The organism is Mycolicibacterium vulneris (assembly GCF_002104765.1).
In the GTDB taxonomy this organism is placed as follows: domain Bacteria; phylum Actinomycetota; class Actinomycetes; order Mycobacteriales; family Mycobacteriaceae; genus Mycobacterium; species Mycobacterium vulneris.
On the sequence record NZ_NCXM01000043.1, the window covers coordinates 1 to 40,773 of the forward strand.

Annotated in this window: 37 protein-coding genes and 1 tRNA gene; 12 read left to right on the forward strand and 26 right to left on the reverse strand. The window is 66.2% G+C overall.

The window, feature by feature from the left end; translation table 11 throughout:
- The 7 genes from B8W69_RS27105 to B8W69_RS30790 form a co-directional block, all read right to left on the reverse strand.
- On the reverse strand, nt 1–560 hold a 560-nt coding region (locus B8W69_RS27105), incomplete at its 3' end, for a hypothetical protein (RefSeq protein ID WP_181447499.1).
- Entirely contained in the window at nt 557–1,480 is a 924-nt protein-coding gene (locus B8W69_RS27110; RefSeq protein WP_085292777.1) for a vWA domain-containing protein, read from the reverse strand. The genes B8W69_RS27110 and B8W69_RS27105, both read right to left, overlap by 4 nt.
- Nucleotides 1,477–2,454, reverse strand: coding sequence for a hypothetical protein (locus tag B8W69_RS27115; RefSeq protein ID WP_085292778.1), 978 nt, complete (start codon nt 2,452–2,454; stop codon nt 1,477–1,479). Before B8W69_RS27115 ends, B8W69_RS27110 begins: the two co-directional genes overlap by 4 nt.
- A complete protein-coding gene (locus B8W69_RS27120; protein ID WP_085292779.1) occupies nt 2,445–2,918 on the reverse strand; it encodes a hypothetical protein in 474 nt (157 codons plus the stop codon). The genes B8W69_RS27115 and B8W69_RS27120 overlap by 10 nt, the downstream gene beginning before the upstream one ends.
- Complete coding sequence (locus tag B8W69_RS27125; protein WP_085292780.1) at nt 2,908–3,774, reverse strand: DUF58 domain-containing protein; 867 nt, start codon at nt 3,772–3,774, stop codon at nt 2,908–2,910. The genes B8W69_RS27120 and B8W69_RS27125 overlap by 11 nt, the downstream gene beginning before the upstream one ends.
- An 8-nt stretch (nt 3,775–3,782) precedes the next feature.
- Nucleotides 3,783–4,784: an AAA family ATPase gene (locus B8W69_RS27130; RefSeq protein ID WP_085292781.1), complete on the reverse strand. Its 1,002-nt coding sequence runs from the start codon at nt 4,782–4,784 to the stop codon at nt 3,783–3,785.
- A 97-nt stretch (nt 4,785–4,881) separates the two neighbouring features.
- Nucleotides 4,882–6,261 (reverse strand): hypothetical protein, encoded by a 1,380-nt coding sequence (locus tag B8W69_RS30790; RefSeq protein WP_165762708.1) that lies wholly within the window; start codon nt 6,259–6,261, stop codon nt 4,882–4,884.
- A gap of 238 nt (nt 6,262–6,499) precedes the next feature.
- Between B8W69_RS30790 and B8W69_RS27145 the strand changes: the two genes are divergently transcribed.
- Entirely contained in the window at nt 6,500–7,312 is an 813-nt protein-coding gene (locus B8W69_RS27145) for a TylF/MycF/NovP-related O-methyltransferase (RefSeq protein WP_133058034.1), read from the forward strand.
- Nucleotides 7,313–7,330: 18 nt separating this feature from the next.
- Here the strand turns inward: B8W69_RS27145 and B8W69_RS27150 are convergent, their stop codons facing one another.
- A complete protein-coding gene (locus tag B8W69_RS27150) occupies nt 7,331–9,883 on the reverse strand; it encodes an excinuclease ABC subunit UvrA (RefSeq protein ID WP_085292810.1) in 2,553 nt (850 codons plus the stop codon).
- A 123-nt stretch (nt 9,884–10,006) separates the two neighbouring features.
- Here B8W69_RS27150 and B8W69_RS27155 point away from each other — a divergent pair, with 123 nt between their 5' ends.
- Complete coding sequence (locus tag B8W69_RS27155) at nt 10,007–11,170, forward strand: alpha/beta fold hydrolase (RefSeq protein ID WP_165762709.1); 1,164 nt, start codon at nt 10,007–10,009, stop codon at nt 11,168–11,170.
- Between the two features lie 9 nt (nt 11,171–11,179).
- Here B8W69_RS27155 and B8W69_RS27160 read toward each other — a convergent pair whose 3' ends face one another.
- The 3 genes from B8W69_RS27160 to B8W69_RS27170 form a co-directional block, all read right to left on the reverse strand.
- Nucleotides 11,180–12,430 (reverse strand): fatty acid desaturase family protein, encoded by a 1,251-nt coding sequence (locus tag B8W69_RS27160; protein ID WP_085292786.1) that lies wholly within the window; start codon nt 12,428–12,430, stop codon nt 11,180–11,182.
- Between the two features lie 405 nt (nt 12,431–12,835).
- Complete coding sequence (locus tag B8W69_RS31875; RefSeq protein ID WP_085292787.1) at nt 12,836–14,083, reverse strand: PPE family protein; 1,248 nt, start codon at nt 14,081–14,083, stop codon at nt 12,836–12,838.
- A 578-nt stretch (nt 14,084–14,661) separates the two neighbouring features.
- Nucleotides 14,662–15,684, reverse strand: coding sequence for an ABC transporter substrate-binding protein (locus B8W69_RS27170; RefSeq protein WP_085292788.1), 1,023 nt, complete (start codon nt 15,682–15,684; stop codon nt 14,662–14,664).
- Between the two features lie 202 nt (nt 15,685–15,886).
- Here B8W69_RS27170 and B8W69_RS27175 point away from each other — a divergent pair, with 202 nt between their 5' ends.
- Nucleotides 15,887–16,147, forward strand: a complete 261-nt coding sequence (locus B8W69_RS27175) for a DUF1918 domain-containing protein (protein ID WP_085292789.1) — start codon at nt 15,887–15,889, stop codon at nt 16,145–16,147.
- Nucleotides 16,148–16,358: 211 nt separating this feature from the next.
- Here the strand turns inward: B8W69_RS27175 and B8W69_RS27180 are convergent, their stop codons facing one another.
- Nucleotides 16,359–17,159: an SPFH domain-containing protein gene (locus tag B8W69_RS27180; protein ID WP_085292790.1), complete on the reverse strand. Its 801-nt coding sequence runs from the start codon at nt 17,157–17,159 to the stop codon at nt 16,359–16,361.
- 274 nt (nt 17,160–17,433) lie between these two features.
- Between B8W69_RS27180 and B8W69_RS27185 the strand changes: the two genes are divergently transcribed.
- Entirely contained in the window at nt 17,434–18,981 is a 1,548-nt protein-coding gene (locus tag B8W69_RS27185) for a molybdopterin-dependent oxidoreductase (RefSeq protein WP_439330647.1), read from the forward strand.
- 4 nt (nt 18,982–18,985) lie between these two features.
- Here the strand turns inward: B8W69_RS27185 and B8W69_RS27190 are convergent, their stop codons facing one another.
- A complete protein-coding gene (locus B8W69_RS27190; protein ID WP_085292792.1) occupies nt 18,986–19,186 on the reverse strand; it encodes a hypothetical protein in 201 nt (66 codons plus the stop codon).
- 459 nt (nt 19,187–19,645) lie between these two features.
- Between B8W69_RS27190 and B8W69_RS27195 the strand changes: the two genes are divergently transcribed.
- Together B8W69_RS27195 and cax are read left to right on the forward strand one after the other, a co-directional pair.
- Nucleotides 19,646–20,041, forward strand: a complete 396-nt coding sequence (locus B8W69_RS27195; RefSeq protein WP_085292793.1) for a nitroreductase family deazaflavin-dependent oxidoreductase — start codon at nt 19,646–19,648, stop codon at nt 20,039–20,041.
- Between the two features lie 145 nt (nt 20,042–20,186).
- Nucleotides 20,187–21,344 (forward strand): calcium/proton exchanger, encoded by a 1,158-nt coding sequence (gene cax, locus B8W69_RS27200; protein WP_085292794.1) that lies wholly within the window; start codon nt 20,187–20,189, stop codon nt 21,342–21,344.
- Between the two features lie 83 nt (nt 21,345–21,427).
- On the opposite strand, the gene B8W69_RS27205 is transcribed toward cax, so the two are convergent.
- The 6 genes from B8W69_RS27205 to B8W69_RS27230 all read right to left on the reverse strand — a co-directional run bounded on the left by B8W69_RS27205 (nt 21,428) and on the right by B8W69_RS27230 (nt 27,216).
- A tRNA-Ile gene (locus B8W69_RS27205) sits at nt 21,428–21,501 on the reverse strand.
- 173 nt (nt 21,502–21,674) lie between these two features.
- The gene (locus B8W69_RS27210) at nt 21,675–22,103 is read right to left on the reverse strand and encodes a DUF732 domain-containing protein (protein WP_085292811.1); all 429 of its coding nucleotides are present in this window, start codon (nt 22,101–22,103) and stop codon (nt 21,675–21,677) included.
- 380 nt (nt 22,104–22,483) lie between these two features.
- On the reverse strand, nt 22,484–22,909 hold the full coding sequence (locus B8W69_RS27215; protein WP_085292795.1) for a DUF732 domain-containing protein: 426 nt from the start codon (nt 22,907–22,909) through the stop codon (nt 22,484–22,486).
- A 411-nt stretch (nt 22,910–23,320) separates the two neighbouring features.
- Complete coding sequence (locus B8W69_RS27220; RefSeq protein ID WP_085292796.1) at nt 23,321–24,178, reverse strand: carboxymuconolactone decarboxylase family protein; 858 nt, start codon at nt 24,176–24,178, stop codon at nt 23,321–23,323.
- A 40-nt stretch (nt 24,179–24,218) separates the two neighbouring features.
- Nucleotides 24,219–25,592 carry a metallopeptidase TldD-related protein gene (locus B8W69_RS27225; RefSeq protein ID WP_085292797.1) on the reverse strand — a complete coding sequence of 458 codons (1,374 nt, stop codon included), beginning with the start codon at nt 25,590–25,592 and terminating at the stop codon, nt 24,219–24,221.
- Between the two features lie 103 nt (nt 25,593–25,695).
- On the reverse strand, nt 25,696–27,216 hold the full coding sequence (locus tag B8W69_RS27230; RefSeq protein ID WP_085292812.1) for a TldD/PmbA family protein: 1,521 nt from the start codon (nt 27,214–27,216) through the stop codon (nt 25,696–25,698).
- A gap of 73 nt (nt 27,217–27,289) precedes the next feature.
- Here B8W69_RS27230 and B8W69_RS27235 point away from each other — a divergent pair, with 73 nt between their 5' ends.
- Genes B8W69_RS27235 through B8W69_RS27245 form a run of 3 tightly spaced genes read left to right on the forward strand, consistent with a single transcriptional unit; the run spans nt 27,290 to nt 30,307 of the window.
- Nucleotides 27,290–28,159 carry a carbohydrate ABC transporter permease gene (locus B8W69_RS27235; RefSeq protein ID WP_181447501.1) on the forward strand — a complete coding sequence of 290 codons (870 nt, stop codon included), beginning with the start codon at nt 27,290–27,292 and terminating at the stop codon, nt 28,157–28,159.
- Nucleotides 28,146–28,970: a carbohydrate ABC transporter permease gene (locus tag B8W69_RS27240; RefSeq protein ID WP_085292799.1), complete on the forward strand. Its 825-nt coding sequence runs from the start codon at nt 28,146–28,148 to the stop codon at nt 28,968–28,970. Before B8W69_RS27235 ends, B8W69_RS27240 begins: the two co-directional genes overlap by 14 nt.
- The gene (locus tag B8W69_RS27245; protein ID WP_085292800.1) at nt 28,967–30,307 is read left to right on the forward strand and encodes an extracellular solute-binding protein; all 1,341 of its coding nucleotides are present in this window, start codon (nt 28,967–28,969) and stop codon (nt 30,305–30,307) included. Before B8W69_RS27240 ends, B8W69_RS27245 begins: the two co-directional genes overlap by 4 nt.
- A 7-nt stretch (nt 30,308–30,314) precedes the next feature.
- On the opposite strand, the gene B8W69_RS27250 is transcribed toward B8W69_RS27245, so the two are convergent.
- Genes B8W69_RS27250 through ddaH form a run of 3 tightly spaced genes read right to left on the reverse strand, consistent with a single transcriptional unit; the run spans nt 30,315 to nt 33,908 of the window.
- Entirely contained in the window at nt 30,315–31,769 is a 1,455-nt protein-coding gene (locus tag B8W69_RS27250; protein ID WP_085292801.1) for an amino acid permease, read from the reverse strand.
- A 28-nt stretch (nt 31,770–31,797) separates the two neighbouring features.
- Nucleotides 31,798–33,048, reverse strand: coding sequence for an ornithine--oxo-acid transaminase (gene rocD, locus B8W69_RS27255; RefSeq protein ID WP_085292802.1), 1,251 nt, complete (start codon nt 33,046–33,048; stop codon nt 31,798–31,800).
- Complete coding sequence (gene ddaH, locus B8W69_RS27260) at nt 33,045–33,908, reverse strand: dimethylargininase (RefSeq protein ID WP_085292803.1); 864 nt, start codon at nt 33,906–33,908, stop codon at nt 33,045–33,047. Before ddaH ends, rocD begins: the two co-directional genes overlap by 4 nt.
- A 122-nt stretch (nt 33,909–34,030) precedes the next feature.
- Between ddaH and B8W69_RS27265 the strand changes: the two genes are divergently transcribed.
- On the forward strand, nt 34,031–34,477 hold the full coding sequence (locus B8W69_RS27265) for an Rv2324 family transcriptional regulator (RefSeq protein WP_085292804.1): 447 nt from the start codon (nt 34,031–34,033) through the stop codon (nt 34,475–34,477).
- Nucleotides 34,478–34,487: 10 nt separating this feature from the next.
- Here the strand turns inward: B8W69_RS27265 and B8W69_RS27270 are convergent, their stop codons facing one another.
- From B8W69_RS27270 to B8W69_RS27285, 4 genes are read right to left on the reverse strand one after another with little or no spacing between them, the layout of a single operon-like run.
- Entirely contained in the window at nt 34,488–36,299 is a 1,812-nt protein-coding gene (locus tag B8W69_RS27270; protein ID WP_085292805.1) for a sulfatase-like hydrolase/transferase, read from the reverse strand.
- Nucleotides 36,292–36,756: an SRPBCC family protein gene (locus B8W69_RS27275; RefSeq protein WP_085292806.1), complete on the reverse strand. Its 465-nt coding sequence runs from the start codon at nt 36,754–36,756 to the stop codon at nt 36,292–36,294. The genes B8W69_RS27270 and B8W69_RS27275 overlap by 8 nt, the downstream gene beginning before the upstream one ends.
- Before the next feature lie 28 nt (nt 36,757–36,784).
- Nucleotides 36,785–37,639, reverse strand: a complete 855-nt coding sequence (locus B8W69_RS27280) for a CbiQ family ECF transporter T component (protein WP_085292807.1) — start codon at nt 37,637–37,639, stop codon at nt 36,785–36,787.
- Nucleotides 37,636–39,678 carry an ABC transporter ATP-binding protein gene (locus tag B8W69_RS27285; protein WP_220084576.1) on the reverse strand — a complete coding sequence of 681 codons (2,043 nt, stop codon included), beginning with the start codon at nt 39,676–39,678 and terminating at the stop codon, nt 37,636–37,638. The genes B8W69_RS27280 and B8W69_RS27285 overlap by 4 nt, the downstream gene beginning before the upstream one ends.
- Before the next feature lie 108 nt (nt 39,679–39,786).
- Here B8W69_RS27285 and B8W69_RS27290 point away from each other — a divergent pair, with 108 nt between their 5' ends.
- Entirely contained in the window at nt 39,787–40,275 is a 489-nt protein-coding gene (locus B8W69_RS27290) for a MarR family winged helix-turn-helix transcriptional regulator (protein WP_085292808.1), read from the forward strand.
- A 133-nt stretch (nt 40,276–40,408) separates the two neighbouring features.
- A partial coding sequence (locus B8W69_RS27295) for an FHA domain-containing protein (protein WP_500684407.1) occupies nt 40,409–40,773 on the forward strand: 365 nt, incomplete at its 3' end.

Genomic DNA, 40,773 nt, shown 5'->3' on the forward strand with positions numbered 1-40,773 from the left:
GGCGTTGCCGGGGGCGGGGCGTTGAGCGCAGTCCTCTTGGCCGCCAATCGGTTTGCGGCGTCGTCTCGGATGGCGTGCCGCTGTGGATCCGGGTCGGTGTTGCCGGCGAAGCATGCGTGCGGCGCGGCGTCGACGATGGCCAGCGCGCTCGCGTAGCGCTCGTCGGCGCGTGCGCGATCTCCTGCCGCCGCGGCCCGGTCGCCCTGGGTTTCGCGGACGAGTTCGAGGTTGACGCGCACCGGGCACGAGCCCGCCACGTCGGTTCGGGCCAGCGCGTCGGCGAAGTGCGCGTCGGCATCCTCGAGCCGGCCGTCGAGCACGGCGGCTGCGCCCGCGGCGAACGGCGCCCTCGCCGGTTCCACCACGTTGACCAAGCCGAGGATCGCCGCGTCGGCCGCCATCGCGTCTCCGTCGCGGCTCGCAAAGGCGCCAGCCGCCGAATTGCCGGCCAGCACAACCGACAACAGCTTGACTGCGACCAGCAGCGCGACAGTGACGACCGGCGCCGAGTAGACGAGGAGCCGCCGTCGCAGCCCCAACCGAGCCGGCCTGCGCGTCACGACGCCAGGTCCCGTCGGGCAATGCGGCCGCGCCGGAACTCTCGGACCGACAGGTAGATCTCGGCGAGCAGCAGTCCGGCCGCGAGCAGGGCAGGCAGCCAATACAGCTCGGTCCGGTCGGCGGCATCCCCTTTGCTACCCGGTGTGTCGGGCAGTCCAACCTGGAAGGGCTGACCGAGCTCGCGGTGTACGTACGGGACACCGAGTTGTGCTGCGATTCTGCGTAATTCGGACTCGTCGATCGCGTCGCCGCTGCCGTAACCCAGCACCGCTCCCCCGGCCACCGAACCTCCCATGAGGTTGAAGTCGCCCTGGGGCGTGCGCGAACCCGGTGCACCGAAGCCGAAGTAGAGCACCACGTTCCGCGAACCCGGGTATTGCTGCGTCGCCTGGATCAGCTGATAGCGGAGCACGTTGTCCGCCGCGCCCGCGTTCACGTCGGAAGCCGCGTTCTGCGAGCCGAGGGCCGCGATGGTGGGGCGCAGGCTCCAAACATCCTCGGACAGCGGCCAATCCAGGGCGGCTTTCGAGCCGAAGTCGATGAGCGCGTATCGTGCCGCCGGGTACTGCTTGATCAACGCCGCGATGTCGTCGCCCATGCCCGAGATCCGCGGTTCGCCGTTGCCGTGGTCCTCGGCATTTGCGCCTGCCGAGCGATCGACGACCAGGAACACGTTGAGATTGGCGCCGGCGGCGGCCGTTGCGCCCTGGCCGTTTTCGTTGCCAAGAAGCGCCGGGCGGGTGGTCGCCGCGATGAGCAGCAGCACCGCCGACGTCACGGCACTCCAGCGCAGTACCGCGCGACCCCGCCGGTGTCCCGCCGAGAGCAACACCTGTCGCAGCGCCACCACGCGCGCCAGCAACAGCGCGCCGGCCACGACCGCAAGGATCGGCCACGGCAATACGGGTTGAAACGTCATCGGCGTAACACCAAGAGGGCCACCGACAGCACGGCCGCCGACAACAAGGCGATGACCAGGGGTACCACCGGCGCGTCGCGGAAGTCCGCGGTCACGACCGTGCCGTCGGCACGGCGCGCCGGTGGGGCGTGCGCGCGAATCTCGTTGAGCGCCGCGGTCACCGATTTGGCTCCCGGGGCGACGTACCGGCCGCCGGTCTGGTTGGCGAGCGTGACCAGCGCAGGGCTCGCGGGTGAGACGGCGGTGTCGATCACGTTGACTTGGGCCCCAACCCGCTCGACCAGGGCCCGGAGGCTGCCGTCGGTGAACAGTGCGGGACGCTGCTCCCCCGCGGCGCGAAGATCCGACGGCCCGAGATAGATGACCGAGCGCCGGTGTGTGGCGCGCTGCTCGGCGGTAGGAAAGCCGGAGAGGCACAGCGCAAGAACGTCATTCACGCTTGCGGCGTAGTCGGTATACGGCACCGCAGGGGCGAACGACGCCGATGGCGCCTCGTGGGCGCCGGTATAGTCGCCGAACCGGCCGACGACGTACTGATGGTCGCGCGTCAGCGGCACCAGGCGACGGTTGGCCGACGTCAGGCCGATGCGTTGGGCCGGAGGGGAATTCGTGGTCTGGCGCGCGAAGTAGTCGAGCAGGTCCGCCGTCGACGCGTCGGCCACCGGCTGCCCGACGCACAACATGATGTCCTCGGGGTGGGCGGTGTCGAAATCGTTGGTCGTCACGCTCGGACGGGCCGCGGCCCACGTCGCGGCGCCGAACATGACCGTCAGCACCACCAACGTCACAATCGTCGACAGCGACCGCAACCGCGCTACTTTCGCGTACTCGGGCAACCGGGTCAGTCGTGCGACGTTGGCCAGCGGGCGCAGCTGCCGGCGGGTAGCGGTCATCGACAGTAACGCCGCCAGGGCGACAACTGCGACGAAACAGGTCACTCCGATGAGCGCGACCGGCCACCACCTCAGGTCCATGCGCGGATCAACTCCTGCGCCCGAGCACTCACGTCATCGACGTCGACCTGCGTCTCTGAATTGAACTGCCCGTCATTGAGCCGGGTGAGCAGCGGCGCGGCGGCGGCCAGGTCCCCGTCGGCCACGGCGGCGATCTGCAGATACTGCGCCCGTGTGCCGGTCGCCTGATGCAGAAAACTGCGCAGCGTCCGGCTGATCGCCGCGCACGCCGCCGGAGCCGACATCCGCCCGGCAATGTGCTCGTCGGCGATACCCTGCACGTGGCGGGCGAATTGGTTGCGGATCAGCCAGGCATGCACTCGCCGCACAACCGGGATGCGGCGCAACCGGTCCGACGGCAGTGTCCACACGAAAACACCCGCATACCAACCGAACACGGCAAGGATCAACAGTACAGCCAGCCAAAGCCACGCCGACGAGTACGGCTGCGGACCGAACACATGGCGCAGCAGGTCATCCGGCACGGGCCGCCACCTCGGTCAGGCGAACGAGCTCGCGCCGAATGTCCTTGCTGCCGGCGATAGTCGCGTACGGAATGGCGTGGGCGGTCAGGAACGCATCGAGGCGGTTCCGCCGCCTCTGCTCGGCGCGGCGGTACGCGGTGACCACCCGGGGGCCGAGGTCGGCTCCGTTCAGGACGAAGCGACCGGTGGCGACGTCGTAGCCGTCGGTGTTGTCGGGACCCACCGCGGGCATGTCGGACACCATCGCCCACATGATGTCGTGGCGCCCGGTCAGTCGGGTGAGCACTTCGCTGAGCCGGTCGTCGACCTCCGGTTCGTCGGAAACGACAATGATCAGCATGGCGTGCCGGTAATGCGTTGCGACGTAGTCGAGTTGGGCGGTAACGTCACTGCGACCGGGGCCGGTCGTGGTGTGTTGGTACCAGCGGTGCAGCAGTCCCTCGATGTGCGACTCGCCGCGCCGCTGCGGGATGTTCACGCTGCCGCGACGGTCGCCGTAGACCATGCCGATCTGGTCGGACCGCCGCAGGCCGATCAGCCCCACCGCGCCCATGATGTGCGCGGCGATTTCGCGTTTGCATTCCCCGCTCGGGGCGAGCGCGGACATATTGCGACCGGCGTCGGCGACGAGCAGGATCTTGTGGTGCTTTTCGGACACGAACCGTTTGATGAGCACGCCGCCCGAGCGTGCGGAAGCCTTCCAGTCGATGTCTCGGACGTCGTCGCCGGGAACGTACGGGCGTAGGTCGTCGAATTCCATGCTGCGCGTGTGCAATAGCGCGTAGCGGCCGCCTTCGAGCAGGCCGCGGGTGTCGGTGCCGAAGTGCGCCTTCGCCCGGTTGAGGTGCTTACCCACGATTGGCCTCAGGGCACACGCACGGCCCGCAGCGCGGCGTCGACCACGACCTCGGCATTGATGTCGGCGCTGGCCGCTTCGAAGCCGAGGATGAGCCGGTGCCGCAGCACCCGGTGCGCGAGCTTCGCGATGTCCTCGGGGAGCACGTGCGCGCGCCCGGCCAGCACCGCCTGCGCCCGGGCCGCCTTGCAGAACGCGATGGTGGCGCGTGGGCTGGCACCGTACTCGACCAGGCGCGCGATCTGCTTGGGCAGCGCCCGCGCGGGGTGGCGGGTCACGTCGACCAGTTGGCTGGCGTAAAGCATCAGCGCACGGTCCATGTGGACGTGACGCACCACCTCCTGCAGGCGCAACACGTCGTCGAGGCTGACCACCGGCGCCGTCGGCTGCCCCCTGTCGTAGACGCCGGCGTCGATCCGCGACATGACTTCCACCTCCTCCTGCGGGGAGGGGTAGCGCACGATCTCCTTGAGCAGGAAACGGTCGGTCTGCGCCTCGGAGAGCGGATAGGTGCCTTCCTGGTCGACGGGGTTCTGGGTGGCGATGACCAGAAACGGGTCTGCAAGGGGGTGGACCTGCCCGGCGATCGTGGTCTGCCGCTCCTCCATCGCCTCGAGCATCGCGCTCTGTGTCTTGGCACTGGACCGGTTGATCTCGTCGAGCAGCACGATGTTGGCGTGCACCGGTCCCAGTTGGGTGACGAAGGAGTTGGTCGCCGAGTCGTAGATCTGGGTGCCGATGATGTCGCTGGGCAGCAGGTCCGGCGTGCACTGAATGCGTTGAAAGCGGCCATGAATCGACTCGGCGAGCACCTTGGCGGCGGTGGTCTTGGCCAGGCCTGGCACGCTTTCGAGCAGGACATGGCCGCCAGCCAGCAGACCGATGAGCAACGACTCGCGAAGGTCACGCTGCCCGACGATTTTGGCGGCGAACGCCTGGGAGATGGCATCGACGATCCGTTGGACACCGTCGAGTTCGCGCTGATCCGGTTGTATCCGTGCCGTAGACATACGCCCGCTGGGATACCCAGGTGCCGATTTTCCACACTTCCGGCCACACGCCGCTACTCGCGTCCGTTCAGCGTGTTCGCGGACGCCGCGCCACCGGCTACGGCTGGTCCCCTTGCGGCGGCCGCCTGTTTTTGGCTTCAGCCTCAAGGCGCAGCCGGATTGCCTTCGCCCGCGCCTCGGCGGCCCGAGCTTGGGCTTCGGCGGCTTCTGCTCCCGCCCAAACCTCGGCGGCCCGAGCGCGAGTTTCGGCGGCTTCGGCGCGCGCCCGCGACTCGGCGGCGAGGGCCTCGGTTTCGGCGGCTTCCGCACGCGCCCGCTCCCGCGCCCGCGCCTCGGCTGCCAGGGCCTGGGTTTCGGCGGCTTCGGCGCGCGCCCGCGACTCGGCCGCCAGCGCTTCCGCTTCGGCGGCCTTTGCCCGCTTGCGAGCTTCGGCCGCGAGGGCCTCGATTTCGGCGGCTTCTGCCCGCTTCCTCGCTGCGGCGGCCAGCGCCTGCGCTTCGGCGGCTTCCGCCTGTTTCCGCGCCTCGATGGCCAACGCCTCGGCTTCGGCAGCCTTTGCGCGTGCCCGTTCCCGTTCCCGCGCCTCGGCGATCAGGGCTTCAGTTTCGGTGGCCTCTGCCTGCGCCCGCGCCTCGGCGGCCAAAGCTTCGGGTTCGGCGTCTAGTGCCCGTTTCCGGGCTTCGGCGGCCAGGGCGTGGGCTTCGGCGGCTTTGGCCTGTTTCCGGGCTTCGGCGGCCAGGGCTTGGGCTTCGGCGGCTTCTGCCCGCTTGTGCGCCTCGGCGGCCAGGGCTTCGGCGGCCGCGGCTTCCGCGTGCGCCCGCTCTCGCGCCCGCGCCTCCGCGGCCAGCGCTTCCGCCGCGGCGACCTCTGCCTGCGCCTGAGCCTCGGCCGCCACCGCTTCGGGCTCGGCGGCCAGCGCCTCGGCCGCGGCGGCTTCGTCCTGCGCCCGCGCCTCGGCGGCCAGCGCTTCGGCTTCTGCGGCCAGCGCCTCCGCTTCCGCGGCCAGCGCTTCGGCGGCGGCCGCGTCTGCCCGCGCCCGCGCTGCGGCGGCCACCGCTTCGGCTTCGGCGGCCAGCGCCTGGGCGGCGGCGGCCTCGGCCTCGGCCCCCGCGTGAGCTTCGACCTTGGGTCGCGGCGGCTTCTGCTTGGACGGCGGCCTGGGGTGATTAACGAGCGGCTGACGGTTCCGCATCGGGGCGCCGGCCGCGGCCCTGGCTTTTTGCTCAGCCACTCTGTATGGGCCCGCTAGGAAATCGGCCAACACCAAGGCCACGCCGACCAGCAGTACCAGCGGCAGCGCCAAGGAGGGGCGGGTGACCATTCCCCAGATACCGGCGACTGTGAGCGGCGCCGCGAGCAACACTGCGGCCCCTGGATACCGACCGCCTAGGTCGAGGATTGTTGCGGGCACCGCGGACGCGCGAGCGGCCAACGGGAGCCGATCCGGCCGACTGACGACGACTCTCTGAGACCGCACGATCCCGCTCCTTTATGGAGATGCTGGCACATAAGAGTACTGCGCCACCGGCCGTTCCGGTGACTCAAATTTTCGTGTCGAAGTAGCAATGTCGCCGCAGTACCGTAGCCGGACCGGGCGGCTCGGCAGGTGACGGAAGTTTCGCGGCGATGGCGCGCGTGAGTGTGACCGTCGGACCCTGGGATCTCGACGATCTACCACCGGTGTCGATCGGATTTCACAATCCATCGTGAATGACGTGCCAAGCCTCTACGCTGCCGATAATCATGCTGCGTCTTCCGGCGAGGAGGTTGAGCGCATGGAGCCGTCGATGACGTCAGATTATCCGTGTAGCAACGGATTCAATTGGGCTCAATTGGTGAAGATGCCGATCGTGAGCGATGAATGGCATCATGGGCATCAAATCCTTAACTTCTACCCGATGGACAAGGACTATCGAGAATCGCCGACAGCGCGGACGATGGTGACCGAGCACTTCGGCGATGCCCAGGCCCTCGACACCGATGCGGAATTGCTCAAATTCGGCTCTGACCACGTTACGTTGCCGGGCGCATTTTTGGAGATGGGCGTATGCACCGGCAGAACCATCAACTTCATTGCCGCGCTCAATCCCCGGCGGCGCATCTGGGGATTCGATTCCTTCGACGGCCTCCCTGAACGATGGGCTCGCACCGATATCACCGTTCCCCAAGGCACTTTTCGGGCGAACGTCGAGGGGTGGATGCCACCGGTGCTCCATAACGTAGCTCTGGTAAAGGGCATGTTCCACGAAACCCTTCCGGAGTTCAAAAGCCGAGTTCTGAAATCCACTCCCATCGCTTTCCTACATGTCGATTGCGACATTTACGCGTCGACGAACGATATTTTCAACCAACTGTTCGACAACATCGTGTCAGGTACCGTAATCGTATTCGATGAGTTTTATAACTACCCGGGCGCCGAGGAACAGGAGTTCAGGGCATTCCAAGAGTTTCTCGACCGGACCGGGAAGAAACCGGTCTACCTTGCCTACAACCAATACTTCGAACAAGCGGTTGTCCAGATTGCCTGACTCGATTCGCGATGGCGCCTAAGCCGGTAGGCACTCGGCGCGCGCCAGGCGCCTCGCCAGATACGGCGCCGTGCGGCTGTGCTTCGCACCTGCCACCTTCTTCGGCGGGCCCGCCGCAACGACCCGTCCGCCGTCGCTGCCGGCTCCCGGCCCCAGGTCGATCACCCAGTCGGCCCCCGCGACCATCCGCATGTCGTGTTCGGCCACCACGACGCTATTGCCCGCCTCGACCAGGCGGTGCAGTTGACGGTCGAGCAGATCCACATCGGCGGGGTGAAGCCCGGTGGTCGGCTCGTCGAGGACGTAGAGGGTGTGCCCCCGTCGAGGTCTCTGCAATTCGGTGGCGAGCTTGATCCGCTGCGCCTCGCCACCCGACAGCTCGGTCGCGGGCTGCCCGAGACGGAGATAGCCCAGTCCGACCTCTTGCAGCGTGGTCAGGCTCCGCGCTGCGCTGGCGACGTCGGCAAAAAACTCCGCGGCCTCATCGACGGTCATCGCGAGCACGTCGGCGATCGTACGGTCGCGATAGCGCACCTCGAGTGTCTCGTCGGAGTATCGGGCTCCTCGACACGCCGGGCAGGTGGCGTATGTGCCTGGTAGGAACAACAATTCGACCGAGACGAACCCCTCTCCCTGACAGGTGGGGCAGCGACCCTCGGCCACGTTGAACGAGAACCTGCCCGCCTTCCACCGACGGCGACGCGCCTTCGGGGTCGCGGCGAATTCGCGGCGCACGGCGTCGAACAAGCCGGTGTAAGTCGCCAGCGTCGAGCGCGGCGTGCGTCCGATCGGGCGCTGGTCGACGGATACCAGCCGGTTGATCGCCTCGGCCCCCTCTGCCGTCACGCCGACACTCGCGTCGTGATCGAGATCGACGATCCCACTGTCGGTTTCGTCCTCATCGGATTCGGCCGGCTCGGCTCCTCGCCCGGTGCCGAGCTGGCTGTGCACGACATCGCCGAGGACCTTGACGACGAGCGTCGACTTGCCTGACCCGGATACTCCGGTGACCGCGGTGTAGACCCCAAGTGGCAGGTCCACGTCGAGGTCTCGCAAATTGTGGAAGCAGATCCCGCGCAGCCGCAGCCACCCGGACTGCGTGCGCGGTTGACGAGGCGACGGGCTGGCCTCCTCGAAAAGGTATTCACGAGTGACCGACCCCTCGACGTCGGCGAGACCCGGCACCGGCCCGCTGTAGAGCACACCTCCGCCGAGCTCTCCGGCCCCAGGCCCCACGTCGACGATCCAGTCGGCACGGCGGACCACGTCCATGTCGTGCTCGACCACGAATAACGAATTGCCCGCGCGCCGCAGGCGATCGAGCACCTCGAGTAGCGGTTCGGCGTCGGCAGGGTGCAGTCCGGCCGACGGCTCGTCTAACACGTAGAGCACCCCGAACAACCCGGCGCGCAGTTGGGTGGCCAGCCGCAACCGCTGCAGTTCGCCAGGCGACACCGTCGGAGTGCGGCGACTCAGCGTGAGATAGCCGAGGCCGAGATCTATGAGTACCTGCAGGCGCGCAACGAGGTCGGCGGCGATCATGGTTGCCACTTCGGTCAGCTCACCGGATTTCGTCGACTCGTAGGCGGCGGCGGCATCGGTCCGAGATGCCGTCGGGCGCAACGCGTCAGCAAGCTCGGCCAACGGCATCGCCGTGTAGTCGGCGATGGTGCGCCCGGCGAATGTCACCCTCAGCGCCTCCGGCCGCAACCCGGAACCCTCGCACACCGGGCACTCGACGCTGTTGACGAATTGCAGTACGCGGCGACGCATCATCGCGCTATGGGAGTTGGCCAGCGTATGGCGGACGTGACGTTCGGCGCTGGAGAAGGTGCCGTTGTAGTAATAGTCGGCCTGCACGGGATGCCGGCTCGGATCGATCTCGACTGTTGGTTGCTCATCGGTGAACAGGATCCAATTGCGTTGCCGCTTAGGGAGTTTGTTCCATGGCTTATCGATGTCGTAGCCCAGCGTGACGAGGATGTCGCGGAGGTTTTGGCCCTGCCAGGCGCCCGGCCATGCGGCAACGGCGCCTTCGCGGATGGTCAGCGAGGGGTCCGGTACCAGTGTCTCCTCGGTCACCCGGTGGATTCGTCCCAGTCCGTGGCATTCGGGGCACGCGCCCACCGCAGTGTTTGGCGAGAATGCATCGGAGTCCAGTCGTTCCGTGGCCCCCGGCGGATAGGTGCCGGCGCGGGAGAACAGCATCCTCAGCAGGTTCGACAGGGTGGTGACGGTGCCGACCGTCGACCGCGACGTCGCCGAACCTCGGCGCTGCTGCAGTGCGACGGCGGGCGGTAGCCCGGTGATGTCATCCACCTTTGGTGCGCCGGTCGGCAATAGCAGCCGACGGGCGTACGGAGCGACCGATTCGAAGTAGCGGCGCTGGGCCTCGGCGTAGATGGTCCCGAAGGCCAGCGACGATTTGCCGGATCCGGAGATTCCGGTGAACGCGACCAGCGCGTCGCGCGGCGCTACGACGTCGACCCCCCGCAAGTTGTGGACCCGCGCCCCGTAAACACGCACGCACGGGTCGACTTCGTCTGTGCTCCGATAGGACATTTGCGTCATCTTGCTCAACCGGATACCCCAGTTGTAGCCGGACAAGCGCGACGCTTGCTGCTCGATACCGGCTCGCGGGATTTGGTCTGCAACCGTTTTAACGCCTGACCGGCCGGGAATTCCGCCGTGGCCATGACGGAGACATCACCGAGCCGCATCCGCCTGAGCCATCATGTCGTGGAACTCGATGACGGACGCCGGATCGGACTTTCAGTCGGCGGCCGCGGGGTGCCGTTGTTTTTTATGCACGGGCTCCTGCTGAGTCGTCGGGCATATCTGCGGATGCTCAGCCGGATCGCCGGGATGGGATTTCTGGTCGTCGCCGTCGATGCCGCAGGTCACGGCGACACCGGGCGACTGCCCGGCGACGCGTGCACCTTCACCGACCGCGCCGATTCGGTGTTGCGCACGCTGGACGCCCTCGGGATCGGGCAGGCGTTGTTCGTCGGCCATTCAATGGGCGGGCGGATGACAATCCAGCTGGCCGCACGCGCGCCCGAGCGGGTACTCGCCGCCGTGCTGTTCGACCCGGCGGCCGGAGCCCGGTTCGACACGACGATCCCCAAACTGGTGCGGTCTCCAACCAAGGCGTTGGGCGCGGCCTACACTGCGGTCCGCGACACACTGGGCGACCCGACGCAGCTCTCACCCGGCGAGCAGCTCGGATATTTCCGCGTGCTGGCCGCGGTGGCGGTGCCCAACCTGCGTTATCCCCTCGGGGCCGTCCGGACGATCAAGGCCATCACCGAGTCCGGTGATTACACGCCGATGCTGCACACCATGCGCGACGAGGGGATGCCCACCATGGTCGTGCACGCCGAAAAAGACTTGATCGTGCCGTTCCCGCACGCACGTGACATCGCCGAGGAGTCCGACGCCACGCTGTACATGGTGCCGGACGCATACCACTCGTGGATGATCGCCAACCCGCGGCAGGGCGCCGACGCGTTTCGTCAACTGCTCGACGGCGAACTGCGCGAGGTGCTTCGCAACGCCGCCGACACGATGGGCATCGCCGATCTCGATGACCACGAGGCGTGGGAGCGCGAACTGCTAGATCCCGATGCGCTGGTGTTGGAGTTCATCCACGGCCACGACCGAATCGAGATCGGGCCCGAGGAGCTCGACCATGTCGACCTCGAGCTGGTGCGCCGTACGGAGCGTTCGCAGGAACGGATGTCCTGGGCTCGACGGACGTATCGCCGGTGGGCGGCCAAGCACCTGCATCGGGCGCGGTCGCTGATCCGGCAGAACACCCGGATTGAGCCGGAGCACGGCGAATTGCATCACGGGTAGCTGCGAGCTTCACCGGCTCACTCTCACACCACGCCGTTCCCGCACCGCTGCGATCGCTGTCTTGAGCCCGCGGCGGCGCCCTGTCACCCGGCCCGTCCCGGCGAAACCGGGTTCGAGGTGAGCGAACATCCGCTCGCTGCGGGTTTCCGGTGCGTCGTCGGCGGTGTCGCGCAAGTATTTGTTCGGCAACGACAGTTTGGCGATGGTGCGCCACGTCTTGCCGTACTGCATCGCGAACGAGCCTGTGGTGTAAGGCAAGTCGTACTTGGCGCACAACGCGCGCACCCGCAACGAGACCTCATGCAGCCGGTTACTCGGCAGGTCGGGAAACAGATGGTGTTCGATCTGGTGGCACAAATTGCCGCTCATGAACCGCAGCACGGGCCCGCCCTCAAAGTTGGCGCTGCCCAGCATCTGCCGCAGATACCACTGGCCCTTGGTTTCGCCGATCATGTCGGTCTTGGTGAATTTCTCGGCACCGTCGGGGAAATGCCCACAGAAGATCACCGCGTTGGCCCACACGTTGCGGATGACGTTGGCCACCGCGTTGGCCTTCAGCGTCGACTTGTAGGTCGCTGCCGGCGACATCGAGGTGAGCGCTGGGAACGCGACGTAGTCCTTGAACAGCTGACCGCCGACCTTGGCGGAGAACTCGCGCGTCTGCTCGAGGGTGAAGTCGCGCTCTGAGCCAGGCTTCAGGATCTTCTCCAGATCGATGGTCTGCAAACCGATTCCCCACTCGAACCCCAGGGCGAGGAGCGTATTGAACAGCAGATTGCCGAGATTGTACGGCTTCCATGGCTGGTCCCGGGTGACCCGCAGGATGAAGTAGCCCACATCGTCATCCATGTCGAGGATGTTGGTGTACTTGTGGTGCTTGACGTTGTGGCCCGCAACCCAGTGTTTGGAGACCGCATTCATGTCCCACTCCCAATTCGTGGAGTGAATCTCGGGATCGTTCATCCAGTTCCACTGGCCGTGCATGACGTTGTGACCGATCTCCATGTTCTCGATGATCTTGGCTGAGCCCAGAGCCACGGTTCCGGTCCACCATGCCCAACGCTTCGAGCCTCCGGCCAGCATGAGCCGACCGGCTAGTTCGAGGGCACGTTGCGCGGCGATGGTGCGGCGGATGTAGCGGGCGTCGCTATCACCCAGAGAATCCTCGACGTCTTGCCGGATCGCATCCAGCTCAACGGCCAAACTCTCGATGTCAATGTCGGTTAAGTGGGCGAAGGCCGGAACGTCAGTAATCGCCATATTTTCCTCCCCGGGGCCTCGTGCGTCAGGACCTCAGCGTTGATATGCACCGGCATGTGCCCAATCGGCGGGCGAGGCCATTCTCTCGACTGGGTAACGAGGCTAATGATTCTGCGGTTCCTTCTCGGTGAGAAACTTACGTGATTCTTACGCCACCCAAGGAAATCTAGATTGCTTGCGCTCCAACGCTTTCGTTGGTCCGTTTGCTGTAGCCCGATGAGATGAGCGGAAGCTCAGTACTCGATGAGCGGCAGCTTAGTGATAGTGGTGATGCCGAAATGATTGTGGCGAGGAAAAGACCGGGCTGTCACTGGACGACGGTGGAGCGGGCACCTGGAGTCATTCCCGTCATCGGCTCCACCTGACCGGCGTGAACGCCCTACCCCGCCGTCTTCGGGGCTGTCCTTAACCTAAACCGGCCGCCGGCACTTCGTCGCCAACTAGCCTGCGCGCCCAGTCCGCAAGCCCCTCCGCGTTGTATTGCGGTTGAATTCCAGCGGTTCCGGCCAGGCCGGGGGTGGTGCTCAACGCGGCCAATCCCGGTATCGATGCGTTGGTGTAGGAGACGGTGCCGGTGAGGTTGGTGATGGTCGCACCGGAGATGCCGGCGAAGCCGATGGCGGTGTCGTTGAGGGTGATGATGCCGCCGTTGGGGCCGAGCGTGACGGAGCCGGTGAACAGGGTGCCGATGCCCCCGATAAGGGGGTGCGCGGGGGTGAGGGTGATGGACTGGACGCCGACGGTGACGAGGCCGGTGACTGGGGTGCCGCCCTCTAACCACCCCGTCGGGCCGCCGGCGCCGGCAAAGAAGGTGGTGCCCGGGTTGAGGATGATGGAAGACGTGGATAAGACTTCGAAGCCGCTGCCGATGCCGGGGGTGGGTTCGATGGTGACCGAGCCGCTGCCGACGACCATCTGTGTGCTGGTCCCGACGTTGATGATGCTGCCGGGCGGCACGGTGGCAGTTTGTCCGGCCGGGATGTCGGGGTCGGCGCTGGCCGGCGGGGTGTAGCTGACGGTATGGGCGGTGGTGTTCGTCGACGCCTGCTGCACCAGCGATTGGGTCTGCCCGCTGGTGGTGTTGCCGACGTTTTGCGCCATGGCTCGTACTTGAGCGCCTTGGCCTGACTCGTTGGTGGTGCGCGGCGGCTCGTTATACGACGCCAAGGTGCTCGCGGCCGACGCGTTGGCGGCGTAGGTGTACATAGCGGCCGCGTCTTGGGCCCAATATTCAGAGTACTGAGCTTCGGTGGCCGCGATTGCCGGGGTGTTTTGCCCGAAGAAGTTGGTCGCGATCAGCGCCATCAACTGCGCGCGGTTGGCCGCGATCGCCGGCGGCGGCACCGTCATCGCGAAGGCCGCCTCATACGCTGCTGCCGCCGCATATGCCTGACCGGCGGTTTGCGCGGCCTGAGCGGCGCTGGCTTGCAGCCATCCGATATAGCGTGCGGCCGCGGCGGACATCGACATCGACGACGGCCCAAACCACTGGCCCATGAGCCCCGAGACTTCCGAAATATAGCCGTTTGCAGCGGATTCCAGCTGAGCGGCTATCGCATCCCAGGCCGCCGCGGCGGCCAGCATCGGACCCGACCCGGGGCCGGCATACATGCGCCCGGAGTTGATCTCCGGCGTGAGCAACGCATAGTCCATGGCGTCTTTGCCTTATCAACAGGGAGCGAGGACGAGTACGAGGTTGCTTCTCTTGATGGCCAGATCAATATGTTTCATAACAGTCCTCTCGTGTGGTAACACGCCAAAGCTCCATTGCATTGGGTGAACCCCCTGCCCGAAGAGGGTGACCTAGTACGGGTTTTAGCACGGCGAGGCTCGATTTTGGCGTTTTGGCGCAACTTTCGTTGTCGTTGGCCGAACAGGCGCTAATAGGAATTGAATTCATTCGCCACGGTCCTCGGAATCGGCAACGCATCTATGTCGGGTCCATTCAGGCGCTCAGGCGCACACCCGCTAATCGTCAGTTGAATTCAGTCCCTATCCAGCGCCGCGCCGACCAGCCGAAACCGCTACTTGGGACGGCTCAAATCGCCTGTAACACGGTGAAATTGACCATTGTCGGTACGTCTTCGGTTCGGGCTCAGTACGGGCCAGATTCGCCCCTTGACGCCGCGTTGCCGCCGCGACGGGACGAGCTGACCGATGTTAGCTGGTTAGCCAGGGACGGACCGCCGCCAACACGCCGACCCATGCACGAGGTGATGTGACTTTGGCGCTCACTTCCGACGAGGTGGCTGATCGACCAGCACCCGCTGTCCGTCTCGCCACTGAACGATACGAATCTGATGGCCGGTTTGCACGCCGGTTACCGGGTCGACACGAAATCGACCGAACAAGGTGGTGGTGTCGAGTTGTTGTGACGCGGCCATCACCGGCAAGGATTCACTAGTGTCGGCTTCCTGCACACAGCGCTGCCAAACGACACCCGCGGCGAAGGCCGCAGCAGCCGGATACGGCGGCTCAGTACCGTTCGCGTCCCGGTAACGGTGGCTGAACCACTCGCTGTTGGGTCCGTCCGCGGGATCATCTGTCCCGTCGTCGAACCACTGGCACGGTCCGTACAGCCCCTCCACGCGATCACCGATAGCATGCCGGAGCTCATCAACCCCTGCGGCAACCAATCCAACTGCGCACCAACGGTGTTCGCTGGCCCACTGCGCGATCGCGACGTCATCGTCGAAGGAACCGGCCGATAACAGCACATCGCCCGCCGGGACCTGCGCCAGCATGTCTCTGGCCCGGCCTGGCCGAAAAGTGACCGACCGCCGCCGCAGACCCAGTCGCCGCGCGACCGTCGCCGCCCCTTCGGCCACCTCGCGACCAAATCCCGTGTCGACGTGCACTATTACCACCTCTGACCCCACCCCAAGACCGTCGGCGACAAGTGTTTCGAGCACACGGGCTAGATAGCGGTAAGCGGGAGACTCCACGTTGACGACACGCGGATACGCCGGCCGCGCCAGCCGGGCGGTCGCGCCACCGTGGTTCCAGACGACCCCTGTGCTGGCGGCCGCGGCCGCGAGCGCGGGCCCCGAACCGTACGGCCCGAACACCACGTTGGGCCGGCTAGCCTCCGCGGCCCGCATCGCGGACGCCGCGGAGGGGTAAGCGTCGATGACCTCCAGACTTACTCCGGAACTGTCAGCCCAGAGAGCAAGGGCGCTCGCCCCTGCTATGCCGAATCTGGCCAGCGGCCCCGACAGTGGGGTGACCAGGACGGCGCGCGCTGCCACGCGCACAATTTAAACAGTGTGGCGAAACCGAGCGCGAGCTTCGCACGGCTGCCGCGTCGGAATTCAGCCACGTGGGGCTACGCGCCGACCTACAAACGCGGACTTCGTCGCCGGAAAGCTGCAGTAGTTACTCACACTTCCGTTAAGTGACGAACGCGCGCACGATGGAGGGGTCCGCAGTCTCACCAGGACGAGAAGGGGGCGGGCGATGAAGGCAAATGTCGGCGACTACCTCGTGGTAAAGGGCACAACCACGGAACGGCATGATCAACATGCTGAGATCATCGAGGTGCGCTCGCAAGACGGCTCGCCGCCATACGTGGTGCGTTGGCTGGTGACTGGGCACGAGGCGACGGTGTACCCCGGGTCTGACGCGGTGGTCGTCACCGCCGCCGAGCATGCGGAGGCCGCACAACGCACTGCCGAGCGGGCCCGCCACGCCGGCACAACCCGCACAGCGGTTCCGTGAGATTTGCTGGGCCAAGAGTAATTCGACGAGAGTCAGGTGTGTCGGCCAACATGGCCAGCTCACCCGGGTTCAGCCGTTTCGAACGGCCACTCGTTTCAGTCGGAATACCGAATCCGCGATGCGTGTGTCGACTTCCAAACCGCTGGCCGCTGGCGTCTCCGGGGATCTATCGCTCGTCCAGCGTCGACATCTCGGTCTTCGGAGCCGCAGCTCAGGTGGAGGGCATAGCGGCTTCGTCGTCCCGACTCTCGGAGGCTTGCGGTGTTGCTCGTTCCAAAAACCGGAGCAGTTCGACGGGGAAGGGAAGCACCAGGGTCGAGTTCTTCTCCGCGGCGACCTCGACCACGGTTTCCAAGAGCCGCAACTGAAGCGCAGCCGGGTGCACTGCCATCGTCTCGGCCGCTTGGGCCAGTTTTTCAGACGCCTGTAGTTCACCGTCAGCGGTGATAACCCGAGCGCGCCGCTCACGCTCCGCCTCGGCTTGGCGCGCGATCGACCGCTTCATCGAATCCGGCAGTACTACATCCTTAATTTCCACGCGGTCGATGTGAATACCCCAGCCCACCGCGGGGCTGTCGATCATCAACTCCAGGCCCTGATTGAGACCCTCGCGGTTGCAGAGTAGGTCGTCCAGGTCGCTTTTGCCGATGATTGAACGCAGCGATGTCTGCGCGACCTGGCCAATAGCGGACACGTAGTCCTGTACGTCGACAACCACACGCACCGGATCCGCAACCTTGAAATAGATGACAGCATCCACACGCACGGTCACGTTGTCGCGCGTGATGCCATCCTGGGCGGGCACCGGCATCGTAATGATCTGCATGTTCACCTTCTTGAGGCGATCGGCGATTGGAATCAGCATCGTGAGCCCCGGTCCACGGACCCCGGTTTGCGCACGTCCGAAACGAAAGACGACGCCTTGTTCGAATTGCTGGACGACCCGAACGTTTGTGCCTAGCAAGAGCACACCAAGGCCGAACGCTGCGGCCAATGCGTAAAGGACGATCATTATGTCCACTTCCACCCGGGCAAGTCCTGTCAGTGCTTCTCGGCGAGTGCGGGCGACTTACGGCCGATGAAACGCCGAGACCCCTCCAGTATGGGCCGATCACTGCAGACGTGCTGGGACCTCCGATCGAGGTCACGGCTGTGGCCCCAGTGCAGGGTCAGGCTCGATCGCCAGTACCGTGCCCCCGGTAGTCGGGTCGCATGCCGAAGCCGCCGGTTCGCTTGCACGGCAAGATGTTTGCGGTTGTTAAGGCGAACGCGAGTACAGTAGTTCGATGGTCGTCGCCCCATCCAATGAGCGGATGATCGCTGGGGTCGCCGCCGCGACCGTCTCGCTCGGAGTAGCCCAGCTGGTGGGCATACCGTTCGGTGCGCGGGCCGATGCGCGTGCTGCGGTCGGCTCAATGGCCGTCGACCTGACACCGGGTCCCATCAAAGAGTGGGCCATTCAGACCCTGGGCTCTCTGGACAAACTCTTCGTGGCCGTCGTAGTGCTCGTGGTGATCGCTACGATCGCTGCAATCGCCGGGACCCTCGAGACTCAGCGTCGCCCGCTCGGTAGCGCCATGGTCGGCGGGGCCGGCGTCCTCGGATGCATTGCAGTGCTGTCGCGGCAGGGTGCGACAGCACTCGACACCATCCCCACCGTCGCGGGCGCCGCCTGCGGCGTGGCGACCCTTCACGTGCTCACCCGTCGGTTTTGGCCCGCCCTGGGAGACCCGGGAGACAGAGCCGACCACGACGAGCCGGATGCCGGCCGGCGCAGGTTGATCATGTTGGGATTGCTCGGATTCGGAGTAGTGAGTGGCGTGGCGGGTGCGGTCGTCACGCGGTTGGTGCATTCGGTGGCCGCTGACCGCAACAGCTTCACACTTCCCCGGCCGCGCACATCGGCGCCACCAATACCTGCTGATGTGCAACCGAACGGCGTTGCGCTACCGAGCTTTGTCACCGCCGGCGCCGACTTTTACCGGGTGGACACCGCACTCAGTGTTCCCCAACTCAGCCACGGCGACTGGCGGCTGCGCATCCACGGCATGGTGGACCACGAAGCCACCTACAGCTTCGACGACCTCGCCCACTTTGACCTGGTCGAAACGGTGACGACGTTAACTTGCGTGTCGAATCCCGTTGGGGGCACATTGATTTCGACGGGCATCTGGACAGGCTACCGAGTGGCTGATCTGCTTGCGGTGGCCCGTGTGCACGGAGACGCCGATATGATGCTGTCGACGTCGATCGACGGGTTCACCGCCGGAACGCCAGTGCAGGCACTCACCGATGGTCGCGACGCGCTCCTGGCCGTCGGCCTCAACGGTCAGCCGCTGCCGATCGAGCATGGCTACCCGGCCCGGCTGGTGGTACCCGGGCTCTACGGGTACGTGTCGGCCACTAAGTGGGTCGTCGAGATGGAGCTGACCCGCTTCGACAGAGCAGCGGCGTACTGGACGCGCCAGGGCTGGGCACCGCGTGGGCCCATCAAGACCGAGTCGCGGATCGATGTGCCGAAAGGTGGTCAGAAAGTGCCGATGGGGCCCGTCGTATTTGGCGGTGTCGCGTGGGCACAGAATCGCGGCGTGCGGGCCGTTGAGGTCCTCATCGACGATGGCGTGTGGCAGCCCGCTGAACAGGGCGCGAGCTATTCCAACGAGACGTGGCGGTTGTGGAGGTTCCCCTGGCAGGCGAAAAGCCTAGGGAAACACACCATCACCGTGCGCGCCACCGACAACACCGGCGGCACCCAAACAGCAGATCAGGTTGGTACCGTTCCCGACGGCGCCACCGGCTGGCACACCGTGGACTTCACGGTGGTGGAGACATGAAGCGCTATTTCGACGAAAATTTCCGCCAACTGAATACCGCAATCACGATGCCGATCAGCACCGTGATCGGACCAATGATGGACCAGGTCGTGGTGTTGCTCATCGGGCTCCCACCAAGCACTCCAAATCCCTGGAGCGCCCAGATCAGACCGAACACTGCGACAATCAACCCAACCGCGAATGTAACGACGGAAGCCCTTCGCATATAGGGATCCTACGCGCCGGAGAGGGGAGCTATCCCATAAGGTATCTGGGTGACCGCGACGGCCGGGAACCTGCTCCGGCGCTGCTGGGGCAGCCCAATCCCATACAGGTCACGCGTCAACGTAAACATGCTGTGCCCCAATCACTTCGACACCTGCATAAATTCGCTTCATGCGAAATCCGTTGCGCCGCGACAGAGTTGCCTAGGCCGTGCAGCCGGCTGGACACCTTCAACAGCCGGCACGCGGGCGCCATGCCTCAGGGTTGTGGCCGGCCGGCTCGCGGGGAGGCCGACCGCCGCCAGGGCCGGGCGCAAGACGTTTACCGCGTCGCGTCGGTCCGTAGAGTGGCTGACCGCCTTTGCGCCAGCTAGCTCCCTAGTAACAGCGATCCGCTACAGGCCGTAGCGTTCTAGCGGATACTGGTAATTTTCGGGCTTGGTTGTGAGCGAGGGGGGTCCATGCGGGTGCCAAGGGCCGTCGCAAACTTCAATAGGCGAGTCACCAATCCAGCGGCTCGGTCGATCACGCCGTGGCTCCCAGGCCAAGGGACACTCGATCATGTCGGGCGCAAATCAGGCAAGCGTTATCGAACGCCGCTGTTGGTTTTTCCCATCCGCGACGGCTTCGTCGTTCTCATCGGGTACGGGCTGAAATCGGACTGGTTGAAAAATGTATTCGCCGGTGGACAGGCGGTGCTGCACAAGCGCGGCAAGAGTATCGCGCTAGCCAATCCCCGCCTCCTGAGTAAGGCTGAGGCCGCAACGCTCGTTGTAGGGCCATCTCGTGTGTTCTACCGCCTGTTTCCGTACAACGAAGCGGCGCTGGTGTTGACCAAAGTCAATTCCACGCAGTGACTTTGGGCAGTAGAACGAAGAAGTTGAGCCAGCGGGGTCGCCCAGAGGTTGATGGCGCCTATCAGCATGAGCGTGACCCAGCGTGTTTTCCGCGCGAACCGTTCGGTTGTGGAAAACTTCAGCGCGATCAGAGCAGGAGAGGCGCGTGACGACCACCCATACCGAACGGCTCCCGCTGCTGACCCGGCGCGACCGCATCATGATCACCACCACCGTGATCGCTTCCATGGCAGCGGGGGTTCTCCACTTCACCCACGCGAATGCAGTGCTGGCGTTCACCATCTCCGCACTCGCGTTGGCCACACTGGCATCTCTGGTCGGCCGTTCGGTGGAGGCGCTCGGAGACCGGCTCGGGCCCAACGCCACTGGGATACTGCAGACGGCGCTGGGAAACCTGCCCGAATTGTTCGTCATCCTGTTCGCACTCAAGGCAGGCCTTTACGGCGTGGTGAAGGCCACCATCGTCGGCTCGATTCTCTCCAACGCCCTGCTGGTGCTCGGGCTGGCATTCGTGGCCGGCGGGATCAAGCACGGCCGCCAGCGCTTCGCCGCCGACGACGGACGCACCCTCGGACTGATGTTCACCCTCGCGGTGTTCATCCTGGCCGTCCCCTCGCTCACCGCTGCAATACACACCCCGGCGCAACAGCACGAACGGGCGGTGTCGGTCGTCGTCTCCATCGTCATGCTCGCGCTGTTCGCACTCTCGCTGCCCGCCACGCTCGGAAACCGGGCCCCCGACTCGGCGCTGCAAGCTGGTGATAAACCCTCCAGAGCGACCTCTCCCATTGTGGCCAGCCCCGATTCGGCCGAAGCCGCCAGCGCCGCGACAGCACACGGCAACTGGCCGTTGGCGATGGCCATCGGCATGCTGGCCGTCGCCGGTATCGGTGCGGCCTTCGTGTCGGAATGGTTCGTCGCCGCCCTCGAGCCAGCGATGCATGCAGCGGGCATCAACGAGGTTTTCGCCGGTCTGGTGATCGTGGCCATCGCCGGCAACGCGGTGGAGAATTTCGTCGGCATTCAGCTGGCGGCAAAGAACCAGATGGACTACGCGCTTCAGGTGGTCCTCCAGTCGCCCGTCCAGATCGCGCTCACCATCGCCCCGATCGTCTGCCTGGCGGCGGTATGGCTCGGCCAGCCCGGTTTCGATCTGGTGTTCTCGCCGCTGCTGTTGGCGTCGATGATTATGTCGGCGCTGGTCGCGGTGCTGGTGACCTTCGACGGCGAGTCGACCTGGTTCGAGGGAGCAGTGCTCATCGCGCTCTATGTGGCGATCGCCACGTCGTTCTGGTGGGGATGAGCGGCCCCTACGGTCTGATGGTCCGCCCTCCAACCACCCAAGGCGAAACGACAAGCATCACCCGAAGTCGTACATTTGGCCGGTGGGGCGGGCGGGGCTCGAACCCGCGACCAACGGATTATGAGTCCGCGGCTCTAACCAACTGAGCTACCGCCCCCGACAGGGTTGTCCGTAGGAAACCGTAGCTGAAGACCTGAGGCGTCGTCCGTCGGCCGGAACCCGCGAACGGATTGGGTCAACTGCGAGATGTTCGTGCGATGCCCGCCGCGTGAGGAGCAAGCTAAACGCCCCGGTGGGCGCACACGATGCGGCGCCCGCCGGCCGTATGGCTCAGGTAGGCCCTGGCATGAATCCTGCCTGCGCCGCTTGATCCTTGATCTTGGGGATCATGTCGGGCGCATAAACGTAGATTGCCGACTCGACCTCCCATTCGGCCTGGGCCTGGCTCATATGGGTGGTATCGGTCACCATGTTGACCAGCTCCTGGGCCTCGCCGAACGGATTGGCGTGGTTCCGGACCTGATTGGCGAACCAACGTCCCTCGGCGGCCATATGGCAATCGTTGAAATCGGCGGTATGAGTCATCTTGTTCTGAGCCAGCAAGTTGATGTACTGATCATCGGCTTGACTCAGATTGCAGGCGGCCGACGCGCGCGGTGCCGACACGAGCGCATCACCCAGCATCGCTGTCGTCAGCAGGGCGCCAGCAGCTCCGATCGCCAGCACCTGGCTGCGCGACCGTGTGCGTGTAGTTGTCACCTTCCAGACCTCCTCACTTGAAAAATTGCTGTATTTCAAGGTGCGTAATTCATCGTGTACCGCCAGCGACGAGCATGGCAAACAAGAGATTCGCAAACAGTGAGTGAACTGGGCGTAGCGAAAAATTCAGGGAGATAATATATTTCAACCGCGTTGCACGGTCATATGATCCGGTTCTGCCTCAGCACGGCAACTACTTGCTGCGCGGGGGCCACTTTCATACGACGACCCGGCGTCTTATTTTCTAGTTAGCTAGTGCACCCAATACACGACCACAAACGGCCATCCAAAACACGCACGGCTGACTAACGTTTCGTGCGCGCAATACCCGTCGGCCTACCTACCGCGGGCCCACGTACCCAACCTCTCGCTGGGTAGAACTAGCCTTCTGTAGGCCAGTTTGCTTGAGCGGCTCCATCCTTGATCTTGGGGATCATGTCCGGCGCGTAAACGTAAATTGCCGACTCGACCTCCCATTCGGCCTGGGCCTGGCTCATATGGGTGGTATTGGTCACCATGTTGACCAGTTCCTGGGCCTCGCCGAACGGGTTGGGGTGGCTCCGGACCTGGTCGGCGAACCAACGTCCCTCGGCGGCCATATGACAGTCAGTGAAATCGGCGGTATGCGTCATCTTGTTCTGAGCCAATAAGTTGATGTATTGATCATCGGCTTGACTCAGATTGCAGGCCGCCGAAGCTTGCGGCGCTGCCAGCACAGCGCCGCCCACCATCGAGGTCGCCAGCACAGCGCCAGCGGCAAAAAATGATGATATCCGCGTACGCGAGCGTGTACGGGTGGTTGCCATCTCCGAGCCTCCCTCTGCGCGGGAACGCAGCCGCTTCCGACGCAAACCCCAGCTAGAAATTCCTGCAAACGATCGAAACGGAAAGCCATCGAGAACGTGGGCCCACGGCGCACGATCCATGGCCGTCCGGCTCGGGCCACGCTGCGATCTCGTTACCGTCATTTCTCGGTGTCGTATCAGTATCGGCGAACGCGCTAAAAGTAGCGAATGACCCCCACACACAGCGGAAACGGACGCTTGCGCGGCAGTGTACGAATGGTTAACATTTCGTGCCCTCGCCCCCGGACGAGCGGGCGGCTGAGCCCTCAACCACGCGGCGCCACAACATCTGTGGCCAGCTGCGACGGCCCTCGCCGCGCCGTCAGCTAAGACCGGTCCGGCCCCGCACCACGGAACGCGCGTCCGCAAATTTCAGCTGAATACCGTCTGACCGTCGGCGTCGAGCAGGTACCGCTCAGTGCCGGTCTCGACGCGCGGCGCGTCGGCGCCCAATGACACGGCGACTTTATTGCTGGCATTTCGCATGATGTCGAAGGTGAGTTCTACAGCCTCGGCCTCGGAGAAGCGGGAGCGCACCTCGGCGACATCGTCGGCGACGAGGTGCGCAGGCGTCCAAATTAACGCATCGGCATAGCGCAGCGCTGCTTTAGCGCGGTCGTCGAGCAAACTCGACGATTCGAAGCGCGCGATCTCCTCGTACAGCGTTTCCGAACCGCCGGCATCGAGCGCACCGCCCTCGCGGAGCGAGTTGCACAACCGGCAATTGTGCTGTGCCGCCCCACGCAGCCGAACCAGTTCGGAAGTCACCGGGTCGAGCGCACGCATTCGCGCCACCGCGATTAAAAAGTCGTTGAACACCGGATCCGACGGATCGGTGGTGTGATCCCAGGCAATTGGTTGACCGACCCAGCCGAGGTATTGCGCGCCGACGCCGAGCGCTTCCAGTCCGGCCCGCACCCGGGGGACGAAGTCGGCGATGTACATCTGCACGACCACGCCAAACGTGCGGTCCCCTAGCTGCTTCCACAACCGCGACCGCTGCTCGGCGGTGACCGACGAGACGTCGGCGCTGAATTGTTCGGCGAATTCGGCGACCGCGGACTCGGCTTCCGATTCCGGCTCGCCGACCTCGACGCTGGCAGGCAACGGCGGCAGCGACATCGTCTGCGCGCATACGCGGCGAACCAGCGCCGCCAGGCGACCGTCGCCGGGAGTTAACGACACCAACCGCGTGAGCTGGTCTTCTCGAACAGAAACCGGAGCCGCCATCCGTCACACGCTAGAACGCGCGCTGCGCGGCGGCAATGGATTACTGGGCCTGGCTCACCGATGACATGTGGAAGTCGGGTATGCGCAGCGACGGCATCGCGGCGCGGGTGGCCCAATCTCCCCATTCGCGGGGCAGGGTCTTTTCGCTGACGCCGGCTTCGGTGGCCCGCCGCAGCAGGTCCAGCGGACTCTCGTTGAATCGGAAGTTGTTGACCGCCGCGGTCACCTGGCCGTCCTCGATGAGGTAGACACCGTCGCGGGTCAGTCCGGTGCACAACAAGGTGGTGGGGTCGACGACGCGGATGTACCACAGCGTGGTCAGCAGCAGGCCGCGCTCGGTGGCCGCGATCATGTCGTCTTGACTGGCCGTCCCGCCAGTCATCACCAGGTTGTCGGCGGCCACCGCGAAGTCGACGTCGTATTTGGCCGCCGTGGCGCGCGGATAGGCCAGCGCGTTGATCACTCCCTCGCGGATCCAGTCCACCTGATTGATCTCCGCACCGTTGTCGAAAACCGACACCGTCTCCGAGGAACTGCTGACGGCGACGAACGGCGTGCAGGCCAGACCGGGCGCCATCGGATCGGAGAAGAGCGTCAGCGGCAGATCGGTGAGCCGCTCCCCCACCCGGGTACCGCCGCCGGGCGCCGAGAAGGCGGTCCGGCCCTCCTGGGCGCCGCGGCCGGCCATCGACCACGCCATGTAGATCATCATGTCGGCCACCGTCGACGGCGGCATGATCGTCTCGTAGCGTCCCGCCGGCAATTCGACGCTGCGCTGCGCCCAGCCCAACCGCGTCGACAGCTGCTCGAGCAGCGAATCGGTTGGCACGTCGACGAAGTCGGGTGTCCCGACGCCCGCCCAGGCGCTGGCGCCGCCGCGTTTGGCGTTGATCTCCACCGCCCCGGTGGGCTGGGTGAAACGTCGCCGCAATCCCGTCGACGATGCCAGGAAGATCGTCGAAACATTGTGGTGGGCAAAGCCATACAGCCGGTCTTCGCCGCGGAAGCCGCGGGTCAGCGAGTCGGCCACGTCCGAGAAGACCAGGGGCCCGGTGCCGGGCACCGGCGCGTCCCAATCGACGGGCACCCCGGTATCGCTCAGCAGCGGCGCGGCATCGCCGGCCTCCGGCGCCGCGCCGGCCGCCTCCTGCGACGCGGCCACCAGCCGGGGCAGCACTCGCGGGTCGGCCTCGGCGGACACCACCGTGCCGATACGCGCGCCGGACCCGCGACGCACCACCGAGATCACGGCCACGCTGCGGCTCACCGAAACCCCATTGGTGGTCATCGAATTGCCCGCCCAACGCAACGTGGCCTCGACCTTGTCGGTGACCAGCACCATGGTCTCGTCGGCGCGGCCGAGCTTGACCGCCTCATCGAGCACGATGTTGACGACATGCTGTGCAGTGATCACTGGCGCCGCTCCTCAGCATCGCGTCGCTCTGCATCGTCGCCGGCGCAGATCACTGGCGCCCGCTCCTCAGCATCGCGTCGCTCTGCATCGTCGCCGGCGCAGATCACTGGCGCCCGCCCTCGGTGCGGGTGTTGAGCACGTTGACGCCGCGGAACAACGCCGACGGGCTGCCGTGGCTAACCGCGGCGATCTGCCCGGGCTGGGCCTTGCCGCAATTGAACGCACCACCCAGACGCCAGGTCGACGGGCCTCCGACGGCCTCCATCGAATTCCAGAACTCGGTCGTGGTGGCCTGATAGGCGACGTCACGCAGCTGACCGTCCAGCCGGCCGTCGCGGATCTGGAAGAACCGCTGGCCGGTGAACTGGAAGTTGTAGCGCTGCATGTCGATTGACCATGACTTGTCGCCGACGATGTAGATGCCGTCCTCGACCCGGCCGATCAGGTCGTCGGTGCTGATGTCGTCGGGCGCCGGCTGCAGCGACACGTTGGCCATCCGCTGAATCGGCACATGGTGCGGCGAGTCGGCATACGAGCATCCGTTGGAGCGCGGCTGCCCGAGTCGCTGCGCGAACACCCGGTCGAGCTGGTAGCCGGTGAAGATGCCGTCGCGCACCAGATCCCAGCTTTGCGCGGCCACCCCCTCGTCGTCGTAACCGATGGTGGCCAAGCCGAATTCGACGGTGCGGTCGGCGGTCACCGTCATCACCGGGGACCCGTATCGCAAGGTGCCCAGTTTGTCCGGCGTGGCGAACGACGTGCCGGCGTAGGCGGCCTCGTAGCCGATCGCACGGTCGTATTCGGTTGCGTGCCCGATCGATTCATGAATCGTCAGCCACAGGTTGGTCGGGTCGATCACCAGGTCTTTGGGCCCAGGGACGACGGTGGGCGCCTTGATCTTCTCGGCCAGCAGTGACGGCAGCTGCGCCAGCTCTTCGGTCCAGTTCCACACCTCGTCGCCGGCCAATACCTCCCAGCCCCGGCCCATCGGCGGCGCCAGTGTGCGCATCGAGTCGAAGCTGCCGGCCGCGGGGTCGACCGTCACCGCCTCCAGCGAGGGCAGCACCCGTACCCGCTGCTGGGTGATCGAGGATCCGAACGTGTCGGCGTAGAACGTCTGCTCCTTGACGGCGGTCAGGATCGCCGACACGTGGTTGATGCCGTCGGCGCTCAGCAGCCGCCCGGAGTAGTCCTCCAGCACGGCGATCTTGTCGGTGGTCGAGATGTCGAACGGGTCGATCCGGTAGTCCGACACCCAGGCCGCGTCCGTGTAGACCGGTTCAGGCGCCAGCTCGACGCGCTCGCTGCTCAGCGTCGCCAAAGTGGTTGCCACGTGTACCGCGCGCCGCGCCGTCTCGGCCGCCATCGACGGCCCCAGCTCCGCGTGCGAGGCGAATCCCCAGGTGCCGTCGACGATCACTCGCACCGCGAGGCCGACCTCACGATTGATCACCGCGGTCTCCAGCTCGCCGTCGCGCAGCTGGATGATCTCGGTAATGATGCGATGAACCCGCAGGTCGGCGTGCGTCGCCCCGGCCGCCTTGGCCGCCGAGAGCGCGGCTTCGGCCAGGTCGTGGCGCGGCAGGTCCAGGAAGTCGGCATCGATCCCCCGGTTCGGTGTCACGGTTCCACCGTAACGGCCGGTCACCCCAAACCCCGGCGGCGCCCGGTTTAATTACCCCATGGCCAGCGCGGTGCTGAGGAAACAACCTCGTTCCACTGCGCTGGGCTACGCGCTGCTGGCGCCCAGCCTGTTCGGCGTGCTCGCCTTTCTGCTGCTGCCCATCCTGGTCGTGCTCTGGCTGAGCCTGTGCCGATGGGATCTGCTCGGCCCCCTGCACTTTGTGGGCCTGTCCAACTGGCGCTCGGTGCTGACCGACGCCAGGTTCGGCAACTCGTTGATCGTCACGGTCATCTTCGTCGCGATCGTGGTGCCGGCGCAGACCGTGCTGGGACTGCTGGCCGCGACCATGCTGGCCCGCCAGCTCCGCGGCACCAATCTGTTTCGCACCCTGTTCGTGCTGCCGTGGATTTGCGCGCCGCTGGCCATCGCGGTGCTGTGGCGATGGATCCTGGCTCCCACCGACGGCGCCGTGAGCACCGTGCTCGGGCACAGCATCGAATGGCTGTCGGATCCCAGCTTTGCGTTGCCGCTCGTTTCGGCCGTGGTGGTGTGGACCAATGTCGGCTACGTGTCGTTGTCCTTCCTGGCGGGCCTGCTGGCCATTCCCGACGACATCCACGCCGCGGCACGCACCGACGGCGCCACCGCGTGGCAGCGGTTCTGGCGCATCACCATGCCGATGCTGCGGCCGACGACCTTCTTCGTGCTGGTGACCGGGATCGTCAGCACCGCACAGGTTTTCGACATGGTGTACGCGCTGACCGACGGCGGACCGGCCGGCAGAACCGACCTGGTGGCCCATCGCATCTACACCGAGGCGTTCGGTTCGGCGTCCATCGGCCGAGCGTCGGTGATGGCGGTGGTGCTGTTTGTCATCCTGATCGGCGTCACGCTGGTCCAGCATCTGTACTTCCGGCGACGGATCAGCTATGACCTCACCTAGCCGCATCACGAATGTGCTGATTTACGCCGGGCTGTCGCTGGGAGCGTTGATCACGTTGGCGCCGTTCGCACTTGGATTGATGACGTCATTCACCTCGACGCACCAATTCGTCACGGGCACCCCGTTGCAGCTGCCGCGGCCACCCACGCTGTCCAATTTCGCCAACCTGGCCGGGGCCGGGTTCGGCCGCGCGGCCGCGGTGACCGCCTTGGTGACGGCGGTGATCCTGGTGGGCCAGTTGACCTTTTCGGTGCTGGCCGGATACGCCTTCGCGCGCCTGCAATTCCCCGGCCGCGACATGCTGTTCTGGGTCTACATCGCGACGCTGATGGTGCCGGGCACGGTCACGGTGGTGCCGATGTATCTGATGATGGCCCAGCTCGGCCTGCGCAACACGTTCTGGGCATTGGTGCTGCCGTTCATGTTCGGCTCGCCCTACGCGATCTTTCTGCTGCGCGAGCACTTCAGGATCATCCCGAACGACTTGATCAACGCCGCCCGCCTGGACGGGGCGAACACACTGGACGTGATCGTGCACGTGGTGATCCCGTCCAGTCGCCCGGTCCTGGCCGCACTGGCATTGATCACGGTGGTGTCGCAATGGAATAACTTCATGTGGCCGTTGGTGATCACCAGCGGGCACAAGTGGCGGGGGCTCACGGTCGCGACCGCCGACCTGCAGTCGCGGTTCAATTCCCAGTGGACGCTGGTGATGGCAGCGACCACTGTCGCGATCGCCCCGCTGATCGCGCTGTTTGTGGTCTTCCAGCGCCACATCGTCGCGTCGATCGTCGTCTCGGGACTCAAATGACCCGGCCCCGCTTTTCCACACTGGTCGCGGGATCGGTTGCGCTGGTGGCGGTGCTGCTGGCGGCGATGGCGGTGCTGCTGGACTACTCCGGACAGCCCCATGGCGGCAAGACCGTCGTCACGGTGCGCATCTGGGGCGATCAGATCGGCTCGGCCTATCGACAATCCTTCGAGGCCTTCAGCCGCACGCACCCCGACATCGAGGTGCACCTGAACCTGGTGGCGTACTCGACCTACTTCAACACGCTGCGCACCGATGTGGCCGGCGGCAGTGCCGACGACATCTTCTGGCTGTCCAACGCCTACCTCGCGGCGTATGCCGACAGCGGCCGGCTCCTGAACATGGGCGAAGTGCTGGGGCCCAATGCCGCTGCGGACTGGGAGCGGCCGGTCGTCGAGCAGTTCACCCGCAACGGGACGCTGTGGGGCGTGCCGCAACTGACCGACGCGGGAATCGCGGTGTACTACAACGCGGAACTTCTCGCCGCGGCCGGCGTCGAACCCGCCCAGTTGAACACCTTGCGATGGAGCCCCGACGGCAACGACACGTTGCGTCCCCTGCTGGGCCGGCTCACCGTTGACGCTGACGGAAACCGCGGCGACACATCCCGTTTCGACGCCGGACGGGTGCGGCAGTGGGCGTACAACGCGGCCAACGACCCCCAGGGCATCTACCTGAACTACATCGGATCGGCCGGCGGCGTGTTCCAGCGGGGCGACACGTTCGCGTTCGACAATCCCGGTGCCGTGACGGCCTTTCGGTATCTGGTCGACCTGATCAACCGCGACCACGTCGCACCGCCCGCCGCCGACACCAACGACAACGGCGACTTCTGCCGCAACCAGTTCCTGGCCGGCAGAATGGCGCTCTTTCAATCCGGCACCTACAACCTGGCGCCGGTGGCGCGCGATGCCCGCTTCCACTGGGGTGTGGCGATGATGCCCACCGGGCCGGCGGGCCGGGTCAGCGTCACCAACGGCATCGCCGCGGCGGGCAATGCCGCGACGAAGCATCCTGACGCGGTGCGCCAGGTGCTGGCCTGGATGGGCAGCAAGGAGGGCAACGAATACCTGGGGCGCTACGGTGCGGCCGTCCCGGCGGTGTCCTCGGCCCAACCGGTCTACTTCCGGTATTGGGCGGCGCGAGGTGTCGACGTCACACCCTTTTTCGCCGTGCTGAACGGTCCGCGCATCGCGGCGCCTGGGGGCGCGGGCTTTGCCGCCGGCTTTGACGCCCTGAAGCCGTACTTTGACGAAATGTTCTTGGGCCGTGGCGATGTCGCGGCGACGTTGCGGCGGGCTCAGGCGGCGGCCAACGCCGCCGCGGCGCGCCAGTAGCGGCCCGTCACAGGACGTCGTCCACCGACCGCTCGACCGTCTCGTCGTTGAGCGCGCTGTGGTGGCGACCCCAGACGAAATAGAAGATCAACGCCAGTGACACCCAGCAGCTGAACGCGATCCAGGTGTACCAGTGCAGGCTGGCCAGGATGTAGCCGCACGCCGCCACCGACAGGATCGGGGTGACAGGATAACCCGGCACCTTGAATCCCCGGGGCAGGTCGGGCTCGCGCACCCGCAACACGATCACCCCGACGGAAACGACGACGAACGCGGTGAGCGTGCCGATCGACACCATGTCGGCGAGCTTTTGCAGCGGGATGAACGCGGCCAGAGCCGAGGCGACGATGGCGACGATCACCGTGTTGTTCACCGGCGTCATAGTGCGTGCGTTCACCGTCGCGAACCTCGCGGGCAACAGCCCGTCGCGGCCCATGGCGAACAGGATGCGGGTCAGGCCGTACATGGTGACGAGCGTGACGCTGAAGATCGAAATGACTGCCCCGGCAGCCAGAATCGTGCCGGCCCAGCCGCCGTGCGTGACGTTGTCGAGAATGACGGCCAGCCCGGCTTCCTGCTGGCCGGCGAAGTTCTGCCACGGCTGGGCGCCCAGCGCGGCCACCGCGACGAGGACGTAGACACCGGTGACGGTCAGCAGCGCGCCGATCAGTGCGCGCGGCATGGTTTTCTGCGGATTCTTCACCTCGTCACCCGCGGTGGACACGGCATCCAGGCCGATGTAGGAGAAGAAGATGGTGCCCGCGGCCGAGCCGATACCGGAAACCCCGAAGGGCGCGAAGTCATGGAGATGGCTTGCGTCGAACGCCGTGAAAGCGACGACGGCGAAGACGACCAATACGCCGAGTTTGATCATCACCATGATGGCGTTGACCTTGGCCGACTCGCTGGCGCCGCGGATGAGCAGCAACGCGCACATCACGATCAGCAGGACCGCCGGCACGTTCACGTACCCGGGCTGGGAATCCCACGGCGCGGCCGACAAGGCTTGCGGCAGCTGGAATCCCAGGACATTGCTCAGCAGCTTGTTCAGGTAGCCACTCCAGTTGACGGCGACCGCGGCGGTGGCCACCCCGTATTCCAGTAGCAGGCACGCCGCAACGCCCACGGCCACGACCTCGCCGAGCGTGGTGTAGGCATACGAATACGACGACCCCGAAACCGGCACCGCCGAAGCCAATTCGGCGTAGCAGACGGCGGCCAGCCCCGCGGCGAAGCCCGCGAGGAGGAAGGAGACGATCACTGCCGGGCCGGCCTCGGGCACGGCCTCAGCCATGACGAAGAAGATGCCGGTGCCGACGGTCGAGCCGACCCCGAACATGGTCAGCTGGAAGGTTCCGATACCGCGCTTGAGGTGATCGGCGGTCCCCTGTGCGACGTGCGCGCCCACCACCGGGCGCCGCCGGAGCATCTGCTCTTTCAGGCTGATCGACGTGGCTGGCAAGCGCCCCTCCTGTGGCCGGATCAGCTGATTATGAAGCAACCTCCCGCAATACCGCAGCAAGCCGGCCGACCGCCCACTCGATCTCCTGGGCGGTGACCACCAAAGGCGGAGCGAAGCGCAGCGTCGAACCGTGGGTGTCTTTCACCAGGACGCCGCGGTCGGCCAGTCGCAGGCTGATCTCCTTGCCGGTGCCCAGCGACGGGTCGATGTCGACGCCCGCCCACAATCCCAGACCCCGTATCTCCTGGACACCGTGGCCGATCAGCTGTCGCAGCCGCCGATGCAGGTGCGCACCCAGCGCGGTCGCGCGGGCCTGGAACTCGCCGCGCGCCAGCATGGACACCACCGTGGTGCCGATCGCGGCGGCCAGCGGGTTGCCGCCGAAGGTGGAACCATGCTCGCCGGGATGCAACACGCCGAGGACATCGCGGTCGGCCACCACCGCCGACAGCGGAACCACTCCGCCGCCCAGCGCCTTGCCCAGCAGATAGACGTCGGGGATCACCCGCCATCGATCGCAGGCGAACGTGTAACCGGTGCGCGCCAGGCCCGACTGGATCTCGTCGGCGATCATCAACACGTTGTGCTCGCGACACAGCGCGCGGACCGCCGGCAGGTAGTCGTCCGGCGGGACGATGATCCCTGCCTCACCCTGAATGGGCTCCAACAGCACCGCGACGGTGTTGTCGTCGATCGCCTGCGCCAGCGCGGCCGCGTCGCCGAACGGCACGGAACGGAACCCCGGCGTGAAGGGCCCGAACCCATTTCGCGCGGCGGGATCCGACGAGAAGCTGACGATACTGATCGTGCGGCCGTGAAAGTTGTTGTCAGCCACGATGATGTTGGCCTGATCGGCCGGAACGCCCTTGACGTCGGCGCCCCACTTGCGGGCGACCTTGAGGCCGCTTTCGACGGCCTCGGCGCCCGAGTTCATCGGCAGCACCATGTCCTTATCGCACAGATAGGCAAGAGCGGCGCAAAAGGGTCCGAGCTTGTCTGAATGAAACGCGCGGCTGACCAACGTCACGGTGTCGAGCTGCGCATGTGCGGTGGCGGTGATCTCCGGGTTGCGGTGACCGAAGTTCACCGCGGAATAGGCGGACAGGCAATCCAGGTAGCGGCGGCCGTCGATATCGGTGATCCACGCACCCTCGGCGCTTGCGGCGACCACGGGGAGTGGCGAATAGTTGTGCGCTGCGCGCCTTTCCGCCAGCCTGATCGCCGCATCGATCCGGTTCGCGGCGACCTTCTGCGACGTCTGCGCATCGAGGATCGTCATGGGAATACCTCCAGGGTGCAGCACTTGACGGATCCGCCGCCCTTGAGCAGCTCGGACAAATCGACGCCGACCGGCTCGAAGCCGGCCCGGCGCAGCTGCGCGGCGAAACCCGTTGCCGCGCTGGGAAGCACCACGTGCAGACCGTCGGAGACGACATTGAGACCCAGCACGTAGGCATCGGCCGTGTCGGCGATGATGGCGTCCGGGAACAGCGCGCCCAGCTGCTCCTGGGCATCGGCGCTGAACGCCGGCGGATAGAACGCAATGGTGTGATCGTCGAGAACGGCCAGGGCGGTGTCGAGGTGGTAGAAGCGAGGATCTACCAGCTCCAGTGAGACCACCGGCGCGCGCAGCGCCGCCGAAATTTCGGCATGCGCACGCCGGTCGGTGCGGAATCCCCAGCCGGCCAACACGATGTCGCCGACCTTCAGCAGGTCGCCTTGCCCTTCGTTGACGTGGCGGGTGTACAGCGTCCGGTAGCCCAGCGACGACATCCACCGGGCATAGGCGCGCGATTCGCCAGCCCGCTCGGCGAACCGGAACCTGGCGACGATCGCGACATCGTGCGCGACAAACCCGCCGTTGGCGGCATAGACCATGTCCGGAAGACCGGGCACGGGTTCGATCACGTCCACGTGATGCCCCAGCCGTGCATAGGTCTCACGCAAGCCTTCCCACTGTGCTTGTGCGAGAACGACATCGACGGGTGTGGCGATGTCCATCCAGGGGTTGATCGCGTATTCGACCGCGAAGAAGACCGGCGGCGTCATCGCGTACCGACGGACGCTCGGCGTGCGACCGAGCGTGAGGGGCCCGGCGGACCTCGTAATTCGGGGCGCTAGCACACGTTGTTCCGTCATGGATTAACGATATTTGGGGCGTTGTTGTTAATCAAACCTCACATATTGCGTGTCTAGGATCGATTTATTGCGCTACACTGCTGAAATCGTCGATTTGTTGTTTACCACCGGGAAGGGGCGCCATGGACCGCCTGGACGAGACCGACGAGCGTATCCTCGCCGAGCTGACCGAACGTGCGCGCGCCACCTTCGCCGAGATCGGTGAGAAGGTGAATCTGTCTGCGCCGGCGGTGAAGCGGCGCGTGGACCGGATGCTGGACAGCGGCGTCATCAAGAGCTTCACCACGGTCATCGACCGCAACGCGCTGGGCTGGAACACCGAGGCTTACGTGCAGGTGTTCTGCCACGGCCGGATCGCACCCGATGAGCTGCGAGCGGCCTGGGTGGACATCCCCGAGGTGTTCAGCGCCGCGACCGTCACCGGGACCCCCGATGCGATCCTGCATGTGCTGGCCCGCGACATGCGGCATCTGGAGGCGGCCTTGGAGAAAATCCGGTCCAGTGCGGACATCGAACGCAGTGAGAGCATCGTCGTGTTGTCCAACCTGATCGACCGGATGCGGCCGTAGCGCTCGGCGGTCAGCGCCGGCGGAGCAGCCGGGACGGTCGCCGGCGGGGCGGTGTCGAGCGGCGAGATGCGTACGGCCACGGATTGTTCCGCTCGGGAACCGAGTTGGCCCGGAGGTCTTTGAGTTGGGTGCGCAGATGCCGGCGCAGGTCGTGCAGTAGCGGATCGGTCCAACGGTTCGTGGCTTCGATCGGGTCGGCTGTCAGGTCGTACAGCTCCCACTGGTCGTCGATCGGCGAGGTCCGGTAGGCCTCTCCCCCGAGGCCGTTGGCGGCCAGGTGTCGCACGCCGGGTTCGGTCCACGTGCCCGGGTCGTCGAAGGTGCGGACCAGCTTCCACAGATGCCCGTTGCCGCCGGCAGCCGTCGCCTCGTCGACGCGGACAACGAGGCCCTCGAAGTTGGACGCGGTGTAAGCCGGAACCCGGATACGCAGCGGCGCAGGGGGATTGACGGTCCGCTTCAGTTGTCGCGCCAAACCCGAAGCCCCGCTGTCTCCCTCGAGCATGTTGTCGCGGGTCATCAGGTAAACGGCTCGGGCCTCGTCGGCCGCAGCGCCGTCGACGATCGGCATGAGGTTGCGGCCGGGCAGCTCGTGCACTTCGGAGAACGACTCCGCCAGCGTGGCCGCCACCGCCGCCACGTCGATGCCGGCAGCGCCGAGCAACGTCGGGACCAGGTCCACGTGCGAGGTCGGCGCCTCGACCACCCGGCGCCGTGTCGTGCGCTCGCCGATGCGAGCGATGACGAACGGCACGCGGGTGGCTTCGTCGTAGAGGTTGAACCACTTCTGGTGCAACCCACCGTGAGCACCCAGGAGGTCGCCGTGATCGGCCGTGCGCACCAGCACCGCGTCGCGCGAACCACTTTCGGTGACGGCTCGCCGCACTCGGTCGATCGGCCCGTCCACCTCGGCATGCAATCGGTAGTACAGGTCGCGGTAGCGCTGCGCGTTGCGCTGATAGGTCCAGTTGATCGCGGGCGCGGGGCCGTACCCGGAGTAATACGCCTCGCGGAAGGCGATCTGGGCGGCGGGCTTGGTGGACAGGTCTTCATCCGCGGTCGGGGCCGGGGGCACCGGCGGTGGGTCCAGCGGTGACGGCTTGACCGGGCCCCGCCGCGACCACGCCGGAAACAGCACGATGTCATGGGGATTCACGAAGCTGGCCACCAACAGGAACGGACGCAGTGCGGCGGGGTCTCCGGCGCGACGGCGGGCGTAGCGGTCGGCGAGCCAGGCAACGATTCGGTCGGCGATCAACGGGTCGCGGCGGACGCCGGCGTTAGCCAGCGCCGCCCCGTGCGGCTCGGGGCCGACCCAGCCCGAGAAGCCAAACGGTGCAAGCGGATCCGCCTCCAGGTATCGGCGCACCGCGGCGGGTTCGATAATTCCGTCATCGTCATTGGTGGCCAACGAGCGGCCTGTTGCCGGGTCAAGGAGATCGGCATGCGAGATGTGCCACTTGCCGTCGTAGTGGGTGTCGTACCCGGCGGCGCGAAACCAGTTGCCCAGGGTGGGCACTTCACCCTGGCGCAGCCACCGCATGCGCGAGTCGTCGGCGGTCTTCCCGATGCCGTCGGTCTGGGTGACCCCGTGCAGGTCGGGGTAGTGCCCGGTGAAAATCGTTGGGCGACTGGGCACGCAGGCCAGGGAGCCGGTGTAGTGGCGGCCGAAACTCACGCCGTGATCCTCGAACCATCTGCGCCCGGACAGTCTCCGATCGCGCCACGCGAGCACATCGGGTGCCTCGTAGGGCGGCACCGCGCGTTCTTCGTCCGTAACAATGACGATGACATCGGGGCGGGGGCCGGGGCGATCAGCCACGGCCGTTCTCCAATCGGTTCGCCAGCCCGGCGAGCATCGCGGCGGACTGTCGTGCGAGGAAGCGGCACAGGACGCGTTCGGCCAGCTTCTGCGTCGGCCGTGGGCCGATTACCACGGTGCTGGTCAGCGTCACCCGGGTCCCGCGGGCCGGTGCGGTGCCCACCGCCGGAGCCAGCGTCCAGCGATTGGACACCCTGCGCAGGCGGCGGGGCAGACCGTCGATGTCGTACGCGAGGGCGCGCGGTGGCTCGAATTCGGTGATGCGCTCGACCAGGGCGTCGCGCTTGACCTGAACCCGGCGGGCGGTGCCGACCGGCTGTCCGTTCCGGCCGGCGTGCAGGATGCACGAGTGGTCGACGTTACCGGCCCATGCGTTGATCGAGCCGAAGTCCGCCAAGACATTCCAGATGTCGTCGACGCAAGCAGCGATAGTGCGCGTGCGCTGGATATCGGTCATCTGCTCACGCAGCCGGGCAACGCGTTGCCTAGTGGAACTGCAATAGCGAGTCGATCACCACTCCGCTGGCGCCGGCCGCGGTGGTGATGCCGAGCGTCACCCAGTCCGCCAGTTTCGGTCGCGCGGGTGCGGCCGCCAACTGGCCGACGCCGCCCCGTGCGGTGATCGCGTCGCCCATCTCGTCGGCCCGTCGCAGCGTCACAACGATTGCCGCCGTGAGCAAATCGATCATGTCGCGGGCCTGCTGCCGCCGCCGCGCCCTGCGGCTCCGCGGTTCCTGGGTGGGGCGTAATCGCCGGGCGGCGTAGAGCACCTGGAATTCTTCGATCAACATCGGGAAGGCACGCAACGCAAGCGCCAGGGCGACGGCCCACTCGTCGCTCGGGATCCGCAGCCACCGCAGCGGTCGGCCCAAAGCCGCCAGCGCCGGTCCCATTTCGGCGACGTTGGTGGTCCACGACAGCATCGCGCCGAGCCCGATCAACACGATCGACAGCGCGGTGACCCGCACGAAGTGCAACGTTCCGCCAAGCCCGATGTGCACTCCGGCAATCTCGATCACCGGACTACCAGCGCCGAGCGCGGCAGTTATGGCGCCCACCGCCAAGGCGATCCAGATCCAGCGCCGCGGCGACGGCACCGCGCCGCGGGGAATGTGGGCGAGCCGGGCCGCGGTGATCAGCAGGACCAACATCAACCCGACCGTCGCCCAGCCAGGGTAGAAGGTCAACAGTATCGAAACACCCAGCACCACGAGCAGTTTGGTGCCGGCCCACAACTCGTGGATCTTCGACGTGCCGGGCACCGGCACCAAGAGCACCACCGGACGGTGCGTCCGCCGGGTGCGGTTCGGTGCCGACTTGGTGTCCGCGGGCGCGGTCACAACATACCCCCCGCCGCGGTCGAGGCCGTTTCCAGCATGCCGTCGCGCAGGAACAGCACCCGCGGGCAGAGCTCCTCGAGCCCGACGATGTCGTGGGAGATCACCACGACCGTCAGGCCTCGTTCCTTGCGCAGGTTCTCCAGCAGCCGCAGCAGGCCGCGCTGGCTGCCGATGTCCAATCCCGCCAGCGGCTCGTCGAGGACCAACGCTCGCGGGGAGCGCGCCAGCAGCCCGGCCAGCACGACGCGGCGCATCTGGCCGCCGCTGAGCTGATCGATCCGGCGCTTGCCCAGCGCCGGGTCCAGCCCGACCGAGATCAGCGCCTCGGCCACGCGATCGGTGTCGAGGTGCGAAAAGCCCGCTGCGGATGCGACTTCGGAGTCGACGTGATCGCGCATCAACTGCAACCGGGCGGACTGGAACGACAACGCGACCTCGCCCACGCGCTCGTGGGTGGGCTCGCCATCGATCAGGCAGGCGCCGGCGGTCGGGGTGGTCAGGCCGGCCATGATCCACGCCAGCGTCGACTTGCCCGAGCCGTTGCCGCCGTGGATCAACACCCCGTCGCCCTGCTCCACCACAAAGCTGATATCGCGCAGCGCGGCCTTGGACCACGGTGTGCCGCTGGCATATTCGTGGCTGACATCGATGAGTTCCAGCACCGGCGTTCGCGAGCCGTCACCGACGGCGGTGGTCTGGGCCGGCGCGGTCACGGTGTCGCTCGTCACCGTGTTGTCCGGCGAATCACTGAGTTTGATGATGCGGTCGGCGGATGCGGCCTCGTTGTCGTAATGAGTGATGTGCACCAACGCCGTCTGGTGCCGCGTGGCGAGGCCGGAGAGCACGCCCAGCAGGGCATCTCGCCCCTGCTGGTCGACCATGGTGGTGACCTCGTCGGCGATCAGCAGCGCCGGATCCCGCGCCAGCGCGGCCGCGAGCGCAAGGCGCTGCAGTTCCCCGCCGGACAAACTCCCGGTGTCGCGTTCGGCCAGCCCTTCCAGGCCAACCTCCCGCAGAAGTTGGTCAACGTCGATCTCGGCGTCCGGGGGCAAGCCCCACACCACGTCGTCGGCGACCCGGGTGCCCAGGACCTGGCTTTTGGGGTGCTGCAAGACAATCGCCGTGCCGCCCATCTCGCCGAGCCCCACCGTTCCCGGGCGCTCGACGCTGCCTGCCGTCGGCGCTCGGCCGGCCAAGATCAGCATCAACGTCGTCTTTCCCGAACCGTTGGCGCCGGTCACCGCGATGTGTTCGCCGGCCTGGACATCGAGGCTGACCTCGCGCAGCGCATCCCGCTCGGCGCCGGGGTACCGGAACCGCACCCTGTCCAACCGCACCGGCACCGGCCCCACCGGACTGCCTTGCGCCTGCTCGTCATCGGAGGTGTCCAGCTTGTGGACGTCGGGGATTTCGCGCATCCGCTCCAGGAGGCGGGACAGCGCCGACCAGCTGATGAACGCAACGATGACGACCAACAGGACCATGTAGGGGAAAATCAGCAACGGCCAGTGTTGTATCCCGTCGGCGACGTACCGCTTCAGGCCCACGCCGACGCCCTGCAGGTGGACCCAATTCAGAAATGCCGCGACGCCGTTGGCGTTGGCGGTGATGACGTCGAAGAACAAGTGCCGCAGCCGGGTCAGCACCGCCAGCACGGCGACCCAGCCGGCGCCCCAGAGGATTCCAGCGGCCAACGACAAGAGGGCGACCGTCGGCAGGCCGCGGCCTTTGCGTTTGACGATGCCGCACAATCCGCCGACCCAGGCGCAGTCGATCAACATGAACAGGCTGCCCAGCCCGGCAATCAAAAACGCGATCACCCCGCCCGCCACCGTCGCGGCCATCAGCGCCCGGGGGCGGTAGCGGTAGGCCAGCAGTCCCATCGGCACGGTGCCCAGCACGCCGAGTCCCTGAGCGAATGGGATTACTGCGGCCAGGATCTCGATCGCCGCGCACAGGGCCCCCATGACCGCGGCCTGTGCCAACTCATTCGGCCGCAGCGCCCCTTCCTTTGATCGCCGGAAACGCAGCAAGGTCACTTGGGCGATTCTGCCAGCCGGTAGCAGGAGTGTCCGCTGAAGATGGCTTTTGCGCGGCACGCGTCGTCTTTTTGGCCTCGCTTAGCAAAGCTATGCAACCATGGATACATGGACCACGATGTCGATGCCGCAAAGCTGGAGGGAGCGCAGGGACTGGGTGCCGACCTGCTCGCCGTGGTCGCGCGGCTAAACCGCATGGCCACCCAACGCATCCAGATGCCCTTGCCGGCAGCGCAGGCCAGACTGCTGGCCACCATCGACGCCCACGGCGAAGCCCGCATCGGTGACCTGGCCGCCGTCGACCACTGTTCGCAACCGACGATGACGACGCAAGTGCGCCGCCTGGAGGAGGCGGGCCTGGTGACCCGGATGGTCGACCCGGGTGACGCGCGTGCGGTCCGAATCCGCATCACGGCCGAGGGCCGGCGCACGCTCAACGCGGTTCGGGCCGACCGTGCCGCCGCGATCGAACCGCAGTTGGCGCTGCTCGACGACGCGGACCGGCAGGTGCTGATGCAAGCGGTCGAGGTGCTACGCGGGCTGCTCGACGACGCCTCGCTCGCCACCTCCCCCGCGGGCCGCCGCAACCCACTGTGAGCGGCGCGACGCTGGCGGGTGAAGCTCGCGCAGGGGTAGACACTTAAACGAGCGCGGCGACCGACGCTTGAGGGCGAGGCAGTCCTGAAGGCGAGACCAAATCGAGCTGAACCGGTGACGAAAGGTGGCGGCCATGCCGACCGAGGGTTCGGCCCTTCCGGCCTCGCTGACCGTATGGGCCGGACCGACGAGGTATGTCTTCACGCCGGGCCGCGACGTGATCGTGGGCTACGGCCCGGGTTGTGACATTCCGCTGGCACTTTTGGGCAATCCCCGACAACCGCCGCCGCCGCCCCGGGTGGACGTGATCCTGCGGTTCACGGGGACTCACTGGGTGGCCATCGATCTGAGCCGCCGCGGCATCTTCGCCGGCGGATCGCGGGTGCCGACACTCGAGATCCGCGACGGCCTGGGAATCAGCATCGGGGATCCCCAGCACGGTCCGCGCCTGGTCTTTCAAACCGCGCCCTCGGCCGCGCCGCCCGTACCTCCCCCGCC

Bases quoted from the DNA above. Each gene is read 5' to 3' on its own strand.
- B8W69_RS27180 (WP_085292790.1), bottom strand. From the start codon at position 17,159: ATGATCGTCCTTTACGCATTGGCCGCAGCGTTCGGCCTTGGTGTGCTC.
- B8W69_RS27175 (WP_085292789.1), top strand. From the start codon at position 15,887: ATGAAGGCAAATGTCGGCGACTACCTCGTGGTAAAGGGCACAACCACG.
- B8W69_RS27195 (WP_085292793.1), top strand. From the start codon at position 19,646: ATGCGGGTGCCAAGGGCCGTCGCAAACTTCAATAGGCGAGTCACCAAT.
- B8W69_RS27185 (WP_439330647.1), top strand. From the start codon at position 17,434: ATGGTCGTCGCCCCATCCAATGAGCGGATGATCGCTGGGGTCGCCGCC.
- B8W69_RS27220 (WP_085292796.1), bottom strand. From the start codon at position 24,178: ATGGCGGCTCCGGTTTCTGTTCGAGAAGACCAGCTCACGCGGTTGGTG.
- B8W69_RS27190 (WP_085292792.1), bottom strand. From the start codon at position 19,186: ATGCGAAGGGCTTCCGTCGTTACATTCGCGGTTGGGTTGATTGTCGCA.
- B8W69_RS27240 (WP_085292799.1), top strand. From the start codon at position 28,146: ATGACCTCACCTAGCCGCATCACGAATGTGCTGATTTACGCCGGGCTG.
- ddaH (WP_085292803.1), bottom strand. From the start codon at position 33,908: ATGACGGAACAACGTGTGCTAGCGCCCCGAATTACGAGGTCCGCCGGG.
- B8W69_RS27115 (WP_085292778.1), bottom strand. From the start codon at position 2,454: ATGGACCTGAGGTGGTGGCCGGTCGCGCTCATCGGAGTGACCTGTTTC.
- B8W69_RS27160 (WP_085292786.1), bottom strand. From the start codon at position 12,430: ATGGCGATTACTGACGTTCCGGCCTTCGCCCACTTAACCGACATTGAC.
- B8W69_RS27290 (WP_085292808.1), top strand. From the start codon at position 39,787: ATGGACCACGATGTCGATGCCGCAAAGCTGGAGGGAGCGCAGGGACTG.
- B8W69_RS27245 (WP_085292800.1), top strand. From the start codon at position 28,967: ATGACCCGGCCCCGCTTTTCCACACTGGTCGCGGGATCGGTTGCGCTG.
- B8W69_RS27265 (WP_085292804.1), top strand. From the start codon at position 34,031: ATGGACCGCCTGGACGAGACCGACGAGCGTATCCTCGCCGAGCTGACC.
- B8W69_RS27150 (WP_085292810.1), bottom strand. From the start codon at position 9,883: ATGACGCAAATGTCCTATCGGAGCACAGACGAAGTCGACCCGTGCGTG.
- B8W69_RS27275 (WP_085292806.1), bottom strand. From the start codon at position 36,756: ATGACCGATATCCAGCGCACGCGCACTATCGCTGCTTGCGTCGACGAC.
- B8W69_RS31875 (WP_085292787.1), bottom strand. From the start codon at position 14,083: ATGGACTATGCGTTGCTCACGCCGGAGATCAACTCCGGGCGCATGTAT.
- B8W69_RS27130 (WP_085292781.1), bottom strand. From the start codon at position 4,784: ATGTCTACGGCACGGATACAACCGGATCAGCGCGAACTCGACGGTGTC.
- B8W69_RS27215 (WP_085292795.1), bottom strand. From the start codon at position 22,909: ATGGCAACCACCCGTACACGCTCGCGTACGCGGATATCATCATTTTTT.
- rocD (WP_085292802.1), bottom strand. From the start codon at position 33,048: ATGACGATCCTCGATGCGCAGACGTCGCAGAAGGTCGCCGCGAACCGG.
- B8W69_RS27155 (WP_165762709.1), top strand. From the start codon at position 10,007: ATGACGGAGACATCACCGAGCCGCATCCGCCTGAGCCATCATGTCGTG.
- B8W69_RS27110 (WP_085292777.1), bottom strand. From the start codon at position 1,480: ATGACGTTTCAACCCGTATTGCCGTGGCCGATCCTTGCGGTCGTGGCC.